52 protein-coding genes (1 of these 52 running past the window's edge) are annotated in these 56,507 nt (G+C 61.5%); 19 read left to right on the top strand and 33 right to left on the bottom strand.

Annotated features, from left to right (window positions below; translation table 11 throughout):
• The 3 genes from pyrH to rpsB all read right to left on the bottom strand — a co-directional run.
• A protein-coding gene (gene pyrH, locus HBR94_RS17620) for a UMP kinase (RefSeq protein WP_003172271.1) crosses the window boundary here: on the bottom strand, positions 1 to 237 show its beginning. 507 nt of this gene lie to the left of the window's left edge; the window shows 237 of its 744 coding nt (coding positions 1-237); the start codon lies at positions 235 to 237; the stop codon falls past the left edge of the window.
• A 211-nt stretch (positions 238 to 448) separates the two neighbouring features.
• Positions 449 to 1,312, bottom strand: coding sequence for a translation elongation factor Ts (tsf, locus tag HBR94_RS17615; protein ID WP_170045322.1), 864 nt, complete (start codon positions 1,310 to 1,312; stop codon positions 449 to 451).
• A gap of 193 nt (positions 1,313 to 1,505) precedes the next feature.
• On the bottom strand, positions 1,506 to 2,246 hold the full coding sequence (gene rpsB / locus HBR94_RS17610) for a 30S ribosomal protein S2 (RefSeq protein ID WP_029297291.1): 741 nt from the start codon (positions 2,244 to 2,246) through the stop codon (positions 1,506 to 1,508).
• Positions 2,247 to 2,632: 386 nt separating this feature from the next.
• Here rpsB and map point away from each other — a divergent pair, with 386 nt between their 5' ends.
• The 3 genes from map to dapC all read left to right on the top strand — a co-directional run bounded on the left by map (position 2,633) and on the right by dapC (position 7,531).
• Positions 2,633 to 3,415 carry a type I methionyl aminopeptidase gene (gene map / locus HBR94_RS17605; RefSeq protein WP_032858167.1) on the top strand — a complete coding sequence of 261 codons (783 nt, stop codon included), beginning with the start codon at positions 2,633 to 2,635 and terminating at the stop codon, positions 3,413 to 3,415.
• A gap of 67 nt (positions 3,416 to 3,482) precedes the next feature.
• Positions 3,483 to 6,185, top strand: a complete 2,703-nt coding sequence (locus HBR94_RS17600) for a [protein-PII] uridylyltransferase (RefSeq protein WP_115127527.1) — start codon at positions 3,483 to 3,485, stop codon at positions 6,183 to 6,185.
• 146 nt (positions 6,186 to 6,331) lie between these two features.
• Positions 6,332 to 7,531, top strand: coding sequence for a succinyldiaminopimelate transaminase (dapC, locus tag HBR94_RS17595; protein ID WP_170045286.1), 1,200 nt, complete (start codon positions 6,332 to 6,334; stop codon positions 7,529 to 7,531).
• A gap of 80 nt (positions 7,532 to 7,611) precedes the next feature.
• Here the strand turns inward: dapC and HBR94_RS17590 are convergent, their stop codons facing one another.
• Positions 7,612 to 9,255, bottom strand: a complete 1,644-nt coding sequence (locus HBR94_RS17590) for a Na+/H+ antiporter (RefSeq protein WP_170045285.1) — start codon at positions 9,253 to 9,255, stop codon at positions 7,612 to 7,614.
• A gap of 264 nt (positions 9,256 to 9,519) precedes the next feature.
• Between HBR94_RS17590 and HBR94_RS17585 the strand changes: the two genes are divergently transcribed.
• From HBR94_RS17585 to HBR94_RS17570, 4 genes are all read left to right on the top strand, one after another.
• Positions 9,520 to 9,828, top strand: coding sequence for an arsenate reductase (locus tag HBR94_RS17585; protein WP_232545463.1), 309 nt, complete (start codon positions 9,520 to 9,522; stop codon positions 9,826 to 9,828).
• 32 nt (positions 9,829 to 9,860) lie between these two features.
• Complete coding sequence (dapD, locus tag HBR94_RS17580; protein WP_057439915.1) at positions 9,861 to 10,895, top strand: 2,3,4,5-tetrahydropyridine-2,6-dicarboxylate N-succinyltransferase; 1,035 nt, start codon at positions 9,861 to 9,863, stop codon at positions 10,893 to 10,895.
• Between the two features lie 69 nt (positions 10,896 to 10,964).
• On the top strand, positions 10,965 to 12,170 hold the full coding sequence (locus tag HBR94_RS17575) for a cysteine desulfurase (protein ID WP_057439916.1): 1,206 nt from the start codon (positions 10,965 to 10,967) through the stop codon (positions 12,168 to 12,170).
• Positions 12,167 to 12,580 (top strand): SufE family protein, encoded by a 414-nt coding sequence (locus HBR94_RS17570; protein WP_170045284.1) that lies wholly within the window; start codon positions 12,167 to 12,169, stop codon positions 12,578 to 12,580. The genes HBR94_RS17575 and HBR94_RS17570 overlap by 4 nt, the downstream gene beginning before the upstream one ends.
• A gap of 55 nt (positions 12,581 to 12,635) precedes the next feature.
• Here HBR94_RS17570 and tcdA read toward each other — a convergent pair whose 3' ends face one another.
• Positions 12,636 to 13,445 carry a tRNA cyclic N6-threonylcarbamoyladenosine(37) synthase TcdA gene (gene tcdA, locus HBR94_RS17565; protein ID WP_057441812.1) on the bottom strand — a complete coding sequence of 270 codons (810 nt, stop codon included), beginning with the start codon at positions 13,443 to 13,445 and terminating at the stop codon, positions 12,636 to 12,638.
• A 219-nt stretch (positions 13,446 to 13,664) separates the two neighbouring features.
• On the opposite strand from tcdA, the gene HBR94_RS17560 reads away from it, so the two are divergent.
• From HBR94_RS17560 to HBR94_RS17545, 4 genes are all read left to right on the top strand, one after another.
• Positions 13,665 to 16,256 carry a glycosyltransferase gene (locus HBR94_RS17560; RefSeq protein ID WP_057958688.1) on the top strand — a complete coding sequence of 864 codons (2,592 nt, stop codon included), beginning with the start codon at positions 13,665 to 13,667 and terminating at the stop codon, positions 16,254 to 16,256.
• 232 nt (positions 16,257 to 16,488) lie between these two features.
• The gene (gene dapE / locus HBR94_RS17555) at positions 16,489 to 17,640 is read left to right on the top strand and encodes a succinyl-diaminopimelate desuccinylase (RefSeq protein ID WP_057958687.1); all 1,152 of its coding nucleotides are present in this window, start codon (positions 16,489 to 16,491) and stop codon (positions 17,638 to 17,640) included.
• Positions 17,640 to 18,449 carry a putative RNA methyltransferase gene (locus HBR94_RS17550; protein WP_115127521.1) on the top strand — a complete coding sequence of 270 codons (810 nt, stop codon included), beginning with the start codon at positions 17,640 to 17,642 and terminating at the stop codon, positions 18,447 to 18,449. The genes dapE and HBR94_RS17550 overlap by 1 nt, the downstream gene beginning before the upstream one ends.
• 73 nt (positions 18,450 to 18,522) lie before the next feature.
• Positions 18,523 to 18,900, top strand: coding sequence for a hypothetical protein (locus HBR94_RS17545; protein WP_057445111.1), 378 nt, complete (start codon positions 18,523 to 18,525; stop codon positions 18,898 to 18,900).
• Between the two features lie 143 nt (positions 18,901 to 19,043).
• On the opposite strand, the gene HBR94_RS17540 is transcribed toward HBR94_RS17545, so the two are convergent.
• Positions 19,044 to 19,253, bottom strand: coding sequence for a cold-shock protein (locus HBR94_RS17540; protein ID WP_057441757.1), 210 nt, complete (start codon positions 19,251 to 19,253; stop codon positions 19,044 to 19,046).
• A gap of 179 nt (positions 19,254 to 19,432) precedes the next feature.
• Here HBR94_RS17540 and plsB point away from each other — a divergent pair, with 179 nt between their 5' ends.
• From plsB to HBR94_RS17525, 3 genes are read left to right on the top strand one after another with little or no spacing between them, the layout of a single operon-like run.
• Complete coding sequence (gene plsB, locus HBR94_RS17535) at positions 19,433 to 21,937, top strand: glycerol-3-phosphate 1-O-acyltransferase PlsB (protein WP_170045283.1); 2,505 nt, start codon at positions 19,433 to 19,435, stop codon at positions 21,935 to 21,937.
• A gap of 51 nt (positions 21,938 to 21,988) precedes the next feature.
• Positions 21,989 to 22,390 (top strand): YbaY family lipoprotein, encoded by a 402-nt coding sequence (locus HBR94_RS17530; RefSeq protein ID WP_057958684.1) that lies wholly within the window; start codon positions 21,989 to 21,991, stop codon positions 22,388 to 22,390.
• A 25-nt stretch (positions 22,391 to 22,415) separates the two neighbouring features.
• Entirely contained in the window at positions 22,416 to 23,102 is a 687-nt protein-coding gene (locus HBR94_RS17525) for a DUF4197 domain-containing protein (protein WP_057441761.1), read from the top strand.
• An 83-nt stretch (positions 23,103 to 23,185) separates the two neighbouring features.
• On the opposite strand, the gene HBR94_RS17520 is transcribed toward HBR94_RS17525, so the two are convergent.
• From HBR94_RS17520 to HBR94_RS17510, 3 genes are all read right to left on the bottom strand, one after another.
• Complete coding sequence (locus HBR94_RS17520; protein WP_115127516.1) at positions 23,186 to 23,365, bottom strand: hypothetical protein; 180 nt, start codon at positions 23,363 to 23,365, stop codon at positions 23,186 to 23,188.
• Positions 23,366 to 23,503: 138 nt separating this feature from the next.
• A complete protein-coding gene (locus HBR94_RS17515) occupies positions 23,504 to 26,569 on the bottom strand; it encodes an efflux RND transporter permease subunit (RefSeq protein ID WP_170045282.1) in 3,066 nt (1,021 codons plus the stop codon).
• Between the two features lie 6 nt (positions 26,570 to 26,575).
• Positions 26,576 to 27,679, bottom strand: coding sequence for an efflux RND transporter periplasmic adaptor subunit (locus HBR94_RS17510; protein ID WP_057958680.1), 1,104 nt, complete (start codon positions 27,677 to 27,679; stop codon positions 26,576 to 26,578).
• Between the two features lie 92 nt (positions 27,680 to 27,771).
• Here HBR94_RS17510 and HBR94_RS17505 point away from each other — a divergent pair, with 92 nt between their 5' ends.
• On the top strand, positions 27,772 to 28,407 hold the full coding sequence (locus HBR94_RS17505) for a TetR/AcrR family transcriptional regulator (protein ID WP_057958679.1): 636 nt from the start codon (positions 27,772 to 27,774) through the stop codon (positions 28,405 to 28,407).
• Here the strand turns inward: HBR94_RS17505 and HBR94_RS17500 are convergent.
• Positions 28,385 to 29,179 carry a class I SAM-dependent methyltransferase gene (locus HBR94_RS17500; protein WP_170045281.1) on the bottom strand — a complete coding sequence of 265 codons (795 nt, stop codon included), beginning with the start codon at positions 29,177 to 29,179 and terminating at the stop codon, positions 28,385 to 28,387. The two genes, HBR94_RS17505 and HBR94_RS17500, sit on opposite strands and share 23 nt — an antisense overlap.
• Before the next feature lie 95 nt (positions 29,180 to 29,274).
• On the opposite strand from HBR94_RS17500, the gene HBR94_RS17495 reads away from it, so the two are divergent.
• Positions 29,275 to 29,895, top strand: coding sequence for a hypothetical protein (locus HBR94_RS17495; RefSeq protein WP_057441769.1), 621 nt, complete (start codon positions 29,275 to 29,277; stop codon positions 29,893 to 29,895).
• Positions 29,896 to 29,898: 3 nt separating this feature from the next.
• Here HBR94_RS17495 and HBR94_RS17490 read toward each other — a convergent pair whose 3' ends face one another.
• The 7 genes from HBR94_RS17490 to ppc form a co-directional block, all read right to left on the bottom strand.
• On the bottom strand, positions 29,899 to 30,597 hold the full coding sequence (locus HBR94_RS17490; RefSeq protein WP_057958676.1) for an extensin family protein: 699 nt from the start codon (positions 30,595 to 30,597) through the stop codon (positions 29,899 to 29,901).
• Positions 30,598 to 30,600: 3 nt separating this feature from the next.
• Complete coding sequence (locus tag HBR94_RS17485; RefSeq protein ID WP_057441771.1) at positions 30,601 to 31,428, bottom strand: isocitrate lyase/phosphoenolpyruvate mutase family protein; 828 nt, start codon at positions 31,426 to 31,428, stop codon at positions 30,601 to 30,603.
• 25 nt (positions 31,429 to 31,453) lie between these two features.
• The gene (locus HBR94_RS17480; RefSeq protein WP_170045280.1) at positions 31,454 to 32,314 is read right to left on the bottom strand and encodes a DUF72 domain-containing protein; all 861 of its coding nucleotides are present in this window, start codon (positions 32,312 to 32,314) and stop codon (positions 31,454 to 31,456) included.
• On the bottom strand, positions 32,314 to 32,634 hold the full coding sequence (locus HBR94_RS17475) for a hypothetical protein (RefSeq protein WP_057441774.1): 321 nt from the start codon (positions 32,632 to 32,634) through the stop codon (positions 32,314 to 32,316). Before HBR94_RS17475 ends, HBR94_RS17480 begins: the two co-directional genes overlap by 1 nt.
• Positions 32,635 to 32,826: 192 nt before the next feature.
• Positions 32,827 to 33,510 carry a tRNA (adenosine(37)-N6)-threonylcarbamoyltransferase complex dimerization subunit type 1 TsaB gene (tsaB, locus tag HBR94_RS17470; protein WP_057958675.1) on the bottom strand — a complete coding sequence of 228 codons (684 nt, stop codon included), beginning with the start codon at positions 33,508 to 33,510 and terminating at the stop codon, positions 32,827 to 32,829.
• A gap of 90 nt (positions 33,511 to 33,600) precedes the next feature.
• Entirely contained in the window at positions 33,601 to 34,248 is a 648-nt protein-coding gene (gene adk / locus HBR94_RS17465) for an adenylate kinase (RefSeq protein WP_057441778.1), read from the bottom strand.
• A gap of 293 nt (positions 34,249 to 34,541) precedes the next feature.
• On the bottom strand, positions 34,542 to 37,187 hold the full coding sequence (ppc, locus tag HBR94_RS17460) for a phosphoenolpyruvate carboxylase (RefSeq protein ID WP_057441780.1): 2,646 nt from the start codon (positions 37,185 to 37,187) through the stop codon (positions 34,542 to 34,544).
• 184 nt (positions 37,188 to 37,371) lie between these two features.
• Between ppc and HBR94_RS17455 the strand changes: the two genes are divergently transcribed.
• From HBR94_RS17455 to HBR94_RS17445, 3 genes are all read left to right on the top strand, one after another.
• Complete coding sequence (locus HBR94_RS17455) at positions 37,372 to 37,716, top strand: hypothetical protein (RefSeq protein WP_057441782.1); 345 nt, start codon at positions 37,372 to 37,374, stop codon at positions 37,714 to 37,716.
• A 292-nt stretch (positions 37,717 to 38,008) separates the two neighbouring features.
• Entirely contained in the window at positions 38,009 to 38,434 is a 426-nt protein-coding gene (locus tag HBR94_RS17450) for a DUF4398 domain-containing protein (protein WP_115127510.1), read from the top strand.
• A 54-nt stretch (positions 38,435 to 38,488) separates the two neighbouring features.
• On the top strand, positions 38,489 to 39,271 hold the full coding sequence (locus HBR94_RS17445) for an OmpA family protein (protein WP_057441786.1): 783 nt from the start codon (positions 38,489 to 38,491) through the stop codon (positions 39,269 to 39,271).
• An 85-nt stretch (positions 39,272 to 39,356) separates the two neighbouring features.
• Here the strand turns inward: HBR94_RS17445 and HBR94_RS17440 are convergent, their stop codons facing one another.
• The 16 genes from HBR94_RS17440 to HBR94_RS17365 all read right to left on the bottom strand — a co-directional run bounded on the left by HBR94_RS17440 (position 39,357) and on the right by HBR94_RS17365 (position 56,032).
• Entirely contained in the window at positions 39,357 to 39,671 is a 315-nt protein-coding gene (locus tag HBR94_RS17440) for a hypothetical protein (RefSeq protein WP_057445117.1), read from the bottom strand.
• A gap of 97 nt (positions 39,672 to 39,768) precedes the next feature.
• Entirely contained in the window at positions 39,769 to 40,095 is a 327-nt protein-coding gene (locus HBR94_RS17435) for a hypothetical protein (RefSeq protein ID WP_057441790.1), read from the bottom strand.
• A complete protein-coding gene (locus tag HBR94_RS17430; protein WP_120731783.1) occupies positions 40,092 to 41,006 on the bottom strand; it encodes an alpha/beta hydrolase in 915 nt (304 codons plus the stop codon). The genes HBR94_RS17435 and HBR94_RS17430 overlap by 4 nt, the downstream gene beginning before the upstream one ends.
• Before the next feature lie 143 nt (positions 41,007 to 41,149).
• A complete protein-coding gene (locus tag HBR94_RS17425; protein WP_057441794.1) occupies positions 41,150 to 42,427 on the bottom strand; it encodes a flavohemoglobin expression-modulating QEGLA motif protein in 1,278 nt (425 codons plus the stop codon).
• Positions 42,428 to 42,447: 20 nt separating this feature from the next.
• Positions 42,448 to 42,996, bottom strand: coding sequence for a hypothetical protein (locus HBR94_RS17420; RefSeq protein ID WP_170045279.1), 549 nt, complete (start codon positions 42,994 to 42,996; stop codon positions 42,448 to 42,450).
• A 43-nt stretch (positions 42,997 to 43,039) separates the two neighbouring features.
• Positions 43,040 to 43,756: a TetR family transcriptional regulator gene (locus HBR94_RS17415; RefSeq protein WP_081044192.1), complete on the bottom strand. Its 717-nt coding sequence runs from the start codon at positions 43,754 to 43,756 to the stop codon at positions 43,040 to 43,042.
• 109 nt (positions 43,757 to 43,865) lie between these two features.
• On the bottom strand, positions 43,866 to 45,365 hold the full coding sequence (gene lysS, locus HBR94_RS17410; RefSeq protein WP_057441798.1) for a lysine--tRNA ligase: 1,500 nt from the start codon (positions 45,363 to 45,365) through the stop codon (positions 43,866 to 43,868).
• 83 nt (positions 45,366 to 45,448) lie between these two features.
• A protein-coding gene (gene prfB / locus HBR94_RS17405; RefSeq protein WP_115127508.1) for a peptide chain release factor 2 occupies positions 45,449 to 46,544 on the bottom strand; the annotation gives its coding sequence in 2 pieces (ribosomal slippage) (positions 45,449 to 46,471 and positions 46,473 to 46,544; 1,095 coding nt in all).
• Between the two features lie 169 nt (positions 46,545 to 46,713).
• On the bottom strand, positions 46,714 to 47,715 hold the full coding sequence (locus tag HBR94_RS17400; RefSeq protein ID WP_057441800.1) for a diguanylate cyclase: 1,002 nt from the start codon (positions 47,713 to 47,715) through the stop codon (positions 46,714 to 46,716).
• Positions 47,716 to 47,766: 51 nt separating this feature from the next.
• Positions 47,767 to 48,777, bottom strand: coding sequence for a chemotaxis response regulator protein-glutamate methylesterase (locus tag HBR94_RS17395; RefSeq protein ID WP_170045278.1), 1,011 nt, complete (start codon positions 48,775 to 48,777; stop codon positions 47,767 to 47,769).
• Complete coding sequence (locus HBR94_RS17390) at positions 48,774 to 51,071, bottom strand: hybrid sensor histidine kinase/response regulator (protein ID WP_057441804.1); 2,298 nt, start codon at positions 51,069 to 51,071, stop codon at positions 48,774 to 48,776. Before HBR94_RS17390 ends, HBR94_RS17395 begins: the two co-directional genes overlap by 4 nt.
• The gene (locus HBR94_RS17385) at positions 51,068 to 51,766 is read right to left on the bottom strand and encodes a chemotaxis protein CheW (RefSeq protein WP_057445119.1); all 699 of its coding nucleotides are present in this window, start codon (positions 51,764 to 51,766) and stop codon (positions 51,068 to 51,070) included. Before HBR94_RS17385 ends, HBR94_RS17390 begins: the two co-directional genes overlap by 4 nt.
• The gene (locus HBR94_RS17380; RefSeq protein ID WP_057958667.1) at positions 51,763 to 53,031 is read right to left on the bottom strand and encodes a protein-glutamate O-methyltransferase CheR; all 1,269 of its coding nucleotides are present in this window, start codon (positions 53,029 to 53,031) and stop codon (positions 51,763 to 51,765) included. Before HBR94_RS17380 ends, HBR94_RS17385 begins: the two co-directional genes overlap by 4 nt.
• The gene (locus tag HBR94_RS17375) at positions 53,031 to 53,552 is read right to left on the bottom strand and encodes a chemotaxis protein CheW (RefSeq protein WP_057441807.1); all 522 of its coding nucleotides are present in this window, start codon (positions 53,550 to 53,552) and stop codon (positions 53,031 to 53,033) included. The genes HBR94_RS17380 and HBR94_RS17375 overlap by 1 nt, the downstream gene beginning before the upstream one ends.
• Entirely contained in the window at positions 53,552 to 55,174 is a 1,623-nt protein-coding gene (locus HBR94_RS17370; protein ID WP_169960732.1) for a methyl-accepting chemotaxis protein, read from the bottom strand. The genes HBR94_RS17375 and HBR94_RS17370 overlap by 1 nt, the downstream gene beginning before the upstream one ends.
• Positions 55,175 to 55,321: 147 nt before the next feature.
• Positions 55,322 to 56,032 carry a tellurite resistance TerB family protein gene (locus HBR94_RS17365; protein ID WP_057958665.1) on the bottom strand — a complete coding sequence of 237 codons (711 nt, stop codon included), beginning with the start codon at positions 56,030 to 56,032 and terminating at the stop codon, positions 55,322 to 55,324.
• Between the last annotated feature and the right edge of the window lie 475 nt (positions 56,033 to 56,507).

The following is a 56,507-nucleotide window of genomic DNA, read 5'->3' as shown; positions in this document are numbered from 1 at the left end:
GCCAGTGACCCGATCCATGCCAGCAGCACTGAGCGCGGCGCCACGGAACAGGTTGCCACCACCGATCACCAGGCCGACCTGGACGCCGATACCGACCAGTTGGCCGACTTCCAACGCCATGCGGTCAAGCACCTTGGGATCGATCCCGAACTCTTCCGAGCCCATCAGGGCCTCGCCGCTAAGCTTGAGTAGAATGCGTTTATAGCGAGCCTGATAACCACTGCCCTGCTGAGCCATTGCGAATCTCTCCTGCGGCGTATTTTTAAAAAATTCTTGGCGAGCCGTTTACGGCTTGCGTTCACTCTAGCTGGACGCTGTCACAGCGCCATCGGAACACGGCTTTGTAAGCCAGTTCCAAAGGGAAGCCAAATAAAATTGAGCATCCCATTTGAAAAGAGGCTGCGCGCGTGAGCGGGCAGCCTCTCTTGGGCGACAGTTGAAAACTGTCTTATTGCTTAGCGGCAGCCAGCTGGGCAGCAACTTCTTCAGCGAAGTTGTCGACCGGCTTCTCGATGCCGTCGCCTACTTTGAAGTAGGTGAAGGAAACGATTTCAGCACCGGCTTTCTGGGCCAGCTCGCCAACCTTGATTTCAGGGTTCTTGACGAACGCCTGCTCAACCAGGCTTGCTTCGGCCAGGAACTTGCTGATACGGCCTTTGACCATGTTCTCAACAATGTTTTCTGGCTTGCCTTTGATTTTTTCTTCGTTCAGCTGCAGGAACACAGCTTTTTCGCGCTCGATCGCTTCGGCAGAAACTTCCGAAGGCAGCAGGAACTCAGGGTTGCTGGCCGCTACGTGCATAGCGATGTCTTTGGCCAGTTCAACGTTGCCGCCCTTGAGGACAACTGCAACACCGATCTTGTTGCCGTGCAGGTAACCACCGACAACATCACCTTCAACGCGCACCAGACGACGGATGTTGACGTTTTCGCCAACCTTGCCGACCAGTACCAGACGATCAGCTTCTTGAGCGGCGATCAGCGGAGCGGCGTCAGTCAGTTTGTCGGCGAACGCTTTTTCAACGCTAGCAGCAACAAATGCCTTGAAGTCGTCCTGCAGAGCCAGGAAGTCGGTCTGCGAGTTCACTTCCAGCAGAACGGCAGATTTACCGTCTTCCTTCAGAGCGATAGCGCCTTCAGCAGCGACGTTGCCTGCTTTCTTGGCAGCCTTGATCGCGCCCGAAGCACGCATGTCATCAATGGCTTTTTCGATGTCGCCGTCAGCCTTTTCCAGGGCTTTCTTGCAATCCATCATGCCTTCGCCAGTACGCTCACGCAGTTCTTTAACCAACGCTGCAGTAATTGCTGCCATTTTCAAATTCCTCTTGGATAGGTTTTCAACCATTCCACCCGACTTGTACGGGCGTTCAATTCTTCCCGAACCACCCTTGTTAACCGCTGCACGTTACAGATGCTGTAGCTGTGCCGCTCACAAATGGTTTTCGAGGTGGCAAAAAGGGGGCCAAGCCCCCTTTTTGCTTACTGAGTCAACGCCAGGGCGTCAATTACTCAGCTGCAGCGACCGGTGCTTCTTCAGCAGCGAACTCTACGGTGCCGCCGCCAACATTGTTGCGGCCACGGATTACAGCGTCAGCCATCGAACCCATGTACAGCTGGATAGCGCGGATTGCGTCATCGTTGCCTGGGATGATGTAGTCAACGCCTTCCGGGCTGCTGTTGGTATCGACTACGCCGATAACCGGGATACCCAGCTTGTTGGCTTCGGTGATCGCGATGCGCTCGTGATCAACGTCGATAACGAACAGTGCGTCAGGCAGACCGCCCATGTCCTTGATACCACCCAGGGAACGATCGAGCTTTTCCAGGTCACGGGAGCGCATCAGCGCTTCTTTCTTGGTCAGCTTGGCGAAAGTACCGTCTTCGGCTTGCACTTCAAGGTCACGCAGACGCTTGATGGAAGCACGGATGGTTTTGAAGTTGGTCAGCATGCCGCCCAACCAGCGGTGATCGACGTACGGCGAACCGCAACGTGCTGCTTCTTCAGCAACGATCTTGCCAGCGGAACGCTTGGTGCCAACGAACAGAATCTTGTTTTTGCCCTGAGCCAGGCGCTCTACGAAAGTCAGAGCTTCGTTGAACATTGGCAGGGTTTTTTCAAGGTTGATAATGTGGATCTTGTTACGCGCGCCGAAAATGTATTTACCCATTTTCGGGTTCCAGTAACGGGTCTGGTGACCGAAGTGCACACCGGCCTTCAGCATATCGCGCATGTTGACTTGGGACATGATAGTTCCTTAATAAGTCGGGTTTGGCCTCCACGTATCCCAATGACCAACCAGCGGCTTCAAGGCCTCCGGCACCCAGGTCATCGTGTCGACACGTGTGTGGATTTAAGCTTTGCGGGGTATCCCCGGAAAGCGGCGCATTTTATACCACAGCATCGGCAAAAACGAAACCCGCAATCGCACTTGCTTGCCGCCAGCGCCACCCAAGCCATTGAATCGGGTGAAAATACCCACACCTTATAGAGAGAAGCGATAGCCAGACACTCATGGTTTACACCTTGCGTCTGTTAGAATCGCGTTTTTTGGGCTTGTGCGAACGCTGCACCTTTTTGTCGCACGCCCGTAAACCGTATTGATTTCAGCGCGTCGCGCTAGAGAGAGCCTGTATGACCGTTACCCTGAAAACCGCCGAAGACATCGCAGGTATGCGCGTTGCCGGCAAACTGGCGGCCGACGTACTGGAAATGATTGCCGAACACGTCAAGCCCGGCGTCACCACCGAAGCCCTGGACCGCATCTGCCATGACTATATTGTCGACGTGCAGAAAGCCATCCCCGCGCCGCTGAACTACAAAGGCTTCCCCAAGTCGATCTGCACCTCGATCAACCACGTGGTCTGCCACGGCATCCCTGGCGACAAGCCGCTCAAGGACGGTGACACGCTGAACATCGACGTCACCGTGATCAAGGACGGCTATCACGGCGACACCAGCCGTATGTTCCATGTCGGCAACGTGCCGGTGTGGGCCGAGCGTCTGTCCCAGGTCACCCAGGAATGCATGTACAAGGCCATTGAGCTGGTCAAGCCGGGCTGCCGCCTGGGCGACATCGGTGAAGTGATCCAGAAGCACGCGGAAAAGAACGGCTTCTCGGTAGTCCGTGAATTCTGCGGCCACGGCATCGGTAAAGTGTTCCACGAAGAGCCACAGATCCTGCACTACGGCCGTGCCGGCACCGGCATGGAACTCAAGGCAGGCATGACGTTTACCATCGAACCGATGATCAACCAGGGCAAGGCCGACACCAAGGTGCTGGGCGACGGCTGGACGGCCATCACCAAGGACCGCAAGCTCTCGGCGCAGTGGGAACACACCCTGCTGGTCACCGAGACGGGCTATGAGATCTTCACCCTGCGCGCCGACGACACGATTCCCCGCGTTTCGGCCTGATGCTTGCAGCGGGCTTTCCAGATAGCAATGTTGTGACCTACACCTAGATAGAAAGGAAAGCCGATCAATGCCCCAGGTGGATCCCGAACTCTTCGACCGTGGCCAGTTCCAGGCGGAACTGGCGCTGAAGGCCAGCCCCATAGCAGCCTTCAAGAAGGCCATCCGCCAGGCCCGCGAGGTGCTCGACGAGCGCTTTCGCAGCGGCCGGGAGATTCGCCGGCTGATCGAGGATCGTGCCTGGTTCGTCGATAACATCCTGCAAAAGGCCTGGGAGCAGTTTGATTGGAGCGAGGACGCCGATATCGCCCTGGTGGCCGTCGGCGGCTACGGCCGTGGCGAACTGCACCCCTACTCCGATATCGACCTGCTGATCCTGCTGGACAGCGCCGACCATGAGATCTTTCGTGACTCCATCGAGCGTTTTCTGACGCTGTTGTGGGATATCGGCCTGGAAGTCGGCCAAAGCGTGCGTTCGGTGGCTGAATGCGCCGAAGAGGCCCGCGCCGACCTGACCGTGGTCACCAACCTGATGGAAAGCCGCACCATCTGCGGCCCCGAGCGTCTGCGCCAGCGCATGCTGGAAGTCACCAGCACCGCGCATATGTGGCCGAGCAAGGAGTTCTTCCTGGCCAAGCGCGCCGAGCAGAAAGCCCGGCATCACAAGTACAACGACACCGAATACAACCTGGAACCCAACGTCAAGGGCTCGCCCGGCGGGCTGCGGGATATCCAGACCATTTTGTGGGTCGCCCGTCGCCAGTACGGCACCCTGAACCTGCGGGCCCTGGCCGGCGAAGGTTTTTTGGTGGAGAGCGAAAACGCCTTGCTGGCCTCGTCCCAGGAGTTCTTGTGGAAGGTGCGCTACGCCCTGCACATGCTGGCCGGACGCTCCGAAGACCGCCTGCTGTTCGACCATCAGCGCTCCATCGCCACCCTGCTGGGCTTCGAGGGCGAAGACGCGAAGACCAGCATCGAAAGCTTCATGCAGCAGTACTACCGGGTGGTCATGAGCATCGCCCAGCTCAGCGACCTGATCATCCAGCACTTCGAAGAAGTAATCCTGGCCCCCGAAGACGAAGCGCCGCCGCAACCGATCAACGCCCGCTTCCAACTGCACGATGGCTATATCGAGGCACGTAACGACAACGTGTTCAAACGCACGCCGTTTGCCATGCTGGAAATCTTCGTGCTGATGGCCCAGCAACCGGAAATCAAGGGCGTGCGCGCCGATACCATCCGCTTGCTGCGGGAAAACCGTCACCTGATCGACGACGAATTCCGCCACGACATCCGCAACACCAGCCTGTTTATCGAGCTGTTCAAGTGCAAGGTCGGCATTCACCGCAACCTGCGGCGCATGAACCGCTACGGCATCCTCGGGCGCTATCTGCCGGAGTTCGGCTTTATTGTCGGGCAGATGCAACACGACCTGTTCCATATCTATACGGTCGACGCCCACACCCTGAACCTGATCAAACACCTGCGTAAGCTGCAATACACCCAGGTGTCAGAGAAATTCCCGCTGGCCAGTAAGCTAATGGCCAAGTTGCCCAAGCCTGAACTGATCTACCTGGCCGGCCTGTATCACGATATCGGCAAGGGCCGGCATGGTGACCACTCGGAAATCGGCGCAGTGGATGCCGAAGCCTTCTGCCAGCGCCACCAGTTGCCGCAGTGGGACAGCCGCCTGATCGTCTGGCTGGTGCAGAACCACCTGGTGATGTCCACCACCGCCCAGCGCAAGGACTTGTCCGACCCGCAGGTGATCCATGACTTTGCGCAGATCGTCGGCGACGAAACCCGTCTCGACTACCTGTACGTGCTGACCGTCTCCGACATCAACGCCACCAACCCGACCTTGTGGAACTCGTGGCGCGCCAGTCTGTTGCGCCAGCTCTACACCGAGACCAAGCGCGCCTTGCGCCGTGGCCTGGAGAACCCGGTGGACCGCGAAGAGCAGATCCGCCGCACCCAGAACGCGGCCCTGGATATCCTGGTGCGCGGCGGCAACGACCCGGACGATGTCGAGCAACTCTGGTCGCAGTTGGGGGATGATTACTTCCTGCGCCACACCGCAGGCGACGTGGCGTGGCATACCGACGCGATCCTGCAGCAGCCGGCCGACGGCGGCCCATTGGTGCTGATCAAGGAAACCACCCAGCGCGAATTCGAAGGCGGCACGCAGATCTTTATCTATGCGCCGGACCAGCATGACTTCTTCGCCGTGACCGTGGCCGCAATGGACCAGTTGAACCTGAACATCCATGACGCGCGGGTCATTACCTCCAGCAGCCAGTTCACCCTCGACACCTATATCGTGCTCGACACCGAAGGCGAGTCCATCGGCGACAACCCCGAACGCGTGAAGAAGATCCGCGAGGGCCTGACCGAGGCCCTGCGCAACCCGGACGACTACCCGACCATCATCCAGCGCCGGGTACCGCGCCAGCTCAAGCACTTTGCCTTTGCGCCTGAGGTGACGATCCACAACGATGCCCAGCGCCCGGTGACGGTACTCGAGCTCAGCGCCCCCGATCGCCCTGGCCTGCTGGCGCGGATCGGCGGGATTTTCCTGGAGTTTGACCTGTCGTTGCAGAACGCCAAGATTGCCACCCTGGGCGAGCGGGTCGAAGACGTGTTTTTTATTACCGATGCCGACAACCAGCCACTGTCCGACCCTGAACTGTGCCGCCGCTTGCAGGACGCCATCGTCGCGCAATTGAGCGTGAATCAGGAGCCTGGCGCGGAGCTGTCCAGAATAACCATTTGAGTTGAATTTAATTTCCCTGTGGACGCGGACCTTGTAGGGGCTGGCTTGCCTGCGATGCGGGCGGCGCGGTGTATCTGGTACACCGAGGCGATGCCATCGCAGGCAAGCCAGCTCCCACAGGGCCGCGCTCAACGATAGAGGCCCCGATGAACAACGCCCTGAACCAACTGCAACCCTACCCGTTCGAGAAATTGCGTGCCCTGCTGGGCAGCGTCACACCAAACCCGGACAAGCGCCCGATTGCCCTGTCCATTGGTGAACCCAAGCACAAGTCCCCGGATTTTGTAGCCCAGGCCCTGGCCAACAATCTGGATCAGATGGCGGTATACCCCACTACCCTGGGGATCCCCGCGTTGCGCGAGGCCATTGCCACCTGGTGCGAACGGCGTTTCGACGTGCCCAAGGGCTGGCTGGACCCGGCGCGCAATATCCTGCCGGTCAATGGCACCCGCGAAGCGCTGTTCGCCTTCACCCAGACCGTGGTCAACCGGGGCGACGATGCCCTGGTGGTCAGCCCGAACCCGTTCTACCAGATCTACGAAGGCGCAGCGTTCCTCGCCGGCGCCAAGCCGCACTACCTGCCGTGCCTGGATGAAAACGGCTTCAACCCGGATTTCGACGCGGTCTCGGCCGATATCTGGAAACGTTGCCAGATCCTGTTCCTGTGCTCACCCGGCAACCCGACCGGCGCACTGATCCCGGTCGACACCCTGAAAAAACTGATTGCCCTGGCCGACCAGTACGACTTCGTGATCGCCGCCGACGAGTGCTACAGCGAGCTGTACTTCGACGAGCAAACCCCGCCGCCAGGCCTGCTCAGCGCCTGCGTCGAGCTGGGCCGCCAGGACTTCAAGCGCTGCGTGGTGTTCCATAGCCTGTCCAAGCGCTCCAACCTGCCGGGCCTGCGCTCGGGGTTTGTGGCCGGAGATGCGGAAATCCTCAAGGCCTTCCTGCTGTACCGCACCTACCACGGCTGCGCGATGCCGGTGCAAACCCAACTGGCAAGCATCGCCGCATGGCAGGACGAGGCTCATGTACAGGCCAATCGTAACCTGTATCGGGAAAAATTCGACGCCGTACTGGCGATTCTCAAGCCGGTACTCGACGTGCAAAACCCCGATGGGGGCTTCTACCTATGGCCGAACGTCGAGGGTGACGATGCCGCGTTCTGCCGCGATTTGTTCGCGGAAGAACATGTGACCGTGGTGCCGGGCTCGTACCTGTCGCGGGAAGTGGATGGCTTCAATCCAGGGGCCGGACGGGTGCGCCTGGCATTGGTTGCGCCATTGACCGAATGCGTTGAAGCCGCCGAACGGATGCGCAACTTCATCCAGCGTCGTCGTTGATGACAGGGGCCGCTCCCGCCCGGGAGCGGCCTGCGCGTTGAGATCGCGCAAGGGCAACAGGGGTAAGTCAGCCCACTCGGCTATTTCTGGGTCCCCAGGTTGGCCTCACTCATATCCAGGTCAGCCAGCACTTCGCGCAGCACGTCATCGCCAATCTGGTGGTGACGGCTCAGGCTATACAGCTCCAATCGCTGCGCGCGCAGGGCCTTGAGCCGTAACTTGCGCTCCAGATGATCCATCTGCAGCGCCAGCGCCTGGGCTTCGGCCGAGTCATTGAACACCTCCAGTTGATGGCGATACTCCGACATAATCCGCGCCTTGAGCTCTGCCGCCAGTGCAGCCTGGGCCGCATCCAGGGGCGCCGCGTCGGCGGCCTCCTCTGCTTCGAGGGCATGAATCGCGGCTTCGGCGGTTTTCTTCCAGGCATCACGCACTTCGCCGCGCCGCTTGTCATCCGGGCTCTTCTCGATCCCCCGCAACAACAAGGGCAAGGCGATGCAGGCGGCGACCAATGACAACAGGATTACCCCGGCGGCAATGAAGATCAGCAGGTCGCGCTCGGGAAACGCCTGGCCAGGCGCCATCAGCAACGGTACTGACATCACACCGGCCAAGGTCACCGCCCCGCGCACCCCGCCAACCGTCAACAGCCAGCAGGACCGCGCGGTGGGCACCAGTGTCAGCTCACTTTTACCGCGCAGGCGACGCAGCAGACCGGACAGACGCCAAATGCTCTGTACCCAGATAAACCGCAACACCAACAACACCAGGAAGATCGCGATCACGTCCAGGCAGCGATAGAACAAGGTCGGCCACAGCGTGGTTTCGTGGCTGGTCACCGCCTTGATGATGTCCGGCAACTGCAGGCCCAGCAGCAGGAAGATCAAACCGTTGAAGGCAAATTCCAGCAACGACCAGACACTGCGATTGAGCAAGCGTGTACTGGTCTGGCGTGGCAGCAGGTCCAGCCAGCTCTGCATCATGCCCGCCGCCACGGCCGAGAGAATCCCCGAGGCGCCCAGGCGTTCAGCCAACACATACGCCGCAAACGGCAGCAGCAACATAAACACCACATGGGTCGCCGGATCATCCCAGCCCCGGGCAATCATCCAGGCCCGCAGGCGCCCCACCAGCCAGCTCAAGGCTATGCCAATGGCCAGGCCACCGACCGCCACCAGCACAAATGTCAGGCTGGCATCGGCCAGGGAAAATACCCCAGTCAACGCGGCCACCAGGGCGAACTTGAAGGTCACCAGGCCCGACGCATCATTCATCAAGGCCTCGCCCTGAAGCATGTGCATCAAAGGCGTGGGCAAGCGGTTCTGGGAAATCGCCGACACCGCCACCGCATCCGTCGGCGACAACACTGCCGCCAGGGCGAAAGCCACCGGCAAGGGAATGCTCGGCAACAACCAGTGGATAAAGTACCCGGCGCCCACCACGGTAAACAGCACCAGCCCCACGGCCAACGTCAGGATCGGCCCACGCAGGCGCCACAGCTCACGCTTGGGCATGCGCCAGCCATCGGAGAACAGCAACGGCGGCAGGAACAGAAACAGAAACAATTCAGGGTCCAACGCCACATGCAGCCCCAGGGTCGGCCACGCCAGCAAGGCACCAGCGCCAATCTGCACCAACGGCAACGGCAAAGGGATCACACGCCCGACCAGACGCGAAACGCTGACCAGCATCAGCAGGATAAGAACGGTGTAGGCGGTTTGCATAAAGCGGGGTTCCTGGACAATCGACTTGCAATGACACACTTGAGGCAACAACGCGCCTTTGAAGTGCCATATTAGCTGCCTATGCTGTCGCCGGGCTTTTGCACATAAGTCGCACCTCGTACCGTAAGGAGTGACGAGCGGCACCGAAACTGTTTTGTCGTGGCATAATCCGTGATCGTTTGTTTTCAACAGCCCAAAGGGGGCAGTTCCTTGACCGATTCAAGCAAAACATTGCACCTTTTTGGCATCAAAGCCTGCGACACCATGAAAAAGGCCCGTACCTGGCTCGATGAAAATGCCATCAGCTATGAGTTTCATGACTACAAGACGGCCGGTATCGACCGCGAACACTTGACCCAATGGTGCAATGAGCACGGTTGGCAGGTGGTTTTGAACCGTGCAGGCACGACCTTTCGCAAACTCGAAGACGAACGCAAAGCCGATCTCGACCAGGCGAAAGCCGTTGAACTGATGCTCGCACAACCCTCGATGATCAAGCGCCCAGTGCTCGATCTCGGTGACAGAACCCTGATTGGCTTCAAGCCAGATAGTTATTCGGCGGCCCTCAAGTAGGCCAGCCACTTCATTTTTGTAGAGGTAACAGCATGTCCAATTCCCTGTTCAGCCTGGGCTTCGGCGTCGGCACCCAGAACCGCCAAGGTGCTTGGCTGGAAGTGTTTTACGCGCAGCCATTGCTCAACCCTTCGGCCGAAATCGTCGCTGCCATCGCGCCGATCCTTGGCTACACCGAAGGCAACCAGGCGATCACCTTCACCATTGCCCAAGCCTCGCAACTGGCTGATGCACTGAAAAATGTAGATGCCACCCAGGCCGCCCTGCTGACCCGCCTGGCCGAAAGCCACAAGCCGCTGGTCGCCACGTTGCTGGCCGAAGATGCCGCACTGACCTCCACCCCTGAGGCCTACCTCAAGCTGCATCTGCTCTCCCACCGCCTGGTCAAGCCCCATGGCCTGAGCCTGGCGGGTGTGTTCCCGCAACTGCCGAACGTAGCCTGGACCAGCCAGGGTGCGATCGACATCGGCGAACTGGCCGAGCGCCAACTGGAAGCGCGCCTGCGTGGCGAGCTGCTGGAAGTGTTCTCGGTGGACAAGTTCCCGAAAATGACCGACTACGTGGTCCCGGCCGGCGTGCGTATCGCCGATGCCGCACGTCTGCGCCTGGGTGCCTATGTGGGCGAAGGCACCACCGTGATGCACGAAGGCTTCATCAACTTCAATGCGGGCACCGAAGGCCCGGGCATGATTGAAGGCCGTGTATCGGCTGGCGTCTTCGTCGGCAAGGGTTCGGACCTGGGCGGCGGTTGCTCCACCATGGGCACCCTGTCGGGCGGCGGCAACATCGTGATCAAAGTGGGCGAAGGCTGCCTGATCGGCGCCAACGCCGGTATCGGTATCCCATTGGGCGACCGCAACACTGTGGAATCGGGCCTGTACGTGACTGCCGGCACTAAAGTGGCGCTGCTCGATGAGCAGAACCAACTGGTCAAGGTGGTCAAGGCCCGTGAACTGGCTGGCCAGCCGGACCTGCTGTTCCGCCGTAACTCCGAGACCGGTGCCGTGGAGTGCAAAACCCACAAGTCGGCCATCGAACTGAACGCAGCGCTGCACGCTCACAACTAAGCAGCGACTCGATGCCACCGGAACCGGCCGTGCCTTGCAGCACGGCCGGTTCATATGAGTCTTGAACCCATGCTTGTGCCCTCGCCCTGGCGCGCCGATTTCCCGGCCATCGCCACCTTGCAACGGCAAGACCAGACCTATCTGGACAACGCCGCTACCACGCAAAAACCTCAAGCCCTGCTGGACGCCCTTGGCCATTACTACGCCAATGGCGCGGCCAATGTGCACCGTGCCCAGCATTTGCCAGGCGCCCATGCGACCCAGGCGTTCGAGGACAGTCGCAGCAAAGTGGCGCAATGGCTCAACGTCGGTGACAGCGGGCAGATCATCTTTACCCACGGCGCGACGTCTGCGCTGAACCTCCTGGCCTATGGCCTGGAGCACCTTTTCAACCCGGGCGATGAGCTTGTCATCAGCGCCCTGGAACATCACGCCAACCTGCTGCCCTGGCAGCAACTGGCCAAACGCCGCGAGCTCACGCTGGTGGTGCTGCCCCTCGACGATGAGGGTTTGATCGACCTGCAAGCCGCCGCCACGATGATCGGCCCACGCACCCGCCTGCTGGCGGTGAGCCAGTTGTCCAACGTGCTGGGCGTCTGGCAGCCGTTGCCGCAGTTGCTGGCACTGGCCAAGGCCCACGACGCCTTGACCGTGGTGGATGGCGCCCAGGGCATCGTCCACGGCCGCCATGACGTGCAGGCCCTGGGCTGCGACTTCTACGTATTTTCCAGCCACAAACTTTATGGTCCGGACGGCGTCGGCGTGCTTTACGGCCGCACCGAAGCCCTGCATCGGCTGCGCCACTGGCAGTTTGGCGGCGAGATGGTGCAGCAGGCGGACTACCACAGCGCCAGCTTCCGTCCGGCGCCCCTGGGGTTCGAGGCGGGTACGCCACCAATTGCCGGGGTGATTGGCCTGGGGGCGACCCTGGATTACCTCAATTCCCTGGATCAACAGGCGGTGATCGCCCACGAAGCGGCACTGCACGACTACCTCTTGCGCGGCCTACAGGCACGCAAGGGCGTCCATCTGCTGGGCTCGCCGCAAGTCGCCCTGGCCAGCTTTGTGGTAGAGGGCGTGCATAACGCCGACCTCGCCCACCTGCTGACCGAGCAGGGCATCGCGGTACGCGCCGGTCATCACTGTGCGATGCCTTTGCTCAAGAGCCTGCATCTGTCGGGGGCGATCCGGGTTTCCCTGGCGTTGTACAACGACTCCGATGATCTGGAGCGTTTCTTTGAAGCGCTGGATCAGGCCCTGGACATGCTGCGATGAGCCTGCCCGCAGATGCACGTGTCGCGTTGCAGGCCTTTCAGGCCGTCGGCAGCTGGGAGCAACGCGCGCGCTTGTTGATGCAATGGGGCGAGCGGCTGCCGGCGTTGGCGGCTGAGGACAAGGTCGACGCCAACCTGGTGCAGGGCTGTGAAAGCCTGGTGTGGCTGGTGGGATGCTTGCGCGACGGCCATTGGCAGTTTGCCGCCAGCAGTGATGCACGCTTGATTCGCGGGTTGGTGGCGTTGCTGCTGGCGCGGGTCAATGGTCTGTCGGCGGAGGATTTACAGGCGGTCGACCTGCCCGACTGGTTCAACCAGCTGGGGCTTTCCCGCCAATTGTCGCCGTCGCGCAGTAATGGCCTGAATGCGGTCCTGCAGCGCATGCGCCAATTGAGCCAAACACAAAACTGAATGTGGGAGCTGGCTTGCCTACTCCCACACTGTGATGGATGTCCAGCCGTGAGATTCAGGCGGGCTTGACCCTCTCGGACGGCCTGCGCACCCCAGCCACAATCTTGTCCACCGCCTTGGTCGCCGCGACCATGCCAAAAGTCGCCGTCACCATCATCACCGCGCCAAATCCGCCGGCGCAGTCCAGCTTGACGCCATCACCGACAAAACTCTTTTGCAAACAGATGCTGCCATCGGGCTTGGGATAGCGCAGTTGTTCGGTGGAGAACACGCAAGGCACGCTGTAGTGCCGGGTCACGGTGCGCGAGAACCCGTAGTCGCGGCGCAAGGTGGAGCGCACTTTCGAGGCCAGCGGGTCGTTGAAGGTGCGGTTCAGGTCGCACACCTGGATCAGCGTCGGGTCAATTTGCCCGCCGGCGCCGCCGGTGGTGATGATCTGGATCTTGCGGCGCTTGCACCAGGCAATCAGCGCCGCCTTGGCGTTGACCGCGTCGATGCAGTCAATCACGCAGTCGATGGTCGGCGTGATGTACTCGGCCATGGTGTCGCGGGTTACGAAGTCCGCCACCGCGTGTACCGTGCAAGCGGGGTTGATCGCACGCAGGCGTTCGGCCATCACTTCGACCTTGGGCTTGCCCACCGTGCTGTCCAGGGCGTGCAACTGACGGTTGCTGTTGCTGACGCACACGTCGTCCAGGTCAAACAGCGAAATCTCGCCCACCCCGCAACGGGCCATGGCTTCAGCGGCCCACGAGCCGACACCGCCCACGCCGACGATGGCCACATGGGCCGCTTTCAAGCGTTCCAGGCCTTCTATGCCATACAAGCGGGCGACGCCGGCAAACCGTGGATCTTCTGTACTCATGACCATTACCCCAAAAACCGGCGCGCATTATAGGGCTACGCAGCGATAAGTTCTAAGCTACAAACTATAAGTAAAGAACTTACCGACGCTTTCGCTGCCCAATGCCCGGTTTTTCCTGGCTTGCTGTACGCAGAGTGCAGGGCCGATGGTAGGATGCGCGCCGTTCGGCGTACACCAACACGTCTATTCGTTCCACACCCTTTGGAACCCGAAACAGCTATGTCATCGCGTAAATTTGGACTCAACCTGGTGGTGGTGCTGGCAATTGCCGCGCTGTTCACCGGTTTCTGGGCGCTGATCAACCGCCCGGTCACTACCCCCAACTGGCCTCAGCAGATTTCCGGGTTTTCTTACTCGCCGTTCCAGCAGGGCCAGTACCCGCAAAAAGACCAGTACCCGACCGACGAACAAATGCGTCAGGACCTTGCGATCATGAGCAAGCTGACGGACAACATTCGGACCTATTCGGTCGACGGCCCTCTGGGGAATATCCCCAAGCTGGCGGAAGAGTTCGGCCTGCGTGTGACCCTGGGGATCTGGATCAGCCCGGACCTTGAGCGCAACGAGCGCGAAATCCAGCGGGCCATCGAGATCGCCAACAGCTCGCGCAGCGTGGTACGTGTGGTGGTCGGCAACGAGGCCATCTTCCGCAAGGAGATTACCCCCGAAGAGCTGATTGTCCTGCTGGACCGGGTGCGCGCCGCCGTCAAAGTGCCAGTGACTACCTCCGAGCAGTGGCATATCTGGGAACACAACCCGCAACTGGGCAAGCATGTCGACCTGATCGCCGCGCACGTTCTGCCGTACTGGGAACATGTGCCGATGGCCCAGGCCGGGCAATTCGTCCTCGACCGGGCCAAGGATCTGAAGAAGACCTTCCCGAAAAAGCCATTGCTGCTGTCGGAAGTCGGCTGGCCGAGCAATGGCCGCATGCGCGGTGGCGCGGACGCCTCCCCGGCTGACCAGGCCATTTACCTGCGCACTCTGGTCAACAAGCTGAACCGCCAGGGCTACAACTACTTCGTGATCGAAGCCTTCGACCAACCCTGGAAAGCCAGTGACGAAGGCTCGGTAGGCGCCTATTGGGGCGTGTTCAACGCCGCGCGCCAGCAGAAATTCAACTTTGAAGGGCCGGTCGTGGCGATTCCGCAATGGCGGGTGCTGGCCATCGGCTCGGTGGTGTTGGCACTGCTGTCGCTGACCTTGCTGATGATCGACGGCTCGTCCCTGCGCCAGCGTGGTCGCACCTTCCTGACCTTTATCGCGTTCCTGTGCGGCTCGGTGCTGGTCTGGATCGGCTACGACTACAGCCAGCAATACAGCACCTGGTTCAGCCTGACCGTGGGCTTCTTGCTCGCGCTGGGTGCCATGGGCGTGTTTATCGTGTTGCTGACCGAGGCCCATGAACTGGCGGAAGCGGTCTGGACCCACAAACGCCGGCGTGAATTCCTGCCGGTTGAAGGGGATTCGGACTACCGCCCGAAAGTCTCCATCCATGTGCCGTGCTACAACGAGCCGCCGGAAATGGTCAAACAGACCCTCGACGCCCTGGCCGCCCTCGATTACCCGGACTACGAAGTCCTGATCATCGACAACAACACCAAGGACCCGGCGGTGTGGGAACCGGTACGCGACTACTGCCTGACCCTGGGCCCGCGCTTCAAGTTCTTCCACGTCGCGCCCCTGGCCGGCTTCAAGGGTGGCGCGCTGAACTACCTGATCCCGCACACCGCCAAGGATGCCGAAGTGATCGCGGTGATCGACTCGGACTACTGTGTATCGCCCAACTGGCTCAAGCACATGGTGCCGCACTTCGCCGACCCGAAAATCGCCGTGGTGCAATCGCCCCAGGATTACCGCGACCAGAACGAAAGCACCTTCAAGAAGCTCTGCTACGCCGAATATAAAGGCTTCTTCCATATCGGCATGGTCACCCGCAACGACCGCGACGCGATCATCCAGCACGGCACCATGACCATGACCCGCCGCTCGGTGCTCGAAGAACTGGGCTGGGCCGACTGGTGCATCTGTGAAGACGCCGAGCTGGGCCTACGGGTATTCGAGAAAGGTCTGTCGGCTGCGTACTACCACACCAGCTACGGCAAGGGCCTGATGCCCGATACCTTTATCGACTTCAAGAAACAGCGGTTCCGCTGGGCCTATGGCGCGATCCAGATCATCAAGCGCCACACCGCCAGCCTGCTGCGCGGCAAGGACACTGAGCTGACCCGTGGCCAGCGCTACCACTTCCTCGCGGGCTGGTTGCCGTGGGTAGCGGACGGCATGAACATCTTCTTCACCGTCGGTGCCCTGTTGTGGTCGGCGGCGATGATCATTGTGCCGACCCGGGTCGACCCGCCGTTGCTGATCTTCGCAATCCCGCCGTTGGCGCTGTTTGTGTTCAAGGTCGGCAAGATCATCTTCCTCTACCGCCGCGCCGTTGGTGTGAACCTCAAGGATGCGTTCTGCGCAGCCCTGGCCGGGTTGGCGTTGTCCCATACCATCGCCAAGGCAGTGCTGTATGGCTTCTTCACCACCAGTATTCCGTTCTTTCGTACACCGAAAAACGCGGATAACCACGGCTTCTGGGTAGCGATTTCCGAAGCCCGTGAAGAGATGTTCATTATGTTGCTGCTGTGGGGCGCGGCGCTGGGGATCTACCTGGTGCAGGGCCTGCCAAGCAATGACATGCGCTTCTGGGTGGTGATGCTGCTGGTGCAATCACTGCCGTATGTGGCGGCGCTGATCATGGCATTCCTGTCGTCACTGCCGAAACCGGCAGCGGTGGCGGAGCCCGCGACGGCCGCGTAAAAACTTGCGCAATGCACTAAACGGCGGCCTCTGGTCGCCGTTTTGCTATAAGATAACGGCCCTTTATGGGTTCAGGCAGCCACCGCCCCCCTTGTGGGAGCGGGCTTGCCCGCGATGGCATCGCTGCGGTGCAACTGCTACACCGCGGCGCCTGCATCGCGGGCAAGCCCGCTCCCACATTGGATATATTTCACTCTCGTCTTGCGCCCTGACACACCTTCGGAGTTTTCCCATGACGGCCCACGCCGACCTTTCGCCGACCCTCCAACTCGCTATCGACTTGATCCGCCGCCCGTCGGTGACGCCGATCGACGCCGATTGCCAGAAGCTGATGATGCAGCGCCTGGGCGACGCCGGCTTTGCGCTTGAGCCGATGCGCATCGAAGATGTGGACAACTTCTGGGCCACCCACGGCAAGCATGAAGGCCCGGTGCTGTGCTTCGCCGGCCACACCGACGTGGTCCCGACCGGCCCGGTGCAGGCCTGGCAGAATGACCCGTTCGACGCACTGATCGACGAACACGGCATGTTGTGCGGGCGTGGCGCGGCCGACATGAAAGGCAGCCTGGCCGCGATGCTGGTGGCCTCCGAGCGCTTTGTGAAGGACTACCCTGACCACAAGGGTTCGGTGGCGTTCCTGATTACCAGCGACGAAGAAGGCCCGGCGCACCACGGCACCAAGGCAGTGATCGAGCGCCTGGCAGCACGCAAGGAGCGCCTGGACTGGTGCATCGTCGGTGAACCGTCGAGCACCACCCTGGTGGGTGATGTGGTCAAGAACGGCCGTCGCGGCTCCCTCGGTGCGACCCTGACCGTGCGCGGTGTGCAAGGCCACGTGGCTTACCCGCACCTGGCAAAGAACCCGATCCACCTGGCCGCCCCGGCCCTGGCCGAACTGGCCGCCGAGCATTGGGACAACGGCAATACCTTCTTCCCGCCGACCAGCTTCCAGATTTCCAACCTCAATTCCGGCACCGGCGCCACCAACGTGATCCCGGGTGACCTGACGGCGGTGTTCAACTTCCGTTTCTCCACCGAGTCCACCGTCGAAGGCCTGCAACAGCGGGTCGCGGCGATTCTCGACAAGCATGGCCTGGACTGGCATGTGGAGTGGGCGCTGTCGGGCCTGCCGTTCCTGACCGAGCCGGGCGCGCTGCTCGATGCGGTGTCCGCCAGCATCAAGGCCATTACCGGCCGCGAGACTCAGGCGTCCACCAGCGGCGGCACGTCCGACGGGCGCTTTATCGCGACCCTCGGCACCCAAGTGGTGGAACTGGGCCCGGTCAACGCGACGATCCATCAGGTCAACGAGCGCATTCTGGCCAGCGACCTCGATGTGCTGACCGAAATCTACTACCAGACCCTGATCAAGTTGCTCGCCTGATGCTTGCTTGCCCCATTTGCAGTGCGCCCCTCAATGAGGTGGATAGTGGCGTGGTATGCCCGGCCGGGCACCGGTTCGACCGGGCCCGCCAGGGTTACCTGAACCTGTTGCCGGTGCAGCACAAGAACAGCCGTGACCCAGGCGATAACCTGGCCATGGTGCAAGCGCGCCGCGACTTCCTCAATGCCGGTCACTATGCGCCTGTGGCCAGGCGCCTGGCCGCACTGGCAGCCGAACGCAAACCCCAGCGCTGGCTGGATATCGGTTGCGGCGAAGGCTACTACACCGCGCAAATCGCCGATGCCCTGCTGCGCGCCGATGGTTATGCCCTGGATATTTCCAAGGAAGCAGTCAAGCGCGCGTGCAAACGCAACCCGACGCTGACTTGGCTGATCGCCAGCATGGCCCGTGTGCCGCTGGCCGACGGCAGTTGCCAGTTCCTCGCCAGCGTGTTCAGCCCCCTGGACTGGCAGGAAGCCAAGCGTCTGCTCAGCCCGGGCGGCGGCCTGATGAAGGTCGGACCGACCAGCGGCCACCTGATGGAACTGCGCGAACGCCTGTACGACGAAGTGCGCGAGTACACCGACGACAAGCACCTGGCCCTGGTGCCAGACGGCATGAGCCTGCAACACAGCGAAGTGCTGGAGTTCAAGCTCAGCCTGGCCGCCCCCGGGGACCGCGCCAATCTGCTGGCGATGACCCCCCATGGCTGGCGTGCCAGCGCCGAGCGCCGCGCCCAGGTGATCGAGCAGGCCGAACCGCTGCTGGTCACCGTGTCGATGCGCTACGACTATTTCGTGCTTCAATAACCGACTATTCCGGGCCTTTGCGCCCACCCTGAATCCGCGAATGGATTTTCGAATCCCGCAACGAGGAACATCCATGCGCCAACCCGATATCGAGATTTACCTCAAGGACGCCGACGTCGACTACAAGGCTATCGCCGCCTGGCTCGGCGCAGCCCTGGGGCCGTGCACCGACTGGGTACAGAAGGGCCAGACCTACAAGTGCAAGGCCGGCAATGTGCCAGTGACCTGGCTGCCCAAGGCCGTGGGCAAATGGAACAGCCTGTACCTGGAAAGCGACCAGACCCCGTGGGAAGACGACATCGCCTGCGCCCGTGCGGCCTTTGCCGCGCTGAACGTTGAAGTGCGCTGCGCGCCGGGGACGTGGGTCGAGGAAGAAGGTGAAGAAAGCGCCGACACCTGGATTCGGATCAGCACCGACGGTGAAGAGCAGATCACCTGGAAAACCACCTGATTCTGAACTGTGAACCCAATCAGATGTGGGAGCGGGCTTGCTCGCGAAAGCAGTCAATCAGTCAACCTCTACAGTGACTGATTCAGCGCTTTCGCGAGCAAGCCCGCTCCCACATGGGTTCAGCGGCGTTGCAGAAATCTGCTTTAAAGACCGACTACATCCTCAGCCTGCAAGCCCTTGTCGCCGGTCACCACGGCGTATTCCACCTGCTGGCCCTCGGCCAGGGAGCGGTGGCCTTCACCGCGGATAGCGCGGTAGTGCACAAACACATCCTTGCCATCCTCCCGCTGGATAAAACCATAGCCCTTGGCGTCGTTGAACCACTTCACATTGCCGGTTTCGCGCGTTGTCATCTGTTTGCTCCCACTGGTTTTTATTGTTGAGTCAGTCGCATTGAACTGCCGAGTATAAGACAGGCTCAAAAACGATCAACTCAACTTTACATCGCTGCTTTTTTGCCGATTTTCGGCGAATACGGCACACTACCCGCCCGAGCGCCTGCTCGGTTTTTTCCACTCAAAGCAGCACGCCTATGACCCGCTCCCCGTTCCGCCGTCTGGTATTTGGCACCTTGCGCCGACTGTTGTACCTCTGGGTTCGCTCGGAGACGATCAACCAGTCGTCCCTCACCCTTAACCTGGACCGCAGCCGGCCGGTGTTCTACGTCCTGCAATCGCCCTCCCTGACCGAACTGGCCGTGGTGGATGCCGAGTGCACCAAGGCCGGCTTGCCGCGCCCGGTGCTGCCGGTGTCCGTTGGCCCGTTGATGGAACCGGCGGCGTTCTTCTACCTGACCCCGGACCCGGACTGGCTCGGCCGCCAGGACAAGCGCGGCGCGCCGCCGACCCTGACCCGCCTGGTCAACACCCTGACCGAGCATGCCGAAGAAAACGCCCAGATCATTCCGGTCAGCGTGTTCTGGGGCCAGTCGCCCGCCAGCGAGTCGAGCCCCTGGAAACTGCTGTTCGCCGACAGTTGGGCAGTCACCGGGCGCCTGCGCCGGCTGTTGAGCATCCTGATCCTGGGGCGCAAGACCCGAGTGCAATTCTCTGCGCCAATCAACCTGCGTGAATTGATCGAGCACAATAAAGGTCACGAACGCACCGTACGAATGGCCCAACGGATCCTGCGGGTACACTTTCGCAACCTGAAGACCGCGGTGATCGGCCCCGACCTGTCCCACCGACGCAACCTGGTCAAAGGGCTGGTGAATATGCCGCTGGTGCGCCAGGCGATCCTCGACGAGGCCGAGCGGGAAAAGATCACCCCGGAAAAAGCCAAGGCCCAGGCCCTGCGCTATGGCAACGAAATTGCCTCGGACTACACCTACACCGCCATCCGCTTCCTCGAAGTGGTGCTGAGCTGGTTCTGGAACAAGATCTACGACGGCATCAAGGTCAACAGTATCGAAGGTGTGCAAAAGGTCGCCCAGGGCTACGAAGTGATCTACGTGCCCTGCCACCGCAGCCATATCGACTACCTGCTGCTGTCTTACCTCCTATTCAAGAACGGCCTGACCCCGCCGCACATTGCTGCCGGGATCAATCTCAATATGCCGGTGATCGGCAGCCTGTTGCGCCGCGGCGGGGCGTTTTTCATGCGCCGTACCTTCAAGGGCAACCCGCTGTACACCTCGGTGTTCAACGAATACCTGCATACCCTGTTCACCAAGGGCTTCCCGGTGGAGTACTTCGTCGAAGGCGGCCGCTCGCGCACCGGGCGCATGTTGCAACCCAAGACCGGGATGCTGGCGATCACCCTGCGCAGCTTCCTGCGCTCCTCGCGCATGCCCATCGTGTTTGTGCCGGTGTATATCGGCTATGAACGGGTACTGGAAGGCCGCACCTACCTGGGCGAACTGCGCGGGGCGACGAAAAAGAAAGAGTCGATCTTCGATATCTTCAAGGTCATTGGCGCGCTCAAGCAGCGCTTTGGCCAGGTGGCGGTCAACTTCGGCGAGCCGATCAAGCTGGCGGAATTCCTCGATCAGGAGCAACCGGACTGGCGCGCCCAGGATCTGGCACCGAACTACAAGCCGGCCTGGTTGAATGAGACCACCAACCGCCTCGGCGAGCGCGTGGCCCAGCACCTCAACGAGGCCGCCGCGATCAACCCGGTGAACCTGGTGGCGTTGGCGCTACTGTCCACCAGCCGCCTGGCCCTGGACGACCAGGCCATGGCCCGGGTGCTGGACCTGTACCTGGCGCTGCTGCGCCGGGTGCCCTACTCGCCCCACACCACGCTGCCCGAAGGTGACGGCCAGGCCTTGATCAAGCACGTCAAGGACATGAACCTGCTGTCGGAACAGAGTGATGCCCTGGGCAAGATCCTCTATCTGGACGAGCAAAACGCTGTCCTGATGACCTATTACCGCAACAACGTGCTGCATATCTTCGCCCTGCCGGCGCTGCTGGCCAGCTTCTTCCAGAGCAGCTCGCGCATGAGCCGCGAACAGATCCTGCGCTACACCCGTGCGCTCTATCCGTACCTGCAATCGGAGTTGTTCATCCGCTGGACCCTGGACGAACTTGACGCAGTGGTCGACCAGTGGCTCGAAGCCTTGGTAGAACAAGGTCTGCTGCGCTTTGAAAACAACATCTACCTGCGCCCGGCGCCCAGCTCGCGCAACTTTGTGCTGCTGACCCTGCTGTCCAAGAGCATTGCCCAGACCCTGCAACGCTTCTACATGGCCATTTCCCTGCTGCTCAACAGCGGCCAGAACAGCATCGGCGCCGAAGAGCTGGAAGACTTGTGCACGGTCATGGCCCAGCGCCTGTCGATCCTGCATGGCCTGAATGCCCCGGAGTTCTTCGATAAGAGCCTTTTCCGACATTTTATTCAGACGTTGCTCGAGCAAGATGTGCTGCGTCGCGATGAAGCCGGCAAGTTGAGTTACCACGACCTGCTCGGCGAATTGGCCGAAGGCGCAGCCAAACGGGTGTTGCCGGCGGAGATTCGCCTGTCGATCCGCCAGGTCGCGTTGCACCGCAATGAAGAAGCGCCCGCACCGGACGCCGAGGCGGACGAAACCCGCTAGATTTACCAGGGCGCCAGGGTGTTTCTGGCGCCGTTGACAAGGAGCTGTACCATGAAAAAAATCATCCTCTTGGGCCTGACCGCCCTGCTGGGAGCCTGTCACTCGATGAATCCTGCGCCCAAAGCCAGCCTTGATGGCGAAGTGTTCTACCTGCAACGTATCGCCCTGCCGCCTGCCGCGACCTTGAGCGTCAGCCTGCAGGATGTGTCCCTGGCCGATGCGCCCGCCGTCACCCTGGCCGAGCAGAAAGGCCCGGTCAACGGCCAGGTGCCGCTGCCCTTCCACCTGAGCTACGACCCGGCCCAGGTCAAGCCTGGCCACAGCTATTCGGTCAGCGCTCGCATCGAGCTGGATGGCAAGCTAATGTTTATCACCACCGAGCGCCATTCGGTGCAGTTGAACGGCCAGGATTCCCAGCCGCTGCGCCTGCGCGTTGACGCCGTTGCCCACTGATCCAGTCGATTAAAAGGAAGCGCCCATGCTCCGTAACTCTCTTCGCCTCACCACCTTGTGTGCCGGCCTGCTGCTCGGTGCCAACGCCATGGCCCTGTCCCTCGGTGACCTGTCCCAGGGCGACGCTACCGGCGGCCTCAAGGACGCCCTGACCCAAGGCGCACAGATTGCCGTCAAGCAACTGGGGGCTCCCGGTGGCTTCAGCAACAACCCCGAGGTCAAGATCGGTTTGCCGGGCAAGCTGGAGAAAGCTGCCGGCGCCCTGAAAATGCTCGGCATGGGCGATCAGATCACCCAGCTTGAAGCCAGCATGAACAAGGCCGCCGAATCCGCCGTGACCCAGGCCCAGCCGATTCTGGTGAATGCCGTGAAAAACATGAGCGTGAACGACGCCAAGGGCATCCTCAGCGGTGGCCAGGATTCGGCGACCCAGTATCTGGACAAAAGCAGCCGTGAGCAGATCCGCGCCAAGTTCCTGCCGATCGTCAAGCAATCCACGGACAAGGTCGGTGTAGCCCAGCAATACAACGCGCTCGCCAAAAAGGCGCCCCTGGGTTTACTGGGTGGCAAGAGCGACAGCGTCGAAAACTACGTGACTGAGCAAGCGCTGGACGGCCTGTTCAAGATGATTGCCCAACAGGAAGAAAGCATTCGCCAGAACCCGGCAGCCGCCGCGACCAGCCTGGCGAAGAAAGTGTTCGGTGCCCTCTAGGTACACTGTCGGTAACAAACACCAACGCCCCGAATAACTGGGGCGTTGGTGTTATTGCCCAGCGGACATGCACCTTACTACCATCAGCTGTAGCTGATTTTTCCCTCGTACTTGATGGTACTGGAGAACTGCGGCGGTTGAGCGTGGTGGTGGTGGCAGGGCGGAGGCTTGCATTTGGATTTACCGCGCTTGCCCATTTTGAAGGCCATCATCGGCATCATGCCCAGACCTATACCTATACCACCCATTGCAAATAAACCCATAGGTAATTCCTCGCAGGTTGATAAAGCCTTGTTCTGTAACAACCCCGTTGCCAGAAGAAGGTACCTGTAACTCAGGTACCCCTAAGTGGCAAACACGCAGGAAAAGGTTCCTAAACCGCGTAGCCGATTCACGCAGGCTTATGCCGAGCGCGGCTTGACCCGGAACCACGCCGCATACAGCGCCGGCAGAAACAGCAGCGTCAACGCCGTCGCCACAATCAACCCACCCATGATCGCCACCGCCATCGGCCCGAAAAACACACTGCGCGACAGCGGGATCATCGCCAACACCGCCGCCAGGGCCGTCAGCACAATCGGCCGGAAGCGCCGCACGGTGGCTTCGATAATCGCCTGCCAAGGCTCCAGGCCCGCCTTGATGTCCTGCTCGATCTGGTCCACCAGGATCACCGAGTTACGCATGATCATCCCCGACAACGCGATGGTCCCCAACATGGCCACGAAGCCAAACGGCTGGCGGAACACCAGCAGGAACAGCGTCACCCCGATCAGCCCCAGCGGCGCGGTCAGGAACACCATGGCCGTGCGCGAGAAGCTGCGCAGTTGCAGCATCAGCAAGGTCAGCACCACCACGATAAACAGCGGCACCCCGGCCTTCACCGAGTTCTGCCCTCGGGCGGAGTCTTCCACGGTGCCGCCCACGTCCAACAGGTAACCGTCCGGCAATTCGGCACGTACATCTGCCAGGGTCGGCAGGATCTGCTGGACCAGGGTCGCCGGTTGCTCCTTGCCGTAGATATCAGCACGTACAGTCACCGTTGGCAGGCGGTTGCGGTGCCAGATAATGCCTTCCTCGAAGCCATATTCCAGGGTGGCGATCTGCGACAGCGCCACGCTGGTGCCGTTGTCGGTCGGCACCGCCAGGCTCGGCAGCAGCGACAATTCGGTGCGCTCATGCACGGTGCCGCGCAGGAGGATTTCGATCAACTCGTTGTCTTCCCTGTATTGGCTGACGCTGGAGCCGGTCAGGGAGCTCTGGAGGAATTTCGACAGGTTGACGGTGCTCACGCCCAAGGCGCGGGCGCGGTCCTGGTCGACATTGAGGTAGACGATCTTGCTTGGTTCTTCCCAGTCCAGATGCACGTTGGCCACGTGGCTGTTCTCACGCACCTTGGCCGCGACCTTGCGCGCCAGGGCCCGCACTTCTTCGATGTGCTCTCCAGTCACGCGGAACTGCACCGGGTAACCAACCGGCGGGCCGTTCTCCAGGCGGGTGACCCGCGAACGCAGGTCGGGGAATTGCTCGTTGAGGGTTTCGATCAACCAGGTGCGCAGGGTTTCGCGCTCCTCGATGGTCTTGGCCAACACCACAAACTGGGCAAAGCTGGCCGCCGGCAGTTGCTGGTCCAGGGGCAGGTAGAAGCGCGGTGAGCCGGTGCCGACATAGGCCACGTAGTTTTCGATCCCCTCATGCGCCTTGAGCAAGCCTTCGAGACGCTTGACCTGCTCGGCGGTGCTGCTCAGGGAGGCGCCTTCCGCCAGTTTCAGGTCGACCATCAGTTCCAGGCGCCCGGACGCCGGGAAGAATTGTTGCGGGACAAAACGGAACAGCGCCACCGAGCCGATAAACAGCAGCACCGTCAGCACAATCACGGTTTTGCGGCGGCGCACACACCACTCCACCCAGCGCCTTACGCGCTGGTAGAACGGCGTGCCGTACGGATCCGGCCCATCAGCACCGTGCTTGGCCGCATGAATTTTCGCCAGATCCGGCAGGAGCTTTTCCCCCAGATACGGCACAAACACCACAGCGGCGACCCACGAGGCCAGCAGCGCGATGGTCACCACCTGAAAGATCGAGCGGGTGTATTCGCCGGTACTCGATTGCGCGGTGGCAATCGGCAGGAAGCCGGCTGCGGTGATCAGCGTACCGGTGAGCATCGGAAACGCCGTACTGGTCCAGGCGAAACTGGCTGCCTTGAGACGGTCGTAGCCCTGCTCCATTTTGATCGCCATCATTTCCACGGCGATGATCGCGTCGTCCACCAACAGGCCCAGGGCCAGGACCAGCGCCCCCAGGGAAATCTTGTGCAGGCCGATCCCCAGGTAATACATGCAGGCAAACGTCATCGCCAACACCAGCGGAATCGCCAGTGCCACCACCATGCCGGTGCGCACACCGAGGGAGAAGAAACTCACCAGCAATACAATCGCCAAGGCCTCGGCCAAGACCTGGACGAATTCGCCCACGCTGGTCTTCACCGCAGCCGGCTGGTCCGACACCTTGCGCAGTTCCATGCCTGCCGGAAGGTTCTTCTGCAGGCGTGCGAACTCGCCCTCCAGGGCCTTGCCCAGTACCAGGATATCGCCACCATCGCGCATGGCCACGGCCAGGCCGATTGCGTCGTCACCCATATAGCGCATACGTGGCGCCGGTGGGTCGTTGAAGCCCCGGTGAATCTCGGCCACATCGCCGATGCGGAAGGTGCGGTCGCCGACGCGGATCGGGAAATTGCGGATCTCTTCGACCGTCTTGAAGTTACCCGACACCCGCAGTTGCACGCGCTCGCTCGGGGTCTCAAAGAACCCGGCGGTGGACACCGCGTTCTGCTCCTGCAACGCCTGCTGCACCGCCGCCAGGGGCAGGCCGAGGGTGGCGAGCTTGAGGTTGGACAGCTCGATCCAGATCTTCTCGTCCTGCAACCCCAGCAGATCGACCTTGCCCACATCCGGCACCCGTTGCAGCTGGATCTGGATGCGGTCGGCGTAGTCCTTGAGCACCGCGTAGTCAAAACCCTCGCCGGTCAGGGCGTAGATATTGCCAAAGGTGGTGCCGAATTCGTCGTTGAAGAACGGGCCCTGGATGTCCGGTGGCAGGGTCTGGCGGATATCGCTGATCTTCTTGCGCACCTGGTACCACAGGTTGGGAATCTGCGCCGAGTGCATCGAGTCCCGCGCAATAAACGTGACCTGGGATTCGCCCGGGCGGGAGAACGAGACAATGCGCTCGTACTCGCCGGTTTCCATTAGCTTCTTTTCAATGCGCTCGGTGACCTGGCGCGAGACTTCCTGGGCCGTGGCCCCTGGCCAGTTGGTCTTGATGACCATGGCTTTGAAGGTGAACGGCGGGTCTTCACTTTGCCCCAGCTTGGTGTAGGACAACGTACCGACGACGGCCAGCAGCAGCATCAGGAACAGGACGATCTGGCGATTGCGCAACGCCCATTCGGAAAGATTGAAACCCATCGGGGACTACTCCTTGTTGGCCGCCAGATTCACCACCCGGTTGGAGCGATCCACCGGGCGTACTTGCTGGCCCTCATGGAGCACATGGACACCGGCGGCAATCACCCAGTCGGAGGGGCTCAGGCCTTCAAGCACCGGTACGCTTTTTTCGCCGAACGCGCCGATGCGCACGGCCGTGCGCTTGAGGGTGTTATCCGGCTTGACCAACCAGACGTAGGACGCGCCGTTCTCTGCGCTGAGGGCAGACAGCGGCACCGACAACGGAATCACGCCGTCGGCCTGGATAAAGACCCGCGCGCTCTGCCCCAGCTCCGCCGGGACTTTACCGGCGTTGAAGGCGACACGGGCGGCGAAGGTGCGCGACTTGGGATCGGCCGCCGGCGACAGCTCGCGAATGCGCCCCTCGAAGCGTTGGTCGGGCTGGCTCCACAGCTCCACGGAGACCGGCTGGCCGACCTTGAAGCGACCGAAGCTCTGCTCCGGGAAGCTGATCAACACTTCACGCTCGCCATCGGTGGCCAGGGTGAACACGGTCTGCCCGGCCGACACTACTTGCCCGACTTCCACTGCACGCTTGGCGACCACGCCATCCTGGGGTGCGCGCAGCACGGCATAGCCGGCCTGGTTGTTGGCCACGTCGAATTCAGCCTTGATCTGCTGCAGGCGTGCGACACCAGAACGGTAGAGGTTTTCGGAATTGTCGTACTGGGAACGGCTGACCATCTGACGGTCCATCAGGGTCTTGTAGCGATCACGCTCGGCCCGCACCAGGCTCAGGTTGGCCTCGGCTGCCGTGACCTGGGCACGGGTGGCCTGCAGTTGCAGGCGTACATCCTGGGGATCGAGCTCTGCCAGCGGCTGGTTGGCCTTGACGCGCTCGCCCTCCTCCACCAGCCGGCGACTGACTTTGCCACCAATGCGAAAGGCCAGGTCCGGCTCATAACGGGCGCGAACCTCGCCTGGATAACTGTCCATTGCCAGCGCCGAGGGCTGTGGCTGCACCACCATGGCCGGGCGGACGGTGGTTTGGGCCGCTTCTTCATGGCCGCAGGCAGCCAATAAAAGAGCAAGGCTGGCAGGCAACGCGAGGTGCAGGAAAATGCTGCGCATGCTGAAGGACCTTTCGCAAATGGTGCTTGGAGTAATTATACTGGCCAGTATGTTATTAATACCAAACTCACCAGTCCAGTATTAAAGTGAAAATGTCCGACAATCCTGTAAACACCAATAGCCCCGGGCGCCCCAAGGACATGGCAAAACGCCAGGCAATCCTCGACGCGGCGAAAATCCTGTTTTTGAGCAATGGTTACGCGAGTACCAGCATGGATGCCGTGGCCGTTGAGGCTGGCGTGTCGAAACTGACGGTCTACAGCCACTTCACCGACAAGGAAACGCTGTTCACCGCCGCCGTCGAAGCCAAGTGCGAAGCACAACTGCCGGTGATGTATTTCGAGTTGCCGGACGACGTGCCAGTGGAGAAGGTGCTGCTGAACATCGCCCGAGGCTTTCACCTGCTGATCAACAGCGAGGAATCGGTGAACCTGCATCGCCTGATGATGACCTCAGGCAATCAGGATCCGAAGCTGTCGCAGATCTTCTTCGAAGCCGGCCCCATGCGGATGTTGCAGGGCATGGAGCGCCTGCTGGGCAAGATCAATCAAAGTGGCGCATTGCGCATCGACAAGCCATTTACCGCAGCCGAGCACTTCTTTTGCCTGCTCAAGGGCACGGCAAACTTCTGCTTGCTGTATGGCTGCGGCGAACGCTTGAGCGAAGCGGCCGCCGAGGAGCATGTGCAGGAAGTGGTGGGATTGTTTATGCGGGCGTACCGGCCTTGAGCGCTTTCTTCGGATAAATATCGTACCGGCTGGATTTGCCATCCAGCGCATGGCTCGGCTTGGGCCCCTCAATGCACGGCGCCTTGCGTGGGCGCTTCACCACCACCCGGTGGCTGGCCAGGGCCAAGGCCGCCGCGAGCAATGCCGGGGCATCCGGATCGTCACCCACCAGCGGGCGGAACAGGCGCATTTCCTTCTTCACCAGGGCGGTTTTCTCCCGATGGGGAAACATTGGGTCGAGGTAGATCACCTGCGGCGGCTCACCTTCCCAATTACGCATCACCTCGATGGAATTGCCCTTGAGCAGGGTCATCCGCGCAACAATCGGCGCCACTTCAAAATCCTCCGCCCCACGCGCCAGACCATCTTCGAGCAAGGCACCGATCAGCGGCTGACGTTCGATCAGGCTCATCTCGCAGCCCAGGCTGGCCAGCACGAAGGCATCCTTACCCAGGCCGGCCGTGGCATCCAGCACTCGCGGGCGCACGCCTTGCGAGACCCCCACCGCCTTGGCAATCATCTGCCCGCTGCCACCCCCATAGAGCCGCCGATGGGCAGCACCGCCCTCGACAAAATCCACCCGCACCGGGCCAGGCGCATCCGGGCCCAGCTGTTGCAGTTGCAGGCCATGCTCACCCACTTGCAGGGCAAAATCGGCGTCCGCCAGTTGCACAGGCAAACCGAGCTGCTCGGCCCAGTGCTGGGCACGGCCCTGAAAACCGTCGGCCAAGGCCTCGACCCGAATGCGGCTGGCCGCGGTTTGTTCGCTCATCGTTTACTACGCTCAAAAATATTAAGGATCGGCAAACAGCGGCCGATAAAAAAGGATCAGGCATTTTGCCAGACCCTGAGCGTCGACCGAGAGAAATGTCAGACATTCATTCCCTATTCACCGGTGTCCTGCCGACCCACAACCACTTCGGCCTGCGCAATACCCAAGCGCTGGCCGGCGTCAGTCATGTGTGGCAGGACTTCTTCGCCCGGGCGTTGGCCGAGCAGCTTGGCCAGGAGCCAGGTGCGCAGCTGGCCGCCGATCCGGTGCCGGTGGATGCCTCGGTCGAACCCAGCGCCGGCAGCGACCTGCTGACGCAAATCGTCACCCAGCGTCATTGCGATGTCCAGGACACCGAGATCGCCCCGCCTGAGCCACTGTTCCTGCCGATTGCCGAGTTCGAACTGGAGTTGCTGCCACCGGCGGCCGTGCCGTTCCCGGAGGATGAAATCGTTGCCCAGCAACGCCAGCAGAACTTCGAGAGTGGCTGGGTACGACCGATTGTCCTGACCGCCGGCCAGCCATTGCCCGAGCCAGGCCCGGCGCCGCAACCCAAGCCGCTGTTCCTGCCGATTGCCGAATTCGAACTGGACCTGCTGCCACCGGCGGCCGAGCCATACCCCGACGAGGAACTGGTGCAACAGCAAAAGGCCCTGGACTTCGATTGCGGCTGGGCCCGCCCATTGATCCTCAACAACCTGCGCCTGGCGGCCTGACCCTTAGCGGCACACCCACCAACGCCCCATATCCAAATGGAAATGGTTGCGATGGGCGGCGTTGTAATCCGGGCTCAAGACCACGTTGAAATCATTGCACGCACTGTCGCGCACCTGCCGCAGAAAGCGTGCGCTGGCACCCTCTCCTGGCCAATCCTTCAACACATTGATGCTGCGCCCATCCGCCAGGCGAAACCCGGCAATGTCCAGAGCATTGGCCGAGGCATGCTGGCTGAGTCGCCCTTCAGCCCGCCCATACATGTTGCGGCAGGCAAAACTGCCGAGGTGATCGACCCGCGTCACCGCCTGGCCAAACACCGCCTGGGCAGCCGGCTGCAAGCTGTGGCGCTCGAACAGGGCAAACGCCACCGCCAAGGGGCAACTGGCGAGAAAACTGCTGCTCAACCCCACCTCCGCGCCCTGAACCCGCAACGTGTTGCGCAATGGGCAAGCCGCATCCGCCGGGCTGTCCGCTTGATGGCTGACCCGCAACCCGGAGGTTTTCAGCACCTGGTCGCACAGGGTGGGATCGTCCTGCAAGCGCCCCAGTTTGAAGCGGGTCAGCAGGTTAGGCGCAGCTTGCACATCCAAGGGCGCCCAGGGGTTCCACTCGGCGGGCAGCGGCACCCAGCCGCGCCAGATGCCTACGAGTAGGCCACCCGCGAGTAGCAGCAACACACCCAACACTTTGAAAAAAGCCACGTCTCAACCCTTGCACAACTGATTTGCCTGGCTGAACGGCATCGAGCGCTCGGTAAAGGTGAAGGTTCCCAGCTCCTGAACCTCCCGCGCGGCCCTGAAGAACTCCCCATAGGCCGCCAGGGCCATGGCCGAGCCGACGCTGATGCGCTTGACGCCCATCTCGCTCAGTTGCGCCACCGAGAGCTTGAGGCCACCTGACATCAACACATTCACCGGTTTTGGCGCCACCGCCCGCACCACCGCCAATACTTCCTCAGCACTGCGCAGGCCCGGGGCATACAGCACGTCGGCACCCGCTTCGGCGTAGGCCTGCAAACGGCGAATAGTGTCGGGAAAATCCAGGCGACCATGTAGGAGGTTCTCCGCACGGGCCGTCAGCATGAAGGGAAATGGCAAGCTGCGTGCCGCAGCGACGGCAGCCTCGATGCGTTCTACAGACAGATCAAAGGGGTAGATCGGGTCGACCGCAATCCCGGTAGCGTCTTCGATAGAACCGCCGACGATGCCGGTAGCGGCTGCCCGCAACAGGCTCTGGGCACAACCTTGAGGCGTATCGCTGAAGCCGTTTTCCAGGTCCGCCGCCACCGGCAGCGCGGTGGCCTGAACGATCATCCCGGCGTTGCCCAGAGTATCCTCCAGCGATAGCGCGCCTTCAGCATCCGGGCGCCCCAGACTGAAGGCAAAACCCGCGCTGGTAGTGGCCAGGGCTTCAAAACCGAGGCTGGCGAGCATCTTGGCGGAACCGGCGTCCCACGGGTTGGGCATCACGAATGCACGATCACGCTCGTGCAGGGCTCGAAAGGATTCGGCGCGAAGGGTTTGGGCATCCATGACTGACTCCAGGCACAAAAGAACCCTAGAGTAACCCCAGTTGCTCCACCGCGGGCTCCCGATGCAACTGCGCCAACGCCGGCAACCCCGGCAACCGCTCCATCAATTGCTGATGAAAGCGTATGGCCAGTTGGGCCGCCAGGCGGTTATCCGAGGTGTGCAGGAACACATAAGGCGTGCGCCCCTCCTCAATCCAGCCTGCGACTTTCTCAAGCCACGGCACGAGGAACGGGTCGTTGGCTTCCAGGTCCGGGTGGCCGATAAAGCGTACCTGGGGAAACTGGGTCAACGCCGCTGGCCGGGGCGGTACCTTGGGCTTTTTCGATTGGGCGTGGAGCACCGCTGCCGAAGTCGACGTGCAACTGAACAAAGCTCGTGGATCCAGGCAGATACGCTCGACCCCGCGATCACGCAGCAGGCGGTTGAGGCTGCGCTCGGCGTCACCCTTGGCGAAGAACTCACGATGACGCACCTCCACCGCCAACGGACGCTCCAGACCGTCGATAAACCCTGCCAGCTCCCCCAGCCGCTGCGGGGTGAAGCTGGCCGGCAGTTGCAGCCACAACGGCGACACCCGCTCGCCCAGCGGGCTCATCAAGCCAAGAAAGCTTTCGGCGGCGGGCAACTGTTCGCGCAGGTCGGCACTGTGGCTGATATCACCGGGAAATTTGGCGGTAAACCGAAAGTGCGCGGGCATGATCTCGGCCCAGCGCTGCACGGTGGCCACCGAGGGCCGCGCGTAGAAGGTGGTGTTGCCTTCGCAGGCATTGAACACTTGGCAATACAGCCCGAGAAAATCCGTGGCGCGGGCGTCTTGCGGATACAGGTACTCGCGCCAGGTGTTTTCACTCCAGGACGGGCAACCGAGGAAATAAGGCAACAGCATCAGATGTGGATATCGAGACCCAGCACTTCCATATCCCATTCGACAAAGCCGGCAGTGGTCAGGTAGCTGGCCAGGGCCGTAGCGACGTTTTTGCTCATGGAGCGCGGGAAGATCATGTCTTGCTGGCGGGCCGGAACGCCGCCGATACGCGAACCGCTGGCACCTTGGGCACGGGCGGAAACTGCCGCGCCCTGGGAGGTTTCGGGCTGGACTTCAATAAAGTCGGGGGATTCTTCGACGGACTCGTCTACCGTCACGTTCGCCTTGCGTGGCTTGCGCTTGAGGGGGTAGGACTGGGTAGAAAAGCCGTCTATACGCATACATGCAGATCCGCTATCAATGATGGCAATTTAGCGGCACTTTCCTTGGCACGCAAATGCTCTGGTGATAACTAGAACACATAAACGGGCAAAGGTTTAAACCCAGGGGCAAATTCTGACGATTGGCGCGAATTGCCTGCGATCAACGGTGGGGCTCGGCAGCTCCCATACTAGAGGCTGAGCGCAATAAGCCTAGAGCCCGCGCTCGGCCTTGGTCTGCGCCACTTTATCGCGTAGGTACACCGGAGCGGCCTGATCAGCCGGGATCGCCTCGCCGCGCTCCCAGGCAAAACGCGCCAGGCTCAGCAGGTCTTCGGCATGGGGCAACATCCCGGCATCCTGGCCGGCCGTGGCCACGGCGATACGTTCGCCATAACCCCACCCCGTACCAGCGCCAAACCAGTCGCCACTGGCATCGGCCGGCAACGCGGCGGCCTCGGGCGGCTGCACGGCCTCGACGCCGACCAGGCGCATCTCACCAGCGGTTTCGCGGTAGCAGCCCCAATAGACCTCATCCATCCGCGCATCAATGGCGGCCGCGACCTGGCGTGCGCCATGTTCACGCAACGCGCGCTGGGCCAACACGGCCAGGTTGGACACCGGCAGTACCGGCCGCTCCAGGGCAAACGCCAGGCCCTGCACCACACCGATGGCGATGCGCACGCCGGTGAATGCACCCGGGCCGCGGCCAAAGGCGATGGCGTCTACCGCCGACAGGGTGGTGCCGGCATCGAGCAATAGCTGCTTGATCATCGGCAGCAGCTTTTGCGCGTGCAGGCGCGGGATCACCTCATAGTGGCTCGTGACCTTGCCGTTATGCAGCAGGGCAACGGAGCAAGCTTCAGTCGCGGTGTCCAGGGCCAGCAGGGTGCTCATCGGTATGGGTGTCCAAATCGAAAAAAAGTGCGCCAGTATAAACAACAACGGCCCGCAAGCGGGCCGTTGAACGTCAAGCCAATCGTCAGATCAGTTCAGCGCTTCCAGCACCTTGGCGGTGATGGCTTCCACCGAGCCAACGCCCGGGATGTGGCTGTATTTCGGCTTGCCCTGGGCAGCCGACAGCTTCTGGTAGAACTCTACCAGCGGCTTGGTCTGGGAGTGGTAGACCGACAGGCGATGACGCACGGTTTCCTCGGTGTCGTCTTTGCGCTGCACCAGGTCATCACCGGTTACATCATCCTTGCCAGCCACTTTTGGCGGGTTATAGACGATGTGGTAGACGCGGCCCGAGGCTTCGTGAACGCGGCGACCGGCGATACGCTGGACGATCTCTTCATCTTCAACGGCGATTTCAACCACAGCGTCCAGCTCGACGCCGGCTTTCACCAGGGCTTCGGCCTGGGGAATGGTGCGTGGGAAACCGTCGAACAGGAAACCGTTCTTGCAGTCGTCCTGGCTGATGCGTTCCTTGACCAGGTTGATGATCAGGTCGTCGGAGACCAGGCCACCGCTGTCCATCACGCTCTTGGCGATCAGGCCCAGCTCGGTGCCGGCCTTGACGGCAGCGCGCAGCATGTCGCCAGTGGAGATTTGTGGAATGCCGAACTTTTCAGTGATGAACTTTGCCTGAGTACCTTTACCGGCCCCGGGAGCTCCCAGCAGAATGACGCGCATCGATGTGCTCCTCAATTTTTTATAGAGATGACGCTCGGATTCGCCGCGTGGGGCCAATCTCGTAGAATATGCTCGTAAAAATACGAATCCAGGCCGCCCAACCGGCCAAAGGCTGATCAAGATACACAGCGAGCCCTAACCACACAAGCCGCCAAAAGTCGGAAGAACCCGCACCACACAAGCCTTTTGGTCGCGGTATCCCTTGGTGCAACCCGGACACAAAACCGCCGGCACAGCCCTTTCGGGTCAGCCGGCGGTTTTGTGTGCAAGCCCTTGAGAACACGCCAGAAATGTCAGCCGGTGTTACGCAGCCCGGCGGCAATACCGGCCACGGACACCAGCAGCGCCTGTTCCAGAGGGCTGTCCTGTGTCGCTTCCTGCTGGCGGGAGCGGGCCAGCAGTTCAGCCTGCAACAGGTGCAACGGGTCGAGGTAGGTGTTGCGCAGGCGGATGAACTCCAGGGTGTCGGGGCTATGGGCCAGCAGCTGCGACTGGCCGGTCAGGCCAAGCACCACGGCGCAGGCCTGCGACAATAGGTCGCGTAAATGCGCACCCAATGGCAACAGGTCGGCTTGCACCAGGCGCTGGTCATAGAGCCGGGCGATATCGGCGTCAGCCTTGGCCAGGACCATTTCCAGCATGTCGATACGGGTGCGGAAGAACGGCCATTGTTCGCGCATCTGCCCCAGCAATTCACCTTCGCCGCGCTCCAGGGCCTTGCTCAATGCCGCTTCCCAGCCGAGCCAGGCCGGCAGCATCAGGCGGGTCTGGGTCCAGCCGAAGATCCACGGGATTGCGCGCAGGCTCTCGATGCCGCCGGCACGGCGCTTGGCCGGGCGACTGCCCAGGGGCAAGCGGCCCAGTTCCTGCTCGGGAGTGGACTGGCGGAAGTACTCGACGAACTGCGGATTTTCCCGCACCACCGCGCGATAGGCGCTGACACCATCAGCCGCCAATTCATCCATCAAATGGCGCCAGGCCGGCTCCGGTGGTGGCGGTGGCAACAAGGTCGCCTCCAGCACCGCGGCCAGGTACAGATTGAGGTTCTGCTCAGCGATATCCGGCAAGCCGAACTTGAAACGAATCATCTCGCCCTGCTCGGTGGTGCGGAAACGCCCGGCTACCGAGCCCGGTGGCTGCGACAGAATCGCCGCATGGGCCGGGCCGCCGCCACGGCCCACGGTGCCGCCGCGACCATGGAACAACAACAGTTCCACCTGCTGCTCGCGACAGATATCCACCAGGCGTTCCTGGGCCCGGTATTGGGCCCAGGCCGCAGCCGTGGTGCCGGCGTCCTTGGCCGAGTCCGAATAGCCGATCATCACTTCCTGCGGGCCTTGCAAGCGCGCGCGATAACCGGGCAGCAGCAACAGGCGCTCGATTACCGGGCCGGCGTTGTCCAGGTCGGCCAGGGTCTCGAACAACGGCACCACACGCATCGGCCGCTGCACCCCGGACTCCTTGAGCAGCAACTGCACTGCCAGCACATCGGATGCCGCGCCCGCCATGGAGATGACGTAGGAACCGAGGGAAGCCGCCGGCGCAGCGGCGATTTCCTTACAGGTATTGAGCACTTCGGCGGTATCGGCCGAAGGCTTGAAATACCCCGGCAACAACGGGCGACGATTGGCCAACTCCTTCATCAGGAAGGTGATGCGCGCGTCTTCGTCCCAGTCCTCATAGCGACCCAGACCCAGGTAATCGGTGATTTCGGTCATCGCCGCCGAATGCCGGCTGGAATCCTGGCGTACATCCAGGCGTACCAGGAACAGGCCGAATGTCACTGCACGGCGCAGGCAATCGAGGAGCGGGCCGTCGGCAATCACGCCCATGCCGCAGGCGTGCAGGGACTGGTAGCACAGCTCCAGCGGCTCCAGCAGGTCACGATTGTTTTGCAGCACATCGGCCGGCGCCGGGAGGCTGCCGGTCAACGCCGCGTGCGCCCAGTTGCGGGTAGCGCGCAGGCGTTCGCGCAGTTGTTTGAGCAAGGCCCGATAAGGTTCGACGCTGTCGCCGACCTTGGCCTGCAACTCAGGGCTGGCCTGCTGCATGGACAGTTCCGAGGCCAGGTGGTCGATATCCCGTAAATACAGATCTGCCGCCATCCAGCGCGCCAGCAGCAACACTTCACGGGTCACCGGCGCCGTCACGTTGGGGTTGCCGTCACGGTCGCCACCCATCCACGAGGCGAAACGGATCGGCGCCGCCTCCAGGGGCAGGCGCAGGCCGGTGGCAGCGTGCAAGGCTTGATCGGCCTTGCGCAGGTAGTTGGGGATCGCGTGCCACAGCGAATGCTCGATCACCGCAAAGCCCCACTTGGCCTCGTCCACCGGGGTGGGCCGGGTACGGCGGATTTCTTCGGTGTGCCAGGCTTCGGCGATCAGCCGTTGCAGGCGTTGGCGAATCTGCTCGCGCTCGGCGCTGGTCAGGTCACGGTGATCCTGCAAGGCCAGTTGTGCGGCGATGGCGTCGTATTTCTGGATCAGGGTGCGGCGCGCGACTTCGGTCGGGTGGGCAGTGAGTACCAGTTCGATCTCCAGCCGCGCCAACTGCCGGGCCAGGGATTCGCTGCTGTGGCCCTCACTCTGCAGCCGCGCCAGCAACTCGGGCAGCACCCGCGATTCGAACGGGGCCGGCTGGGACTCATCGCGCCGATGAATCAGTTGGTACTGCTCGGCGATATTGGCCAGGTTGAGGAACTGGTTGAACGCCCGTGCTACCGGCAGCAGCTCGTCTTCCTGCAACTGGTTGAGGCTGGCGCTGAGTTCTTCACCGGCCGCTGCATCCGTGGTCCCGCCCCGGCGATCGGCCTTGGCGCCCTTGCGAATCTGCTCGATCTTGGCGAGGAACTCATCACCGTACTGTTCTCGAATCGTGTTGCCCAGCAATTCACCCAACAGGTGAACATCTTCACGCAAACGTGCATCGATATCGCTCATCAGCCAATCTCCAGCCAGGAATCCGTGATGCTTTGATCTTTAAGAGTGCCGATCAAGCCTTGGTCTGACAAGGAACTTTAAACCTTGGCGGTTGCAGCTAGTCTCAAGGGTACGTCGTCGCGTTATCCACGCTACGACTGGTCACTCATCACCGCCCGCTACCCCGGGCATCACTGAGGTTGCCATGAAAATCCGAGAACTGGCCCAGCAATGGGAAGAAACCGCCAAGGGTCGCCTGACCAAGACCGAATATGCCATCCACCTGGATGTCGAGGCCGCTGCCCGGTTGGCGGCCATCCGCGAGATGTACCCCAAGCGCAGCACCGAGGAATTGCTCGGCGAGCTGATTGGCGCCGCCCTGGAAGAGCTGGAAGCCAGCTTTCCGTATATCCGGGGCCAGCATGTAGTTGCCACCGATGAAGAGGGTGACCCGTTGTATGAAGACGTCGGCCCCACGCCGCGTTTCCTGTCGCTGTCGCGGCGCTACCTGCACGATATGTCAGCCACGCCTGACGATCAGAAACACTGATCCACATTCGCTGATAAAAACCATCCCCCAGCGTACCGGGCCTTTCATAGGCCCGGCATACCGCTGCAGGTGGCAAAAGTTCCGATTTTTTATCGCTGACCCCTCAGTCAGATTTGTTCAGATTTTTTTTCGGGCAAATCGCCATCTTTGGCTGAACTATTCAAAAAAGCCTCGGGTCACAGCCAGTAAGCCATCACTTGGAACAGGCGTTTGAAAAGGCACACTGAGCTTCACCGCCAAACGCAGACGCTGAACACCGTAGATGGATTTGATGTTTTTCAGGAGTTATCTAATGGAGTTGAAGACGATGAAGACCAGCACTGCCAAATCCTCGTTTAACCACCTGCGCGGGCTCAAATTGGCCGCGTTGGCAATCGGCACCAGCTTCGTCCTCGCGGGCTGCGCCGGCAACCCGCCGACCGAACAGTACGCAGTGACCCAATCGGCCGTGAACAGCGCTGTAAGCGCTGGCGGTACCGAATACGCTGCCGTGGAAATGAAAGCTGCACAGGACAAGCTCAAGCAAGCCGAGCTGGCCATGCATGACAAGAAATACGACGAAGCCCGTCGTCTGGCCGAGCAGGCTGAGTGGGACGCTCGCGTGGCAGAGCGCAAGGCCCAGGCTGCCAAGGCCGATCTGGCGCTGAAGGATTCTCAGAAGGCTGTTGAGGAGCTGCGTAACGAAGGCATGCGCCCTGCTGTGATCCAGCAGAAGTAAGCACCGCCATTGTTTGCATCGCACCCGAAATCGAATTGAAAGGACGAAACCACTATGCGTAAACAATTGATGATCCCTGCCCTGCTGGCGATGAGCGTTGCACTGGCGGCTTGCTCCACCCCGCCTAACGCGAACCTGGAAAACGCACGGACCAACTTCTCGGCCCTGCAAGCCAACCCGCAAGCGACCAAAATCGCCGCCCTGGAAACCAAGGACGCCAGCGAATGGCTGGACAAGGCTGACAAGGCGTACCGCGACAAGGAAGACGAGAAGAAGGTCGACCAACTGGCCTACCTGACCAACCAGCGCGTTGAAGTGGCCAAGGACACCATCGCCCTGCGCGAGTCCGAAGCCAAGCTGAAAAACGCTGGCGACCAACGTGCCCGCGCCCTGCTCGAAGCCCGTGACGCGCAGATCAAGCAACTGCAAAGCAGCTTGAACGCCAAGCAGACTGAACGCGGGACCCTGGTGACCTTTGGTGATGTGCTGTTCGCTACCAGCAAGGCTGATCTGAAATCCAGCGGCCTGGTGAACATCAACAAACTGGCGCAATTCCTCCAGGAAAACCCGGATCGTAAAGTCATTATCGAAGGCTACACCGACAGCACCGGCAGCGATGCCTACAACCAGACCTTGTCCGAGCGCCGCGCTACTTCGGTGCAGGTCGCACTGATCAAGATGGGCGTTAACCCAAGCCGCATCGTGACTGCTGGCTACGGCAAGGCATACCCGGTTGCCGATAACGCCAGCGTTTCGGGCCGTGCCATGAACCGCCGCGTTGAAGTGACCATCTCCAACGACAACCAGCCGGTCAAGCCACGTTCTTCGGTTCAATAACCGACTGACAGCTACTGGTCTGAAAGCCCTGCCTGTGTTCCAGGCAGGGCTTTTTTGCATAAGAACTGCGGGCAGACTCTGCGGATCAGCCGAAATTGATTTGGCTGTTGTTCTCTTGAGGCATCTGCATGCCTTGCTGCTGATCGCCACTCATCTGCTTGCGCAGCGGGTCCTCTTCCTCGTTACCACCGCCACTGCCGCCACTGCCCTGGGAGCCGCCTGCACCTCCCGCACCGCCCAACAGTTGCGCCAGGAGTTTCTTCAGCGCTTCAGGGTCCATACCGCCCTGCTGCTGACCGCCTTCGACGCCCTTGCCAACCATATTGCCGGAATCCCCCATGCCGGCGCTGCCGAAGTTACCGAACCCGCTGCCACCACCGCCTACTCCATTAATACTCATAGTGATACTCCACGTAATTAAGGGTTACTCGTCAGCGCTGCTGACGACCCAATCAGTGGTGTCATACGGAATATGGTTCCAAAAACTACCGGTAGGCTCACTCCTGCAGTTGCGGGGTTTCCTGGCCCATGCAACGCACCGCCTGCTTCTTGCTGTTCACCAGCACGCCCGTCAGCCCCTTTTGCTCGGTATCGAACAGCACCAGCACACCATCGACGCATTGCGCCACTTGGGGAGCCGGGGTCAGGGAAACTTTGTAGTCCTCGCCGGGCACGGTCTTGAGCATGGTGTAGTCGCTGAGCAGCAACGCATCCTCAGGCTTGGCGAAGTGCAGGTAGCCGTAGTACCACAGGCAGCCAACGGTACCGATGATGGTGCCGATGCCGGTGAGGATCAGGGGGATCATGTTGCGTTCTTCGCTCATTGCGGGCTCTCTGATGATTCGGTTTTAGGATTGGCAGCCGCCGGATAATTGGGGATTTCCCCCAGGCGGCGCAAACCGTTGAAATGCTGCGGATCGTCAAGATAGCGCAGCATTACGGTTTGCCAGGTCTTGTCGGCAAAGGTCTGCACATGCCCACCCCGGGTCAGTTGCAACACCCTTGGCGGCGGCGCAGCTTGATACAGACGGATGCCGTTGGAAAGCGGCACGATCGGATCATCCAGGCTATGGAACAGCAGTTTCGGCACGCCAGTCAGCTGTGGCATGCCATGGATCGCACTGTCGGCGTCTGGCACCAGCCACGACAACGGCACCTGGAACGGCCATGTTAGCCAGGAAGTGCTCAGGGCGAATTGCCCTACATCACGATAACTGGCAGGCACGCCATCGAGCACCAGCGCCTTGAGCCGGGGCTGTCGCTCGGGGTGCGCGGCCAGGTAATGCACGGCCAACGCCCCGCCCAGGCTCTGGCCGAGGACCACCAGCGGCTGCCCTTGGGTTTCAGGGGCCTGGTCGAGCCACTGGAAGGCGGCATCCAGATCCTGGTAAATGGCCGGCAACGAAGGTTTGCCTTCTGACACGCCATAGCCGCGATAGTCCAGCATCAGCACTTGATAGCCCTGGGCCGGCAACCACCAACTGCCGCCCAGGTGCCCGGAGAGGTTGCCCCCATTACCGTGCAGGTGCAGCACCGTGCCCTTGAGCGGCACGCCCGCCTTGGCTGGCAGCCACCAGGCCCGCAACTTCAGGCCATCGGCGGTGGTCAGGGTGACGTCACGGTATTCCAGGCGCGCCTGCTGTGGAGTGAACGGCAGGCCGGGCTCGGGGTAGAACAGCAGCGAGCTGCAGCCATTGAGGGTGAGGAGCAGGCATAGAATGCCGAGGAGTCTCATCCGTTGAAACCTCGCAAATGGGTGGGGACACAACCCTGACAATCAATGAAGACTAACTGTGGGAGCTGGCTGTCAGTTACTCCACCGACGGCTGACAGACCGCGATCGCAGGCAAGCCAGCTCCTACAGTTGACGGGGTTTGGTCAGAGGATATTGGAGTAATCCGCCTCGATCCGGTCCAGGCTCAGGTGGTTGAGGAAGTTGGAGAAGCACATCCATGCCGACAGCGCGTTCATGTCACGGAACTGATCCGGCAGGTATTTGGGCGGCACCACCAGGCCTTCGTCCACCAACTGGCGCAAAGTACGCATGTCTTCCAGGGTGGTCTTGCCGCAGAACAACAGCGGCACCTGCTCCAGCTTGCCCTTGCGCACGGCCAGCTGGATATAGTTGTAGACCATGATAAAGCCCTTGAGGTACGACAGATCCTTGGTAAACGGCAGCCCCGTCGGCGTCGAGCCGCGGAACACCCGGCTGGCATTGCCGTAGCTCTCGGCCATTTCAAAGCCTTGCTCGCGGAAGAATTCGAACACCTGCAGGAAATCGGCGCCCTCTTCCACCATATGGATCGCGCGGGTGCGGTTGGTCAGCTTGCGCAGGCGGCTGGGGTAAGAGGCAAAGGTGATGATCTCCATCAAGATTGCCAGGCCTTCCTGGGTCACGGTCGACGACGGTGGGCCCTTGGACAGGAAGGTGCAGATCGGCTGGTTCTGGCCATTGAGGGTGGTGCCCACATGGACCAGCCCTTCGTGCACTTCCAGGGCCCGCACATCCCGCTCGTTGAACATCGCATCGGCGCGGATCTTGATGTAGTCGGCGCCCGCCGCCGCGTCGGCAACGATGCCGTCGGATTCAAACACGCGAATGGTTTCTTCGGCTTCGCCAAACACTTTGTTCAGGCGGCTTTGCAGCAGGCCCACAGCGTCCTTGGCGGTCAGGGTCTTGGCTTCGTCCTTGAGGTCGCCACGACCGTCGATGTTATTCAGGTAGTCGGAAAGCATCAGGCCCAGGTCGGCCAGGGTCGGGTCGCCGGCATGGAATGCATCGGAGGCGGCGCCGTAAAGCTCCTGGGAAATCAGGCCGAAATCCTCGGTGCCACGGGCTTCGAGCATGCGCACCACCATGCGGTACTCCTTGCACATGCGCCGCATGATCTGCCCGACCGGGTTGAACTGGCCCAGTTGGCGGGTGATATCGCGCTCGATGTTCTGGAACTCCAGCTTCACCTTGCTGGAATCGAACGACAGTGGCCGGTTCAGGTAATAGTCGCGATCCACGGCCGGCATGTGCTTGCCCTTGCCCTGGAGGAAGCCCTTGCGAATGTTGTCGTCCCACTTCACGGCGTCGAGGACGCGAATCGGTGTCTGCGCCAGCACAATGCGATCGGACAAGGTGCGTATCGTCTGCTGGTAATCGTCCACCCGGTGCTCCCTCTTTAACGTTATTTGCCCACACGCTTATAGCGTACGGCTTCGACAAACACATCGGCGTTGGCCGGATCATCCAGGTAAGCCAGGATCTGGTTCATGGGGCTGTCGATCAATATGCCGTCACCTTCCACAGTTTCCACGTGGCTGCCAATCAGGATTTTCTGCGCGATGGCCTGGTTGATTGCCTCGGGGTCGAGGTTGTAGACCACCAGTTCGCGAGCCTCATTCAATTCAAAGCCGGCGAGGATAAAATGCCCACCCAGCTTGTCCGGCAGCGGCGCCGACAGGTACCAGCGGTTGCCGTGGCGGGACACGCTGAACAAATATTCGTCGCGCTTGACCGGTTTGGTTTGCGAAGTGCTCACCGCCTTGTAGCGATGCTGTCCAGCGCGGCTGATCTGCAGGTCGAGCGGTTCGCCCCAGGCGTTCCTGCTGGCCCACTTGCCCAGCAGCGCGTCAGGTGCGGCCTCACTGGCCGGCAGGGGCTCCTTGAAGGTCACCAGGCAGCCACTCAGGAGCAGCATCACCATTGCGGTCACAACCACACGCCAGGTTTTCATCCATCACTCCACAGCTGTTTTGGGTGGCCCGGCTCCCACACGACTAGACCGAGGCCAGTACCAGGTGCATGTAACGCTTGAGAATCTCGAGCATTTCTTCGCCAGTCAGGGCCTCGGGCTCGAACAGCAGGCCCTGATATTCCATCCGACTGATAATCGCCGTCAACACTTTGGCATCTTGCTGGGGTTCGCGGGAGCCCAATACCTGGAAAAACTGGCAAGTGCCCTGCAACAGAATCTGCTGATGGGAGCGCACCAGGTCGGCCAGGCGCGGGTTCAACAAGGCCTCCTGGCGAAACGCCTGCTCGGCCATCAGGTACTCGCGACGGTTAAGCAGTTGGCGCAAGACGTAATCGGCGGTCAGCCGCGCAATATCATCGGCCAGTTGCGAGCGCGACTCGGCGCTGCCATCACCATAAGCCACCATCTCGCGCAGCAAGCCCTCATTGCGCACCCACAACTTGCCCATGAACGCCGCACTGCGCTCCACGTACTGGGCAAAGGTGTCGGTGAGCAGGTCGTCGATATCCTTGAAGTAGTAGGTGGTCGCCGACAACGGCACACCCGCCTCCGCCGCCACCGCCCGATGGCGCACGGCGCGCACGCCGTCGCGCACGACAATGCGCATCGCCGCATCGAGGATGTCTTGCCGACGCTGCTCGCTGCCCTGGCGACTGGCCTTGCGCCCTTGGTACTGAACACTTTCAGCCACGGCGGCAGCAATGCCAGCGGCGCCTTCTTGAGCCATTACGCGCTTCACGAAAGATCGTCCTCTCCTATCAACAGAAGCCTGGCGCCGTTTGCTTGACGTTAGTTCAGGCCCCACAAAAAAGCCGCCTTATAAAAGGCGGCTTGATGATTTGCTGCGGTTACGCTTGCGGCCGCATATGCGGGAACAAGATGACATCGCGGATCGACGGTGAGTTGGTGAGCAACATCACCAGACGGTCGATACCGATACCCTCACCGGCCGTTGGCGGCATGCCGTACTCCAGCGCGCGCACGAAGTCGGCGTCGTAGTGCATGGCTTCGTCGTCACCGGCGTCCTTGTCGGCCACCTGGGCCATGAAACGCTCGGCCTGGTCTTCCGCGTCGTTAAGCTCGGAGTAGGCGTTGGCGATTTCGCGACCACCGATAAACAGCTCGAAACGGTCGGTGACGTTCGGGTTGTCGTCGTTGCGACGGGCCAGCGGCGACACTTCGAACGGGTACTGAGTGATGAAGTGCGGCTGCTCCAGCTTGTGCTCCACCAGCTCTTCGAAAATCATCACCTGCAGCTTGCCCAGGCCTTCGAAGCCCAGGACCTTGGCCCCGGCTTTCTTGGCGATGGCGCGAGCCTTGTCGATGTCGTTCAGGTCGTCAGCGGTCAGCTCAGGGTTGTACTTGAGGATCGAGTCGAACACCGACAGGCGCACGAACGGCTCGCCGAAATGGAACACCTTGTCGCCGTAAGGCACGTCGGTGCTGCCCAGGACCAGTTGCGCCAGCTCGCGGAACAGTTCTTCGGTCAAGTCCATGTTGTCTTCGTAGTCGGCGTAGGCCTGGTAGAACTCCAACATGGTGAATTCCGGGTTGTGACGGGTCGAGACACCTTCGTTACGGAAGTTGCGGTTGATCTCGAACACCTTCTCAAAACCACCCACCACCAGGCGCTTGAGGTACAGCTCCGGCGCGATACGCAGGAACATTTCCAGGTCCAGGGCATTGTGGTGGGTTTCGAACGGCTTGGCTGCGGCGCCGCCCGGGATGGTCTGCAGCATCGGCGTCTCGACTTCGAGGAAGTCACGCGCCATCAGGAAGCTGCGGATGTGCGCGATTACTTGCGAACGCACGCGGAAGGTCTGGCGCACTTCTTCGTTGACGATCAGGTCAACATAGCGCTGGCGATAGCGCTGCTCGGTGTCGGTCAGGCCGTGGTGCTTGTCCGGCAGCGGGCGCAGCGACTTGGTCAGCAGGCGCACGTTGGTCATTTCGACGTACAGGTCGCCCTTGCCGGAACGGGCCAGGGTGCCTTCGGCGGCAATGATGTCGCCCATGTCCCAGGTTTTCACCGAGGCCAGGGTTTCTTCCGGGAGGGTCTTGCGGTTGACGTAGACCTGGATGCGCCCGGTCATGTCCTGGATCACCATGAACGAGCCACGGTTGAGCATGATGCGACCTGCCACCTTGACCGGGATCGCCGCTTCAGCCAGCTCTTCCTTGGTCTTGTCCGCGTACTGCTTCTGCAAGGCATCGCAGTAGTTTTCGCGGCGGAAGTCGTTGGGGAAGGCATTGCCCTTGGCGCGCTCGGCAGCAAGCTTTTCCTTGCGCAGGGCGATCAGGGAGTTTTCTTCCTGTTGCAGGGCCTGGTCGAGTTGTTGGTCGCTCATGTCTTTAAATTTTCCATCACAGGTTCGTTGCCCCCAGGCCTTCGGCCTGGGGATCGCGGGCAAGCCCGCTCCCACAGAGGGTGTTACAGGCCGGACTTCAGGCTCGCTTCCAGGTATTCGTCGATATCGCCGTCGAGTACCTTGTCGCAGTCGCTGCGTTCGATGTTAGTGCGCAGATCCTTGATCCGCGAAGCATCAAGCACATACGAACGGATCTGGTGACCCCAGCCGATATCCGACTTGGTGTCTTCCAGCGCCTGGGAAGCGGCGTTGCGCTTCTGCATTTCCTGCTCGTACAACTTGGCCCGCAGCATTTTCATGGCGGTGTCCTTGTTGGCGTGCTGGGAACGTTCGTTCTGGCAGCTGACCACGGTGTTGGTCGGTACGTGGGTGATACGTACGGCCGAGTCAGTGGTGTTTACGTGCTGACCGCCGGCACCGGAGGAACGGTAGGTGTCGATCCGCAGGTCGGCCGGGTTGATCTCGATTTCCACCTTGTCGTCGATCTCTGGGGAGACGAAAACGGCGGAGAACGAAGTGTGGCGACGGTTGCCGGAGTCGAACGGACTCTTGCGCACCAGGCGGTGTACGCCGATCTCGGTCCGCAGCCAGCCAAAGGCGTATTCACCCTTGATATGCACGGTCGCGCCCTTGATACCGGCAACTTCACCGGCGGACAGCTCCATGATGGTCGCTTCGAAACCGCGTTTGTCAGCCCAGCGCAGGTACATGCGCAGCAGGATGTTGGCCCAGTCCTGGGCTTCGGTGCCACCGGAACCGGCCTGGATATCCAGGTAGGCGTTGTTCGGGTCCATTTCGTGGCTGAACATGCGGCGGAATTCAAGCTTGGCGAGGTTTTCCTCGAGACGGGCCAGCTCGGCGACGACATCGCCCACTGCGCCTTCGTCGTTTTCTTCGACGGCCATGTCCAGCAGGTCGCGGCAATCGCCCAGACCGGTGTTCAACTCGTCGAGGGTGTCGACGATCTGCGCCAGCGCAGCGCGCTCGCGGCCCAGTTCCTGGGCGTATTCAGGTTTGTTCCAGACAGCCGGATCTTCAAGCTCGCGATTGACTTCGGTCAGACGCTCATGCTTTTGATCGTAGTCAAAGATACCCCCGAATAGTTTCGGAGCGCTCGGACAGGTCCTTGATGGTGTTCAGGATCGGGTTGATTTCCATGGCGGGCAGCACTCGTTGGCGAACTTTTGAAAGCCGGCGAGTATAACGGCAAAAGGCTGGAAACGGCAGTCCGCTTGGCCGAAAAGGCCGGGTTTGTGTGATATCTACAGGCCGATAACGATCAAAGGTGGGAGCGGGCTCCCACATTGGGTTGGCGGTGTCCTGCAGGCTATTCGATCCCCACCTGGTTGCGCCCATTATGCTTGGCCAGATACAACCCCTTGTCCGCCGCCGAGATCAATTGCCGGCAATCAGTCCCCAGCAGCGGCGTCATGGTCGCCAGGCCAATGCTGATGGTCAGGCTCGCCCCTTCAGAGGGTGCGATATGCGGGATTTTCAACGCGGCAACAGCCTGGCGCAGTTTCTCCGCCACCAACCGCGCACCGCCGGGTGAGGTGTTCGGCAACACCAGGGCAAACTCCTCGCCCCCGTAGCGCGCCGGCAGGTCCGAAGGACGGCTGCTGGCGTCACGGATGCTCGCCGCCACCTTACGCAGCGCCTCGTCTCCTTCCAGGTGGCCAAAGCTGTCGTTGTAGGTCTTGAAGAAGTCCACGTCGATCATCAACAACGACAACTGGGTCTGGTCCCGCATGGCGCGTCGCCATTCCAGCTCCAGGTATTCGTCGAAATGCCGGCGGTTGGACAGCCCGGTCAAACCGTCGGAGTTCATCAACCGCTGCAGCACCAGGTTGGTGTCCAGCAGTTGTTGCTGGCTGACCCGCAATGCACGGTAGGCCGCATCCCGCTGCAACAGGGTCATGTAGGAGCGCGAGTGGTAGCGGATACGCGCCACCAGTTCGATGTTGTCCGGCAGTTTCACCAGGTAATCATTGGCCCCGGCGGCAAACGCGGCGCTCTTGATCAGCGGGTCTTCCTTGGTCGAGAGCACGATGATCGGGATGTTCTGCGTCGCCGGGTGGTTGCGGTATTCGCGCACCAGGGTCAGGCCGTCCAGCCCGGGCATGACCAGGTCCTGGAGAATCACCGTCGGCTTGATGCGGATCGCCTGGGAGATGGCCTGGTGGGGGTCGGCACAGAAGTGGAAGTCGATATTCTCCTCATGGGCCAGACCGCGTCGCACGGCTTCGCCGATCATCGCCTGGTCGTCCACCAGCAACACCATGGCGGCGTTCTCGTCGGTCTTGAAGTCGTCGAGCTGTAAATCATTCATTTGCGGTCACCTGAATTACTACGTGCAGGCCAGGACAGCGAGTTATATCGGTCATTTTGCGAATACCTCCAGCAATCGTGGCGCAATTCTGTCCAACGGGCGAATCTCAACAGCGGCATCAATCGCCGCCGCCGCTTTAGGCATGCCGTAAACCGCACAGCTCTGCTGATCCTGAGCGATGGTCAGATAGCCCTGCTGACGCATCAATTTGAGTCCCTGGGCTCCGTCGCGTCCCATGCCGGTCAGTAATACGCCGACGGCATCGCCGTTCCAATGGCTGGCGACGCTCTCGAAAAATACGTCGATGGACGGCCGATAAATCTCGTTCACGGGTTCCGCCGTGTAGGCCAACGTGCCGTTTTTCAGCAGCCGGATATGATGATTGGTGCCGGCCAGCAATACCACGCCGCTTTGCGGTGGCTCACCTTCGCGTGCCAGGCGCACCGGCAGGCCCGAGGCGCTGCTCAGCCACTCGGCCATGCCGGCGGCGAATACCTGGTCCACATGCTGCACCAGCACAATGGCTGCCGCAAAGTCCCGAGGCAAGCCCTTGAGCAGGGCTTCCAGCGCCGCCGGGCCGCCCGCCGAAGAGCCGATCGCGACCAGGCTCTGGCGCTTGCCCGTCCCCCGCGGATGCACAGGTTCGGCCCGCACCCGGCTGCCGCGCTGGCCGATCAGCCAGCCAATATTAAGGATCTTGCGCAACAGGGGCGCGGCCGCCTCCTTGGCATCGCCAACCCCCAATGCCGGGGTGTCCACCACATCCAGGGCACCATGGCCCATGGCTTCAAACACGCGGCTGACATTCTGCTGGCGATCCACGGTAACGATAACGATAGCGCATGGCGTCTCGGCCATGATCTGCCGGGTGGCCTCGACGCCGTCCATCACCGGCATGATCAGGTCCATCAGGATCAGGTCCGGGGTCAGCTCGGCACAGCGCTGCACCGCTTCCAGGCCATTGGTGGCAACCCACACTACTTGATGGGCCGGTTCGAAGCTCAAGGCCCGGCGCAAGGCCTCGACCGCCAGGGGCATGTCATTGACGATGGCGATCTTCATGCCCGGGCGCCTCCAATCAGTTCCACCACCGCATCGAGCAGGGCGTCATCATGGAAACTGGCCTTGGCGAGGTAATAGTCGGCGCCGGCATCCAGGCCGCGCCGCCGGTCTTCTTCACGATCCTTGTAGGACACCACCATCACCGGCAGCGACTGCAGGCGGGTGTCACGGCGTAAAAGTGTGACCAATTCGATACCGTCCATGCGTGGCATATCAATGTCAGTAATCAGCAGATCGAAGTCTTCGGAACGCAGAGCATTCCAGCCATCCATGCCATCAACGGCGACCGCCACCTCATATCCACGATTAAGTAATAGCTTGCGCTGCAGTTCACGCACGGTAAGCGAGTCATCCACCACCAGGATGCGCTTGCGCGCGGCCTCGACGGTTTGCTGCGCGCGGCGGGCAATGCGTTCCAGGCGGCCGGTGTTGAGCAGCTTGTCCACCGAGCGCAGCATGTCTTCGACATCGACGATCAACACCACCGAGCCGTCATCCAGCAGCGCACCGGCAGAAATGTCCTGCACCTTGCCCAGGCGATCGTCCAGCGGCAGCACCACCAGGGTGCGCTCGCCGATAAAACGCTCTACGGCAATCCCGTACACCGCATCGCGCTCGCGGATTACCACGACCTTGAGGGTATCCTGGCTGGTCTGCCCGGGCGGGCGCTGCAACAACTGGCTGGCCGCGACCAGGCCGACATGCCGGCCTTCGTGCCAGAAATGCTGGCGGCCTTCCAGTTGCACGATTTCGTCGGGTTCCAGGTCGCACATGCGCTCGATATGGGCCAGGGGGAAGGCGTAGGCTTCTTCGCCAACCTCCACCACCAGGCTACGCACCACCGACAAGGTCAGCGGCACTTCCAGATGGAAGCGGCTGCCCTGCCCTGCCGTCTGCTCCAGCACCACCGCACCGCGCAATTGGCGGACCATGTGTTGCACCGCATCCAGGCCGACACCGCGCCCGGAGACTTCGGTCACCTTGTCGCGCAGGCTGAAGCCCGGCAGGAACAGGAAGGTCAGCAATTCCTCTTCGCTCAGGCGCAAGGCGGTTTCCAGTGGCGACAGATTGCGCTCGACAATACTGTCGCGCAGGCGCGCAAGGTCCACGCCGTTACCGTCATCACTCAATTCCAGTACCAACAGGCCAGCCTGGTGCGAGGCACGCAGGCGGATCAGGCCTTCGGCCGGCTTGCCTGCCAGCAGGCGCTGCTCGGGCATCTCAATGCCGTGATCGACGGCATTGCGCAACAAATGGGTCAGCGGCGCTTCGAGTTTTTCCAGGACATCACGGTCAACCTGAGTTTTCTCGCCTTCGATTTCCAGGCGCACCTGCTTGCCCAGGCTGCGGCCCAGGTCGCGCACCATGCGCGCCTGTCCCGCCAGCACATCGGCAAACGGGCGCATGCGGCACGCCAGCGCGGTGTCATACAACACCTGGGCGCGCTGCCCGGCCTGCCAGCCGAACTCATCCAGTTCGGCGGTCTTTTCCGCCAGCAGCAACTGCGCTTCGCTCAACAGGCGGCGGGCATCGGCCAGGGCTTCCTGGGCTTCGAGGTTCAGGTCGACGGTCTTGAGCTGGCCATCCAGGTTGTCCAGGGCCCGGGCGCTATTGCTTTGGATGCGCTTGAGGCGTTGCAGACTGGACAGGTAAGGCTTGAGCCGCTGGGTTTCCACCAGGGATTTGCTGGACAGGTCCAACAGGCTGTTCAAGCGTTCGGCGGTGACCCGCAACACCCGCTCGCCGCCTTCGGTCATACGTTTGTTGTGGCGCGGCGCATCACTGCTGACCGGCGGCGCGGCCTCCGGCTCCGGGGGCAATAGCAGCGATTCTTCAAGAGACGGCAGCGGCTGCGCGAGCGGCGTAGCCACGGGCGGCGGTGCAACCACCTGGGCCATGGGTTGCGACGGGTCCAGCAAGCGTTCCATCAGCGCCACATACGCCTGGATATCGGCCGGGCCCACGGTGTTACCCGGTGTGGCGATGCGCATCAGCAGGTCGGTGCCCTGCAACAACGCGTCGATATGTTCGGGTTGCAGAAACAGCCGGCTTTCCTGGGCGCTGACCAGGCAGTCTTCCATCACGTGAGCCACGCTGACGCCAGCATCGACCCCGACAATCCGCGCCGCGCCTTTGAGCGAATGCGCCGCACGCATGCACGCCTCAAGTTGGTCGGCCTGGGTCGGGTTGCGTTCCAGGGCCAGCAGGCCGGCACTCAGGACCTGGGTCTGGGCATCGGCTTCCAGGCTGAACAGTTCCAGCAGCGAGGCGTCGCGCATCTGGTCGGGGGTCATGACAGGCTCCGGGTCACGGCAGACAGCAGTTGCGTCTCGTCCAGCCAGCGCAGGCTGCGGCCCTTGAACGGCAACACACCCTGGGTGTAGCGCGCACTGGCCTGGGTGCCGGAGGCAGACGCGGCTTTCAGGGTGCGCTCATCAATGGCATGGATGCCATCCACTTCATCCACCGGCACCACTACCGGGCCATCCTGCGCGGCGATGATCAGCATGCGCGGCATGATCCGCCCGCCACTGGCACCGCCGCCGCTGCTGTCGAGCCCGAGCAACTCCACCAGAGACAGGCAGGCCACCAGCGCACCGCGCACATTGGCGACCCCGAGCAAGGCCCGCGAGCGCTGGTGGGGCAAGGAATGGATCGGCTGCAGGGGCGCCACTTCCACCAGGCAGCGGGTGGCGATGCCCAGCCATTCCTCGCCCAGGCGGAACATCAGCAAGGACCGGGTGGCCACCTCGTCGTCCGCCTGTGTCGCAGCGCCAGGGTGACGGTCCTCTTGCTGCAATGCATAGCGATCCAGCAGGCGGGTGGCCGCTGCCGAATACACCGCACAATTGCGGCAGTGGATATGCTCGGCCAGCAACGGGCAGGATTTATCGCCGTGGATCCCGATGCGGTTCCAGCAATCGTCAATGGCCTGGGTATCGGCGACCGTCAGGTTCAGGCCGGTGTCCGGGGATGCGGAGCTACTCATCGTTTACGCTCACTGTCAGCGGCTCGCTCGCTACGGGCAGCACGGGCTTGCAAGCGCCGCGCCCCCGCCGTATCGCCCTGGGATTCCAGCAGTGCGGCCAGGTGCATCAAGGCCTGCGGATGCTGGGGTTCCAGGTACAAGGCTTTTCGATAATACCCCTGGGCTTCCAGGGCGCTACCCGCCACATCGCTGAGCAGGCCCAGCCAGTAAAACACCTGGGCCGCCGGCGGATGAGTTTGCAGGTACAGCTCACAGGCAGCACGGGCCTCAAGGCTCTTGCCTTCATTGGCCAGGGTTGCGATCTGCCCGAGCAGATCGGCAGCATCCGAATGCACTGGCGCAGGCTTGATCGGCGCCACCGGCGCTGCGAATGCACTGAATGCTCGCGGTTTACTCGCAATCGGCGCTGCGCTGCGTTGCGGCAGCGGCGCCGGCATGGGGGTAAAGACCGGCTCAGGCGGCGCGGCTTCGGCGTGGCGACTGAAGGCAAACGACTGCGGCACACCAATCGAGCGCATGCCCAGGCGTCCCAGCAGGCTGCCTTCGGCCGGGCCGATAAACAGCACGCCGTCGACATGGGTCAGGCCCTTGAGCACTTCAAAGACCTGCTTCTGGGTCGGCTGGTCGAAGTAGATCAGCAGGTTGCGGCAGAACACAAAGTCATAAGTCGGCTCATTGGCCAGCAACTGCGGGTCCAGCAGGTTGCCCACTTGCAGGCGCACTTGCTCACGCACCCGGTCGGCGACGCGATAGCCGTCGCTCTCGGCGCTGAAATGCCGCTCACGAAACTCGAGGTCCTGGCCACGGAAGGAGTTCTTGCCATACACCCCGCGCCGTGCCCGCTCCACCGACAATGGGCTGACGTCCATGCCTTGTACCTTGAACTGGTGGGGCGAAAGGCCCGCATCGAGCAGGGCCATGGCGATGGAATAGGGTTCCTCGCCGGTGGAACACGGCAAGCTGAGAATGCGCAGGGCGCGCATATGCTTGATTTCGCCGAGCCGTGTCACCGCCAGCCGCGCCAGGGTGGCAAAGGATTCGGGATAACGGAAAAACCAGGTTTCGGGAACGATGACCGCTTCGATCAGCGCCTGTTGTTCCTCGCTGCTGGTTTGCAGGCGTTGCCAGTACTGATCGGCACTCAGCCCCTGCAACGCCTGGCTGCGCTGGCGCACGGCGCGCTCGATGATGGCTTCGCCCACCGAGGCGACATCCAGGCCGATGCGCTCCTTGAGGAAGTCGAAGAAGCGTTGATCATTGCTCATCACGCCTCCCCAACGGTCAGGTCGGGGGCAAACAGCAAAGCGCAGACCTCGGGGGTCAGCAGGTCGGCGACGCCGATCCACTGCATCAGCCCCCGCTCGTCTTCGCGCACCGGCCCCAGGTAGGGCGCCTGGCGATTGTCCAGGCCGTAGGGCTGGAAGTCCGCCGGGTCGCAGCGCAGGGTGTCAGTGGCCTGCTCGAGGATCAGCCCCAGCCAGCGCGGCTCCAGCCAGGTTTCTGGCCGATAGTTGACCAATACCAGACGCGTACTGGTGCGGGCCTGGGCCGATGTACCAAAGGTCAGGGCGCTGAGGTCGATCACCGGCACCATGTTGCCGCGATGGGCAAAGATCCCGGCGACCCACACCGGCGCATGGGCGATCGGCTTGAGCGGCAGGCGCGGCAGCACCTCGGCCACTTCCGTGGCCTTGAGGGCGTAGCGCTCGCTGCCGATATGAAACACCAGGAACAAGGCTTTTTTGGCTGCCGTCACCGCGCCGCGTTTCGCCGCTGGATCGCTCATCAGACTTTAAAACGCGACACGCCGCTGCGCAGACCCACCGCAACCTGGCTCAGTTCATCAATGGCAAAACTGGCCTGGCGCAGGGACTCCACGGTCTGGCTGCTGGCATCGCCCAATTGCACCAAGGCATGGTTGATCTGCTCGGCCCCCGTGGCCTGGGCCTGCATGCCCTCGTTGACCATCAGCACCCGCGGCGCCAGGGCCTGGACCTGATGGATGATCTGCGACAGTTGCTCGCCGACCTGCTGCACCTCGAACATCCCGCGACGGACCTCTTCGGAGAACTTGTCCATGCCCATCACGCCGGCCGATACCGCCGATTGGATCTCGCGCACCATCTGCTCGATATCGTAGGTGGCCACGGCGGTCTGGTCGGCCAGGCGCCTTACTTCGGTGGCGACCACGGCAAAGCCGCGACCGTACTCACCGGCCTTTTCGGCCTCGATGGCAGCGTTGAGGGACAGCAGGTTGGTCTGGTCGGCCACCTTGACGATGGTCACGACCACCTGGTTGATGTTGCCGGCCTTCTCGTTGAGGATCGCCAGCTTGGCGTTGACCAGATCGGCGGCACCCATCACCGAGTGCATGGTTTCTTCCATTCGGGCCAGGCCTTGCTGGCCGGAACCGGCGGCCACCGAGGCCTGGTCGGCGGCGGTAGACACTTCGGTCATGGTGCGCACTAGGTCCTTGGACGTGGCAGCAATTTCCCGCGAGGTGGCGCCGATTTCGGTGGTAGTAGCGGCCGTTTCGGTAGCCGTGGCCTGTTGCTGCTTGGAGGTGGCGGCAATCTCGGTCACCGAGGTGGTGACCTGCACCGACGAACGCTGGGCCTGGGATACCAGGGCGGTCAGCTCGGTCATCATGTCATTGAAGCCGGTTTCCACTGCACCGAACTCGTCCTTGCGGTCCAGGTTCAGGCGCTTGCTCAGATCGCCGGTGCGCATGGTTTCGAGGATATCGACGATGCGCTTCATCGGCGCCATGATCGCGCGCATCAGCAGCAGCCCGCACAGGCCGGCGGCGAGGATCGCCAGGAGCAGCGACACGCCCATACTGATTTTCGCGGCAGCCACAGCATCATCAATGGCCGCGGTGGCGTTGTCCGCGACTGTTTTGTTCTCGTTGATGATGTCATTGAGCTTCATGCGCCCTGCGGTCCAGGCCGGGGTCAATTGCTCGTCGAACATTTTGACCGCTTCGGCTTCCTTGTTGGCCGCATGCAGCTCCAGGACGTGGGCAAGTACTTGGTTGTACTTCAGGTGCAGGGCTTCAAAGGTGTCGAACTCGGTACGATCCTGGTCGATATTGATCGTCTTGGCGTAACTGGCCATATGCTGCTCCAGCCGCGCCTCGAACGCCTTGTAATCCTGCTTATCCGCGTCGGAAATGCCCAGGTGCTCGCGCAACCCGATCAACTCCTGGGTCTGCAGGTAGCTGTCGACCCAGGCGCTACGGATCATCGAGCTGAAAAACACCCCCGGTACGGCATCGTCGCGTACCACGTTTTCGCTCGCTTCGATCTTCAGCAACCGTGAATACGAGACCACAACCATCAGCAGCATGATGGCGATAATCACCGCAAAGCTCGCCAAGATGCGTTGGCGCAAGGTCCAGTTCTTCACAGTAATTCCTCGAAGGCCGATCAAATGCCGAGGAGTATAGCTGAGGCCGTGCCATCATTTATCAATGGGTTGTGGGCCAAGTCTCACGAAATATAAAAACACCCCGCAACCTGGACGGTGACGGGGTGGTTTTCTGTACGGGGCGGGTCAGAGCGTGGCTTGGCGTACCTGTTTTTCCAGTTCGATCTTGAGGCCCGGCTCCAGCTTTAGCTGGCGGGCCAATTCGTCGAGGTAGGACTTCTCCATGAAGTTCTCCTCGTCCACCAGCATGACGCTGGCGATGTACATTTCGGCGGCCATTTCCGGGGTGCTGGCAGCGCGGGCGACATCGGTGGGATCCAGGGGTTTGTTGAGTTCGGCATGCAGCCAGCGTTGCAGTTCCTGGTCGTTGTCCAGCTTGACGAATTCGCCTTCGATCAACGCACGCTCGCGCTCGTCCACATGGCCGTCGGCCTTGGCGGCGGCCACCAGGGCCTTGAGGATGGCCTGGCTATGCAGTTCGACCTGGGCCGGCGGCAGGCGGTCGAGGGTCTGCGGTTCGCCTTTGGGCGCGCCGGCCTGTTGTGCCTGCCAGTTGCCGTAGGCCTTGTAGGCAATCACGCCTAATGCGGCAAGACCACCATAGGTGAGGGCTTTACCGCCAAAGTTGCGGGCCTTTTTGTTGCCCAATAGCAGGCCCATGGCCCCGGCGGCCAATGCCCCGCCACCTGCGCCACCGAGCAGGCTGCCGAGCCCGCCACCGCCGAGCAGGCCGCCCAAGGCACCTTTGTCATCGCCTTTGCGTTGACCGCCAGCTTTGTTTTGCAGCATGTCCTGGCCGGACTTGAGCAACTGATCAAGCAATCCACGGGTATTCATTCATAGCCTCCAGAGACTTGGGTTCATAGGGTTGATAGGCCTTCAGCGTAAAACTAAGTGCCAATAATCCTGGATATAGAGTGCTTCCAGATGTAACTCAACTGCGATGGTTTTGGGTCGGTGTGTATATCCATTGCTGCGGTCACGGCGGCTATTGGTTCCGCTCTTACAGCGGGTCACTTTTGGAAAAGAGCCCCAAAAGTAACCAAAAGGGCTCTTGCCCCACCACTCGGCACCTCGCCCAGGCTCGTTGTGCCCGTCATCCGACATTGATTTGGGGGGCCGCCGCGATGGGCCATCCATGGCCCAGCGCGGCTAACCCGGCGTCCTGCCGGGTTACCCCCCAAATCAATATCGGATGACGGCCAGCGTGGTTTAACGGGGCGCCTCAGATCAAAATCACAAGCAAAGCGAGGCGGCCTGACAGCCGACCTGATCGTCGAGGCGTGCGCGTGTACCTGTGGGAGCTGGCTTG

Source organism: Pseudomonas sp. WS 5412, assembly GCF_012985615.1.
GTDB classification, from domain to species: Bacteria; Pseudomonadota; Gammaproteobacteria; order Pseudomonadales; family Pseudomonadaceae; genus Aquipseudomonas; species Aquipseudomonas shahriarae.
This window is presented reverse-complemented; position numbering and strand designations above follow the sequence as displayed.

What these genes read in the sequence shown, in the direction of transcription:
- HBR94_RS17600 (WP_115127527.1), top strand. Translation starts at nt 3,483, where the DNA reads ATGCCCCAGGTGGATCCCGAACTCTTCGACCGTGGCCAGTTCCAGGCG.
- HBR94_RS17505 (WP_057958679.1), top strand. Translation starts at nt 27,772, where the DNA reads ATGTCCGACAATCCTGTAAACACCAATAGCCCCGGGCGCCCCAAGGAC.
- HBR94_RS17375 (WP_057441807.1), bottom strand. Translation starts at nt 53,552, where the DNA reads ATGAGCGATCCAGCGGCGAAACGCGGCGCGGTGACGGCAGCCAAAAAA.
- dapE (WP_057958687.1), top strand. Translation starts at nt 16,489, where the DNA reads ATGACGGCCCACGCCGACCTTTCGCCGACCCTCCAACTCGCTATCGAC.
- rpsB (WP_029297291.1), bottom strand. Translation starts at nt 2,246, where the DNA reads ATGTCCCAAGTCAACATGCGCGATATGCTGAAGGCCGGTGTGCACTTC.
- dapD (WP_057439915.1), top strand. Translation starts at nt 9,861, where the DNA reads ATGTCCAATTCCCTGTTCAGCCTGGGCTTCGGCGTCGGCACCCAGAAC.
- HBR94_RS17530 (WP_057958684.1), top strand. Translation starts at nt 21,989, where the DNA reads ATGAAAAAAATCATCCTCTTGGGCCTGACCGCCCTGCTGGGAGCCTGT.
- HBR94_RS17590 (WP_170045285.1), bottom strand. Translation starts at nt 9,255, where the DNA reads ATGCAAACCGCCTACACCGTTCTTATCCTGCTGATGCTGGTCAGCGTT.
- HBR94_RS17550 (WP_115127521.1), top strand. Translation starts at nt 17,640, where the DNA reads ATGCTTGCTTGCCCCATTTGCAGTGCGCCCCTCAATGAGGTGGATAGT.
- HBR94_RS17385 (WP_057445119.1), bottom strand. Translation starts at nt 51,766, where the DNA reads ATGAGTAGCTCCGCATCCCCGGACACCGGCCTGAACCTGACGGTCGCC.
- HBR94_RS17510 (WP_057958680.1), bottom strand. Translation starts at nt 27,679, where the DNA reads ATGCGCAGCATTTTCCTGCACCTCGCGTTGCCTGCCAGCCTTGCTCTT.
- map (WP_032858167.1), top strand. Translation starts at nt 2,633, where the DNA reads ATGACCGTTACCCTGAAAACCGCCGAAGACATCGCAGGTATGCGCGTT.
- HBR94_RS17430 (WP_120731783.1), bottom strand. Translation starts at nt 41,006, where the DNA reads ATGAGACTCCTCGGCATTCTATGCCTGCTCCTCACCCTCAATGGCTGC.
- HBR94_RS17475 (WP_057441774.1), bottom strand. Translation starts at nt 32,634, where the DNA reads ATGCGTATAGACGGCTTTTCTACCCAGTCCTACCCCCTCAAGCGCAAG.
- HBR94_RS17585 (WP_232545463.1), top strand. Translation starts at nt 9,520, where the DNA reads ATGAAAAAGGCCCGTACCTGGCTCGATGAAAATGCCATCAGCTATGAG.
- HBR94_RS17545 (WP_057445111.1), top strand. Translation starts at nt 18,523, where the DNA reads ATGCGCCAACCCGATATCGAGATTTACCTCAAGGACGCCGACGTCGAC.
- HBR94_RS17480 (WP_170045280.1), bottom strand. Translation starts at nt 32,314, where the DNA reads ATGCTGTTGCCTTATTTCCTCGGTTGCCCGTCCTGGAGTGAAAACACC.
- HBR94_RS17525 (WP_057441761.1), top strand. Translation starts at nt 22,416, where the DNA reads ATGCTCCGTAACTCTCTTCGCCTCACCACCTTGTGTGCCGGCCTGCTG.
- HBR94_RS17575 (WP_057439916.1), top strand. Translation starts at nt 10,965, where the DNA reads ATGCTTGTGCCCTCGCCCTGGCGCGCCGATTTCCCGGCCATCGCCACC.
- dapC (WP_170045286.1), top strand. Translation starts at nt 6,332, where the DNA reads ATGAACAACGCCCTGAACCAACTGCAACCCTACCCGTTCGAGAAATTG.
- tcdA (WP_057441812.1), bottom strand. Translation starts at nt 13,445, where the DNA reads ATGAGTACAGAAGATCCACGGTTTGCCGGCGTCGCCCGCTTGTATGGC.
- HBR94_RS17440 (WP_057445117.1), bottom strand. Translation starts at nt 39,671, where the DNA reads ATGAGTATTAATGGAGTAGGCGGTGGTGGCAGCGGGTTCGGTAACTTC.
- HBR94_RS17540 (WP_057441757.1), bottom strand. Translation starts at nt 19,253, where the DNA reads ATGACAACGCGCGAAACCGGCAATGTGAAGTGGTTCAACGACGCCAAG.
- HBR94_RS17485 (WP_057441771.1), bottom strand. Translation starts at nt 31,428, where the DNA reads ATGGATGCCCAAACCCTTCGCGCCGAATCCTTTCGAGCCCTGCACGAG.
- HBR94_RS17435 (WP_057441790.1), bottom strand. Translation starts at nt 40,095, where the DNA reads ATGAGCGAAGAACGCAACATGATCCCCCTGATCCTCACCGGCATCGGC.
- HBR94_RS17455 (WP_057441782.1), top strand. Translation starts at nt 37,372, where the DNA reads ATGAAAATCCGAGAACTGGCCCAGCAATGGGAAGAAACCGCCAAGGGT.
- HBR94_RS17390 (WP_057441804.1), bottom strand. Translation starts at nt 51,071, where the DNA reads ATGACCCCCGACCAGATGCGCGACGCCTCGCTGCTGGAACTGTTCAGC.
- tsaB (WP_057958675.1), bottom strand. Translation starts at nt 33,510, where the DNA reads ATGAGCACCCTGCTGGCCCTGGACACCGCGACTGAAGCTTGCTCCGTT.
- ppc (WP_057441780.1), bottom strand. Translation starts at nt 37,187, where the DNA reads ATGAGCGATATCGATGCACGTTTGCGTGAAGATGTTCACCTGTTGGGT.
- HBR94_RS17400 (WP_057441800.1), bottom strand. Translation starts at nt 47,715, where the DNA reads ATGAATGATTTACAGCTCGACGACTTCAAGACCGACGAGAACGCCGCC.
- HBR94_RS17445 (WP_057441786.1), top strand. Translation starts at nt 38,489, where the DNA reads ATGCGTAAACAATTGATGATCCCTGCCCTGCTGGCGATGAGCGTTGCA.
- HBR94_RS17495 (WP_057441769.1), top strand. Translation starts at nt 29,275, where the DNA reads ATGTCAGACATTCATTCCCTATTCACCGGTGTCCTGCCGACCCACAAC.
- HBR94_RS17515 (WP_170045282.1), bottom strand. Translation starts at nt 26,569, where the DNA reads ATGGGTTTCAATCTTTCCGAATGGGCGTTGCGCAATCGCCAGATCGTC.
- HBR94_RS17520 (WP_115127516.1), bottom strand. Translation starts at nt 23,365, where the DNA reads ATGGGTTTATTTGCAATGGGTGGTATAGGTATAGGTCTGGGCATGATG.
- adk (WP_057441778.1), bottom strand. Translation starts at nt 34,248, where the DNA reads ATGCGCGTCATTCTGCTGGGAGCTCCCGGGGCCGGTAAAGGTACTCAG.
- HBR94_RS17560 (WP_057958688.1), top strand. Translation starts at nt 13,665, where the DNA reads ATGTCATCGCGTAAATTTGGACTCAACCTGGTGGTGGTGCTGGCAATT.
- HBR94_RS17570 (WP_170045284.1), top strand. Translation starts at nt 12,167, where the DNA reads ATGAGCCTGCCCGCAGATGCACGTGTCGCGTTGCAGGCCTTTCAGGCC.
- HBR94_RS17395 (WP_170045278.1), bottom strand. Translation starts at nt 48,777, where the DNA reads ATGAAGATCGCCATCGTCAATGACATGCCCCTGGCGGTCGAGGCCTTG.
- HBR94_RS17365 (WP_057958665.1), bottom strand. Translation starts at nt 56,032, where the DNA reads ATGAATACCCGTGGATTGCTTGATCAGTTGCTCAAGTCCGGCCAGGAC.
- HBR94_RS17380 (WP_057958667.1), bottom strand. Translation starts at nt 53,031, where the DNA reads ATGAGCAATGATCAACGCTTCTTCGACTTCCTCAAGGAGCGCATCGGC.
- HBR94_RS17420 (WP_170045279.1), bottom strand. Translation starts at nt 42,996, where the DNA reads ATGAAAACCTGGCGTGTGGTTGTGACCGCAATGGTGATGCTGCTCCTG.
- HBR94_RS17500 (WP_170045281.1), bottom strand. Translation starts at nt 29,179, where the DNA reads ATGAGCGAACAAACCGCGGCCAGCCGCATTCGGGTCGAGGCCTTGGCC.
- plsB (WP_170045283.1), top strand. Translation starts at nt 19,433, where the DNA reads ATGACCCGCTCCCCGTTCCGCCGTCTGGTATTTGGCACCTTGCGCCGA.
- tsf (WP_170045322.1), bottom strand. Translation starts at nt 1,312, where the DNA reads ATGGCAGCAATTACTGCAGCGTTGGTTAAAGAACTGCGTGAGCGTACT.
- HBR94_RS17450 (WP_115127510.1), top strand. Translation starts at nt 38,009, where the DNA reads ATGGAGTTGAAGACGATGAAGACCAGCACTGCCAAATCCTCGTTTAAC.
- lysS (WP_057441798.1), bottom strand. Translation starts at nt 45,365, where the DNA reads ATGAGCGACCAACAACTCGACCAGGCCCTGCAACAGGAAGAAAACTCC.